At 60.5% G+C, this 57671-nt stretch carries 44 protein-coding genes (1 of these 44 running past the window's edge); 19 read left to right on the top strand and 25 right to left on the bottom strand.

All coding sequences use genetic code 11. From position 1 onward, the window contains the following. Together ABHR63_RS04575 and recJ are read right to left on the bottom strand one after the other, a co-directional pair. On the bottom strand, positions 1–1171 hold the beginning of the coding sequence (locus ABHR63_RS04575; protein ID WP_138111993.1) for a RelA/SpoT family protein. It extends 1190 nt beyond the left edge of the window; the window shows 1171 of its 2361 coding nt (coding positions 1–1171); it begins with the start codon at positions 1169–1171; the stop codon falls past the left edge of the window. A 15-nt stretch (positions 1172–1186) separates the two neighbouring features. Continuing rightward, the gene (gene recJ / locus ABHR63_RS04570) at positions 1187–4474 is read right to left on the bottom strand and encodes a single-stranded-DNA-specific exonuclease RecJ (protein WP_346965396.1); all 3288 of its coding nucleotides are present in this window, start codon (positions 4472–4474) and stop codon (positions 1187–1189) included. Between the two features lie 274 nt (positions 4475–4748). On the opposite strand from recJ, the gene ABHR63_RS04565 reads away from it, so the two are divergent. Continuing rightward, complete coding sequence (locus ABHR63_RS04565; protein WP_138111987.1) at positions 4749–5747, top strand: bile acid:sodium symporter family protein; 999 nt, start codon at positions 4749–4751, stop codon at positions 5745–5747. A 30-nt stretch (positions 5748–5777) separates the two neighbouring features. Here the strand turns inward: ABHR63_RS04565 and ABHR63_RS04560 are convergent, their stop codons facing one another. The 7 genes from ABHR63_RS04560 to ABHR63_RS04530 all read right to left on the bottom strand — a co-directional run bounded on the left by ABHR63_RS04560 (position 5778) and on the right by ABHR63_RS04530 (position 12293). Further along, entirely contained in the window at positions 5778–6575 is a 798-nt protein-coding gene (locus ABHR63_RS04560) for a DUF4931 domain-containing protein (RefSeq protein ID WP_346965395.1), read from the bottom strand. A gap of 3 nt (positions 6576–6578) precedes the next feature. Next, positions 6579–7256: a copper homeostasis protein CutC gene (locus tag ABHR63_RS04555; RefSeq protein ID WP_346965394.1), complete on the bottom strand. Its 678-nt coding sequence runs from the start codon at positions 7254–7256 to the stop codon at positions 6579–6581. A 175-nt stretch (positions 7257–7431) separates the two neighbouring features. Next, complete coding sequence (locus ABHR63_RS04550; protein WP_205217226.1) at positions 7432–8145, bottom strand: ABC transporter ATP-binding protein; 714 nt, start codon at positions 8143–8145, stop codon at positions 7432–7434. Further along, positions 8146–9006 (bottom strand): ABC transporter ATP-binding protein, encoded by an 861-nt coding sequence (locus ABHR63_RS04545; RefSeq protein ID WP_346965330.1) that lies wholly within the window; start codon positions 9004–9006, stop codon positions 8146–8148. Beyond that, a complete protein-coding gene (locus ABHR63_RS04540; protein WP_196022378.1) occupies positions 8996–10075 on the bottom strand; it encodes a branched-chain amino acid ABC transporter permease in 1080 nt (359 codons plus the stop codon). Before ABHR63_RS04540 ends, ABHR63_RS04545 begins: the two co-directional genes overlap by 11 nt. A gap of 9 nt (positions 10076–10084) precedes the next feature. Further along, positions 10085–10966, bottom strand: a complete 882-nt coding sequence (locus ABHR63_RS04535; RefSeq protein ID WP_099432746.1) for a branched-chain amino acid ABC transporter permease — start codon at positions 10964–10966, stop codon at positions 10085–10087. A 139-nt stretch (positions 10967–11105) separates the two neighbouring features. Further along, on the bottom strand, positions 11106–12293 hold the full coding sequence (locus ABHR63_RS04530; protein ID WP_006234442.1) for an ABC transporter substrate-binding protein: 1188 nt from the start codon (positions 12291–12293) through the stop codon (positions 11106–11108). 581 nt (positions 12294–12874) lie between these two features. On the opposite strand from ABHR63_RS04530, the gene ABHR63_RS04525 reads away from it, so the two are divergent. Beyond that, a complete protein-coding gene (locus tag ABHR63_RS04525) occupies positions 12875–14218 on the top strand; it encodes a homoserine dehydrogenase (protein WP_346965331.1) in 1344 nt (447 codons plus the stop codon). 214 nt (positions 14219–14432) lie between these two features. After that, positions 14433–15182: an SDR family NAD(P)-dependent oxidoreductase gene (locus ABHR63_RS04520; RefSeq protein WP_171021559.1), complete on the top strand. Its 750-nt coding sequence runs from the start codon at positions 14433–14435 to the stop codon at positions 15180–15182. 284 nt (positions 15183–15466) lie between these two features. Here the strand turns inward: ABHR63_RS04520 and ABHR63_RS04515 are convergent, their stop codons facing one another. Continuing rightward, entirely contained in the window at positions 15467–17029 is a 1563-nt protein-coding gene (locus ABHR63_RS04515) for a cation:proton antiporter domain-containing protein (protein WP_346965332.1), read from the bottom strand. Between the two features lie 184 nt (positions 17030–17213). Between ABHR63_RS04515 and ABHR63_RS04510 the strand changes: the two genes are divergently transcribed. Then, the gene (locus tag ABHR63_RS04510) at positions 17214–20960 is read left to right on the top strand and encodes a phosphoribosylformylglycinamidine synthase (RefSeq protein ID WP_195625012.1); all 3747 of its coding nucleotides are present in this window, start codon (positions 17214–17216) and stop codon (positions 20958–20960) included. A gap of 99 nt (positions 20961–21059) precedes the next feature. After that, positions 21060–21995, top strand: a complete 936-nt coding sequence (locus ABHR63_RS04505) for a DMT family transporter (RefSeq protein WP_138111966.1) — start codon at positions 21060–21062, stop codon at positions 21993–21995. A 190-nt stretch (positions 21996–22185) separates the two neighbouring features. Here the strand turns inward: ABHR63_RS04505 and ABHR63_RS04500 are convergent, their stop codons facing one another. After that, the gene (locus ABHR63_RS04500) at positions 22186–23328 is read right to left on the bottom strand and encodes a GGDEF domain-containing protein (RefSeq protein ID WP_238057599.1); all 1143 of its coding nucleotides are present in this window, start codon (positions 23326–23328) and stop codon (positions 22186–22188) included. A 188-nt stretch (positions 23329–23516) separates the two neighbouring features. Next, positions 23517–24539, bottom strand: coding sequence for a 2-keto-3-deoxygluconate permease (locus ABHR63_RS04495; protein ID WP_346965333.1), 1023 nt, complete (start codon positions 24537–24539; stop codon positions 23517–23519). A 266-nt stretch (positions 24540–24805) separates the two neighbouring features. Between ABHR63_RS04495 and ABHR63_RS04490 the strand changes: the two genes are divergently transcribed. Then, entirely contained in the window at positions 24806–25618 is an 813-nt protein-coding gene (locus ABHR63_RS04490; protein WP_138111958.1) for an HD domain-containing protein, read from the top strand. On the opposite strand, the gene ABHR63_RS04485 is transcribed toward ABHR63_RS04490, so the two are convergent. From ABHR63_RS04485 to ABHR63_RS04475, 3 genes are read right to left on the bottom strand one after another with little or no spacing between them, the layout of a single operon-like run. Next, entirely contained in the window at positions 25615–26820 is a 1206-nt protein-coding gene (locus tag ABHR63_RS04485; RefSeq protein WP_138111955.1) for an electron transfer flavoprotein subunit alpha, read from the bottom strand. The genes ABHR63_RS04490 and ABHR63_RS04485 overlap by 4 nt on opposite strands. Continuing rightward, positions 26821–27636 carry an electron transfer flavoprotein subunit beta/FixA family protein gene (locus tag ABHR63_RS04480; protein ID WP_195625015.1) on the bottom strand — a complete coding sequence of 272 codons (816 nt, stop codon included), beginning with the start codon at positions 27634–27636 and terminating at the stop codon, positions 26821–26823. It abuts the gene before it with no gap. Between the two features lie 2 nt (positions 27637–27638). Then, positions 27639–29240: an FAD-binding oxidoreductase gene (locus ABHR63_RS04475; protein WP_346965334.1), complete on the bottom strand. Its 1602-nt coding sequence runs from the start codon at positions 29238–29240 to the stop codon at positions 27639–27641. 343 nt (positions 29241–29583) lie between these two features. Between ABHR63_RS04475 and ABHR63_RS04470 the strand changes: the two genes are divergently transcribed. The 9 genes from ABHR63_RS04470 to ABHR63_RS04430 all read left to right on the top strand — a co-directional run bounded on the left by ABHR63_RS04470 (position 29584) and on the right by ABHR63_RS04430 (position 39331). Then, entirely contained in the window at positions 29584–29880 is a 297-nt protein-coding gene (locus tag ABHR63_RS04470; protein WP_138111946.1) for a hypothetical protein, read from the top strand. Further along, positions 29877–30386 carry a hypothetical protein gene (locus ABHR63_RS04465; RefSeq protein ID WP_117746254.1) on the top strand — a complete coding sequence of 170 codons (510 nt, stop codon included), beginning with the start codon at positions 29877–29879 and terminating at the stop codon, positions 30384–30386. The genes ABHR63_RS04470 and ABHR63_RS04465 overlap by 4 nt, the downstream gene beginning before the upstream one ends. A 90-nt stretch (positions 30387–30476) precedes the next feature. Beyond that, a complete protein-coding gene (locus tag ABHR63_RS04460) occupies positions 30477–31076 on the top strand; it encodes a hypothetical protein (protein ID WP_161160416.1) in 600 nt (199 codons plus the stop codon). A gap of 49 nt (positions 31077–31125) precedes the next feature. Next, positions 31126–31341, top strand: a complete 216-nt coding sequence (locus tag ABHR63_RS04455) for a hypothetical protein (protein WP_138111941.1) — start codon at positions 31126–31128, stop codon at positions 31339–31341. Between the two features lie 18 nt (positions 31342–31359). Next, a complete protein-coding gene (locus tag ABHR63_RS04450; RefSeq protein ID WP_346965335.1) occupies positions 31360–32790 on the top strand; it encodes a hypothetical protein in 1431 nt (476 codons plus the stop codon). A gap of 118 nt (positions 32791–32908) precedes the next feature. Further along, positions 32909–33625 (top strand): DUF554 domain-containing protein, encoded by a 717-nt coding sequence (locus ABHR63_RS04445; RefSeq protein WP_346965878.1) that lies wholly within the window; start codon positions 32909–32911, stop codon positions 33623–33625. An 87-nt stretch (positions 33626–33712) separates the two neighbouring features. Continuing rightward, complete coding sequence (locus tag ABHR63_RS04440) at positions 33713–35473, top strand: TerB N-terminal domain-containing protein (RefSeq protein WP_346965339.1); 1761 nt, start codon at positions 33713–33715, stop codon at positions 35471–35473. Beyond that, positions 35466–36770 carry an ATP-binding protein gene (locus ABHR63_RS04435; protein WP_006234469.1) on the top strand — a complete coding sequence of 435 codons (1305 nt, stop codon included), beginning with the start codon at positions 35466–35468 and terminating at the stop codon, positions 36768–36770. Before ABHR63_RS04440 ends, ABHR63_RS04435 begins: the two co-directional genes overlap by 8 nt. A 116-nt stretch (positions 36771–36886) precedes the next feature. Next, positions 36887–39331, top strand: a complete 2445-nt coding sequence (locus ABHR63_RS04430) for a DEAD/DEAH box helicase (protein WP_346965340.1) — start codon at positions 36887–36889, stop codon at positions 39329–39331. 26 nt (positions 39332–39357) lie between these two features. On the opposite strand, the gene ABHR63_RS04425 is transcribed toward ABHR63_RS04430, so the two are convergent. The 4 genes from ABHR63_RS04425 to ABHR63_RS04410 form a co-directional block, all read right to left on the bottom strand. Next, entirely contained in the window at positions 39358–40236 is an 879-nt protein-coding gene (locus ABHR63_RS04425) for a spermidine synthase (protein ID WP_270226233.1), read from the bottom strand. Further along, a complete protein-coding gene (locus ABHR63_RS04420; protein WP_346965341.1) occupies positions 40237–42144 on the bottom strand; it encodes an elongator complex protein 3 in 1908 nt (635 codons plus the stop codon). Between the two features lie 98 nt (positions 42145–42242). Beyond that, a complete protein-coding gene (locus tag ABHR63_RS04415) occupies positions 42243–43142 on the bottom strand; it encodes a DUF4097 family beta strand repeat-containing protein (RefSeq protein WP_346965342.1) in 900 nt (299 codons plus the stop codon). After that, a complete protein-coding gene (locus ABHR63_RS04410; protein ID WP_138375079.1) occupies positions 43139–43861 on the bottom strand; it encodes a helix-turn-helix domain-containing protein in 723 nt (240 codons plus the stop codon). The genes ABHR63_RS04415 and ABHR63_RS04410 overlap by 4 nt, the downstream gene beginning before the upstream one ends. Positions 43862–44128: 267 nt before the next feature. Here ABHR63_RS04410 and ABHR63_RS04405 point away from each other — a divergent pair, with 267 nt between their 5' ends. From ABHR63_RS04405 to ABHR63_RS04395, 3 genes are all read left to right on the top strand, one after another. Then, positions 44129–45001 (top strand): class I SAM-dependent methyltransferase, encoded by an 873-nt coding sequence (locus tag ABHR63_RS04405; protein WP_055250686.1) that lies wholly within the window; start codon positions 44129–44131, stop codon positions 44999–45001. Between the two features lie 118 nt (positions 45002–45119). After that, entirely contained in the window at positions 45120–45959 is an 840-nt protein-coding gene (gene trmB / locus ABHR63_RS04400) for a tRNA (guanine(46)-N(7))-methyltransferase TrmB (RefSeq protein WP_346965343.1), read from the top strand. Positions 45960–46268: 309 nt separating this feature from the next. Next, positions 46269–48950: a DEAD/DEAH box helicase gene (locus tag ABHR63_RS04395; protein WP_346965344.1), complete on the top strand. Its 2682-nt coding sequence runs from the start codon at positions 46269–46271 to the stop codon at positions 48948–48950. Between the two features lie 79 nt (positions 48951–49029). On the opposite strand, the gene ABHR63_RS04390 is transcribed toward ABHR63_RS04395, so the two are convergent. From ABHR63_RS04390 to ABHR63_RS04370, 5 genes are all read right to left on the bottom strand, one after another. Continuing rightward, entirely contained in the window at positions 49030–50787 is a 1758-nt protein-coding gene (locus tag ABHR63_RS04390) for a DUF2130 domain-containing protein (protein ID WP_346965345.1), read from the bottom strand. A 140-nt stretch (positions 50788–50927) separates the two neighbouring features. Continuing rightward, positions 50928–51473: a metallophosphoesterase gene (locus ABHR63_RS04385; RefSeq protein WP_229090643.1), complete on the bottom strand. Its 546-nt coding sequence runs from the start codon at positions 51471–51473 to the stop codon at positions 50928–50930. Positions 51474–51737: 264 nt separating this feature from the next. After that, positions 51738–52064 carry an HIRAN domain-containing protein gene (locus ABHR63_RS04380; protein ID WP_035137041.1) on the bottom strand — a complete coding sequence of 109 codons (327 nt, stop codon included), beginning with the start codon at positions 52062–52064 and terminating at the stop codon, positions 51738–51740. Between the two features lie 425 nt (positions 52065–52489). Continuing rightward, complete coding sequence (locus ABHR63_RS04375; protein WP_346965346.1) at positions 52490–53869, bottom strand: aldehyde dehydrogenase; 1380 nt, start codon at positions 53867–53869, stop codon at positions 52490–52492. A 9-nt stretch (positions 53870–53878) separates the two neighbouring features. Continuing rightward, complete coding sequence (locus ABHR63_RS04370; protein WP_195569136.1) at positions 53879–55099, bottom strand: iron-containing alcohol dehydrogenase; 1221 nt, start codon at positions 55097–55099, stop codon at positions 53879–53881. 256 nt (positions 55100–55355) lie between these two features. Here ABHR63_RS04370 and ABHR63_RS04365 point away from each other — a divergent pair, with 256 nt between their 5' ends. Beyond that, complete coding sequence (locus tag ABHR63_RS04365) at positions 55356–55916, top strand: ferritin family protein (RefSeq protein ID WP_022094328.1); 561 nt, start codon at positions 55356–55358, stop codon at positions 55914–55916. Positions 55917–56157: 241 nt separating this feature from the next. On the opposite strand, the gene ABHR63_RS04360 is transcribed toward ABHR63_RS04365, so the two are convergent. After that, entirely contained in the window at positions 56158–57039 is an 882-nt protein-coding gene (locus ABHR63_RS04360; RefSeq protein WP_138111895.1) for a hypothetical protein, read from the bottom strand. Between the last annotated feature and the right edge of the window lie 632 nt (positions 57040–57671).

The following is a 57671-nucleotide window of genomic DNA, read 5'->3' as shown; positions in this document are numbered from 1 at the left end:
GCTGGGCATCATTGGTCTTAGACGCAGACGATCCGCCCGACTTCTTATAGAGCCAGTGGGCGGCAATGCCGTACTCGGCCTGCTCATGCATCTCGTAGGTTCGAATCTGAATCTCGAGCGGGCGGGCCGTGGGGCCGATAACCGTCGTATGGAGCGACTGGTAGTTGTTGACCTTGGGCATGGCGATATAGTCTTTGAAGCGACCGGGCATGGGGTGCCACAGCGTATGCACCGCGCCGAGCGTGGAGTAGCAATCGCGCACCGAATGCGTGATGACACGCAGTGCCACCAGGTCGTAGATCTCGGAGAATTCCTTGCCCTTGCGCTTCATCTTTTGGTAGATGGACCAATAGTGCTTGGAACGGCCATTGATCTGGAAGCCCTCCAGGCCAATGCGGTTGAGCTCGTCGGTGAGCGTCTTGATAGTCTCAGCCAGATAGCGCTCGCGAACCTCGCGCGACTCAGCCACCATGCGCGCAATGCGCTGGTAGGCATCGGGCTCCAGGTAGAAGAAGGACAGGTCCTCGAGCTCCCACTTAATAGAGCTCATGCCCAGACGGTCGGCCAGGGGCGCATACACGTCCATGGTCTCGCGAGCCTTAAACAGGCGACGGTCCTCGCGAAGGGCCGCCAGCGTACGCATGTTATGCAGGCGGTCGGCAAGCTTAACGATAATGACGCGGATGTCCTTGGACATGGCGAGGAACATCTTGCGCAGCGTGAGGGCCTGCTTCTCGTCCATGCTGTCGACTTCGATGTTGGTGAGCTTGGTCACGCCATCGACGAGCTCGGCTACCGTATCGCCAAACAGGCCGGACACATCGGCAAGCGAGGTCTCGGTATCCTCGACGGTATCGTGCAGCAGCGCGGCGCACACCACATCGCAGTCCATCTTGAGATCGGCCAAAATGATGGCCACCTCGACGGGATGGTTAATGTACATCTCGCCCGAGCGGCGCTTTTGGTTGCAGTGCTTCTCGGCGGCAAAGCAATAGGCCTGCTCCACCTTAGAGAAGTCCTCCTCATTCATATATTTGAGGCACAGGCGCTCCAGCTTGTCGTAGCTGTCCGCCATAATCTCGGGCGGCAGCTCATCGGCATGCTTATAGTGCTCCATCTCCGAAAACGGCTGGAGGGTGGAATCATGGGCGGTACGGGCTGCGGCATCCATCGAGGTCCCCTTCCCCTAGGCCCGCGGTACGATCGGGCGGTTAACTTTGGCTAGCATATCAGAAGCGCACGAATCGAGTGCCCAGCTCCGGAAAGCCGAGAACTCCATGCGCGAGCGCAAGCCCTCCAAATAGCGAATTGACCTGCTCAATTGCACACGGCCGGGGTTTTCGGCCATCGCGATGCGACGGGTGTCGTCAAACCCCGAAACGCGACAGAAACCAAGCTCTTCGAAGATTCCCAGGCCGCTTTCCACCGAGCGCTCGTCGACCGGCGTGCGGGCATCGATGGCAAGGCACATCTGCGCGATGTCGATATCGCTCGCGCTAAACGAGTCGTCTCCGGTCTTGCCGCGGTTGGAGCGCCACATAGTCTGCAGCGCTCGATAGAGCGTGACGAGTTCATCGCGCTCGGGCGCGTAGCAGTCGAGCAGGCGCTCGTTAATGCGAGCGTCACGCGACGAATAGAGCAAGTGAATCACGGCAGGTTGGCCGTCGCGACCGGCGCGTCCGCTCATCTGGTTAAATTCAATGCTGCCAAACGGCATGTGGTAGAGCACGACATGGCGAATATCGGGCAGGTTGACGCCCTCACCAAAGGCAGAGGTCGAAACGATGCAGCTGAGGCTTCCGTCACGAAACGCTTCCTCAACACGGCGACGATCGGAGCGCGCAAGCCCCGCGTTATAGAACGCGATGCGGGTCGCGCAATCGGGCACCCGCTTGCGCAGTGTCTTGGCAAGCGCCACGGACTGATCACGCGAGTTGACGTAGATGACGGTCTTCTCCCCCGTAGCCACGATTGACACCAGGCGGTTCTCGCGGCTCGCAAGATCTCGGTCATCCTCGAGCTGCAAGTTCTCGCGCACCGTCTCGTCGACCACCGTGCGAGTGATCGGCAACATGCGGGCAAGCTCGGCCACGACCGGAGCCGTCGCGGTGGCCGTCGCAGCCATAACGACCGGGTCGCCCAGGGCTTTGAGGATATCGGGCATGTCAAGATAGGCGCTGCGGTCGCCGCCCTTGGCAAGGCCGGCGTGGTGCGCCTCATCGATAACGACAAAGCCGATGCGGCCCGAACGCGCGAAGCGGTCACGGTGGATAGACAGGAACTCGGGCGTCGTGAGCACGATACCGGTGCGGCCCGAAGCTAGGCCGGCGAACACGTCATCGCGTGCGGCCTCCACGGTTTCGCCGGTCAGCACGCCAACGCCAATGCCGAGCGCGGCCATCGTCGACGAGAGGTGATAGGCCTGGTCGGCAACAAGCGCACGCAGCGGATAGACAAAGATGCTCGCACGTCCGCGAAGCACCGCCTCACGCGCGGCATGCACATGGAAGATGAGCGACTTGCCGCGGCCCGTTCCCATAACCGCCAAAACGCTCTGGTGATCGGCCAAGGCGTCGAGCGCCTCAACCTGCGCGCGGTGCGGCTGGTTCGATCCGATAAAGCTATGGATAAGCGAGCGCGTGAGCTCGGTATAGGAAAGCTGGGCGAGCGTCTCGCGCTTGCGCGACTCCAGGCGCAGATCGGAGTCTGCCGGCTGCACGCCACGACGAAGCTCGCATGCCGGATCGTCGACGCTGGGCAGCGTGGTATCGCGGACCAGAACATCCTTGACCATGAGCTTGGACTTCACACGACCCTGCCAATGCTCGGCAACGGCCTCGAACACCAAGTCGACAGCGCTATCGCAGTTGATGAGCTTATCGATTTGCGGCACGCGGAACATAATAGCCGGCACACTCGCGGCGCCATCGGTCGCCACAAAGCGCATGTGCTCGCCGGTCTTACCCACCACGGCGCGATCACACATCGTCACGCCCTCGGCAGCCAGCAGCGGCACCTTATTACCCTGGCCAAACGGCTCAAGGCGGGAAATCTGCTCGATGGTCTCGATATTCAATTCGGAAAGGTCGACCGTGGCGGCAACCTCGTCGATGTCTTCAAAGTCCTCGGCGGGAATCTCCGATAGCACGGCGGAAAGGCGACGACGGAATTCATCGAGCTTGGATGCCTCGATGGTCACACCCACCGCACCGGCATGTCCGCCGCGACGAATCAGCAGGTCGGAACAGCGCTCGACGGCGTCAAACAGGTTAACTTTGCCCACCGAGCGACCAGAGCCGCGCGCGATACCGTCCTCGATCGAGAACAGCAGCGCCGGCACGTGATAGCGGTTGGTCAGACGGCTTGCCACGATGCCCTTGACACCCTCGTGCCAGCCTTCGCCGCCCACGACGATCGCGCGTCCGCCGTCATAGGTCTCCTCGACCTTTGCCATGGCATCGCGCGTGAGCTCCGCCTCGATCTCACGGCGCTGGCGGTTGATTTCTTCGAGCTCAGCCGCCAGCGCGCTTGCTTCGATGGGATTGCGGGCAAGCAGCAGGTCGAGCGCCAGCTTGGGATCGGCCATGCGACCGGCAGCGTTTAAGCGGGGAATGAGCGAGAATGACAGGCCGTCGGCCGTAATGGTAGAAAGATCGGCCTTGGCAAGTGCGGCAAGCGCGATATAGCCGGGACGGGCCGTCACGCGCATCTGCTGGATGCCCTCGGCGACCAGTGCGCGATTCTCGGGCGTGAGCGGCATCATGTCGGATACGGTGCCCAGCGCCGCGACCTCTATCAGCGAACGCCAATACGACGGCTTGCCCAAACGCTCGCCCAGGACCTGCACCAGTTTGAGTGCCACGCCGGCACCGGCAAGCTCGCGCGAGGGACCCTCGTCCTCGAGCTTGGGGTCGGTCAGGGGCACGCCCTGCGGCACCTGGTCGGAAGGCTCGTGATGGTCCGTGACCACCAAATCGATCCCCAGGCTCTCCAGATAGGAGACCTCTTCCTTGGCAGCAATACCGTTATCGACGGTCACAATCAGGTTGGGTTGGGCGAGCTCGTTGACGCGGTCGAGCGCCGCACGCGACAGGCCGTACCCCTCGTCAAAGCGGTGCGGGATAAACGGTGTGACATTGGCGCCAAACATCCGCAGCGCCTCGGTCAACAGACAAGTCGACGTTATGCCGTCGACGTCAAAATCGCCAAAGACGGCGATGCGCTCGTGACTGCGAACAGCGCGCTCAACGCGGTCGGCGACGACCGCCATGCCCGGAATAACGAGCGGGTCCGCCCAGTCGCGATCGAGCGAAGGCGTCAAAAACAGTTGGCCTTCCTCGATGGATGTAATGCCGTGCGCAACCATAATGCGCGCCACCAGCCCGGGTATGCCCAGGCCAGCCGAAAGCTCCTTTTCGAGCTCGGGGTTTTGCCGAGCGACCGCCCAGCGATGCGTCGTCTTAAGCGATGACATAGGCGCCCACCCCCGATAGGGGCAGGTCGCCGCGATACCTCTCACGGTTCATAGCGATGAGTCCTCTGTGTATGCCCGCTTCGGCAGGCAGATCTGTTGAACGGATTTATTATACCGTGCGGCACGGACGCAAAACGCCGCGGTGCGCCGCGGTTTCGGCAAACGATGGCGGTAATGGCCTCGAAATAATCGAGCGTTTCAGCCGCACGGACGCATACGAGCGTCTAGCATATCCATACAAACGAGTTCGCGGATAAAGGGAGTCACGGGACATATGAAGCAATGGGCTGGACTGGGAAAGTTCCTCGCGGGGCATATGCAGATCATCGTTCCGATTTGCGTGGCGCTCGGAGTGCTCTTTCCCCAGCAGATCGGCGTGCTCAAGCCCATTGTTCCCGCCCTCTTCGCCTTTATGACGTTTCAGGGCGCGCTCAGCAACACTTTTCACCAGGTAGCCGAGGTGTTCCACCGTCCGCTGCACCTGATTCTGGCGCTGCTGGTCTCGGCAGTGCTTATTCCCATCGCGGCGTATGCCATAGGGTCACTCTTCTTTGGCTCCAACCCCAACCTTGTCTGCGGCATCGTGCTCGAGTACAGCGTGCCCGTGGCCGTCACCGCTTTTATGTGGATCAGCATGTTCGGCGGCAACGGCCCGCTCGCGCTCACCATCATCCTGACGTCCTCGGTTATCTCCCCTGTGACGATTCCGCTTACGCTTAAGCTCTTGCTGGGTGCCACCGTCTCGATCGATGTGCCGAGCATGATGCAAGACATGGCCTTTATGATCGCCATCCCCGCCGTGCTCGGCATCGTGATCAACGAGCTCACGCGTGGATGGGGACACGAGAAGCTCTCCCCCGCGCTCTCGCCCGCTTGCAAATTCATGATGATGGGCGTTATCGCCTCCAACTCCACCGCCATGAGCGAGTACGTGCTGCACATGAACGCGGTGCGCCTGGAAGTCGCCCTCTTTATTTTGACCTTCGCCATCAGCGGCTTTGTCATCGGTTTTCTGGTCGCCCGTGCGCTGCATCTGCCATATAGCGAGACGGCTACCATGTGCTTTACCTGCGGCATGCGTAACATCTCTTCGGGCGCCGTCATCGCCACGCAATACTTTCCGGGCGAAGTCGTATTCCCCGTCATGTGCGGCACGCTGTTTCAGCAGGTACTCGCCTCGCTTATCGGGCATCTCTTTGAGCGTCTAACCGGCGAGGAGCGCGCCGCCCAGCGCAAGCGGGTCGAGGCCGGCCGCGACGCCATGGCACGCTAGACTGTCCGCATTACGCGGGTGTTAGTCTTGCTATACGAGCGTTTCCAGATGCGCACGCAGGCGCTCAGCATCGATATCGAGCGTTGTCTCAGCATTGACCTGGGCCAAACGATAGCCGACAAAGTAGGGCGAAACCACCCAACGCGGCAGCGCCTTGGCAATGGTCCGACCGCCCAGGTGATAGAAGAACAGGTTATACGACTCTGCGCGACCACCGTGGTGCTCGTTCAGGATATAGCGCAGAGCTACCTGGATTGCATCGGCGAAGAGATCCGCCTCGGCTTGATCTCTCGTGTCATCGCTGGCGGCGATTCCCTGCGGGGCTGAAACGTTGATCTCAAAGAACCCCATGATGGGTTCGGTTGAGATGTTGGCCGAGATCCTCCCCTGTTGCCAGACATTGATACCTTCGAAATTGGCGGAAGCCAGCGAAGCATAGCCGTCTTCCTGCTCCAAACCCACAATCTGTATGTGCGGATGAACGAGGCTACCGCCCGAGAGCGGACCCTTGTTCTTGTACATGAGCACGCTTCGATACTGCTGTGAATCGATCATCTGCTGCCAGCAACCCAGGGCAAACCGCATCACATGGTGGAGTTCATCCGGCTCATAGGTCACCAGGTCGGCATCGTGATCGGCCGACTCGATCAGCACGGTTTGACAGGTGGCGCGCAGGGTCTTGAACTTATTCTCGAGCCAAATGCAATCGCCATCACGGCGAATGATGTCGGTGAGCCCTTCTGTATCGCAAAAGGGGCACGCGGTGCCGGGACGACGGTTGTCGTCGGGCTTACCGTTCGCCTGCTGAACGTTAAATACCAGCGTCACGGGTTATACCTCCAGCGGCACAATCTTGGTGCCATGGAGCTCGGAGACGCCCAGTGCCGCCGCCACGGTATCGCGGTTGACCGTGGAAATGCCGCCGCCGGGAAGGATGGTCAAGCGGTCGCCCGCATACTCGATCAAGCGGGCCAGGTTTTCGAAGTTGTCCTCGATCGGCGTACCGGCAGCGCCACCATGCGTCAGGATGCGTGTGATGCCGCAGTCGGCGAGTATGTCAATCGCGTCGAGCTGAGCCTCGGGCGAGAGCTGATCAAACGCCATGTGGAAGGTGATGTCGATGGGCTCACGCTTGCATTCCTCGGTCGCGCAGCCCGCGGCCATCACGAGAGCGCCCAACGTAAGCTCGTCGAGTGCCCATCCGCCAGCGCAGGGCTTGCAGCAGCCAAAGACCAAGCCGTCAACGCCGGCGCTCACGGCAAGGCCCAGGTCCATCTCCATCATACGCAACTCGTCCTGGTTGTAGTGAAAGTCGCCGCCACGCGAGCGAATCATGCACATCACCCGCGCATCGTGCTCGTGTGCATAGTTGGTCGTAGCGCTGATAACGCCGGCCGAAGGCGTGGTGCCACCAACGGCAAGGTTGTCGCACAGCTCGATACGCCTTGCACCGGCATCGATAGCCGCCGGCACCCGCTCAAAGTTCTCGGCACAAAACTCGTACAGCATAGATAGACCCCCAAAGACAGCAGATGTTTTCCGACGGGCATTGTCACACATCCCCATGAAGTTGCGGTGGAATAGGGACTCATTTGGCCTCTGGAGCCCGTATTCAGTCCCTATTTCACCGCAACTTAAAAGGGGGCGCTGACCGGGTTGGTCAGCGCCCCCTTTGTTGAATGGATTAACCGCCCAGATAGGCCTTGCGGACGTTGTCGTCGTGCAGGAGCTCTTGGCCGGTACCGGTCATGGTGATCTTGCCGGTCTCGAGCACGTAGCCGCGCGTGGCGATGGAAAGCGCCATCTGCGCGTTTTGCTCAACCAGAAGCACCGTGGTGCCGGCCTTGTGCAGGTCCTCGACAATCTGGAAGATCTGTTCGATCAGAATCGGTGCCAGACCCATGGAAGGTTCGTCGAGCATAAGCAGTTTGGGGTTACTCATAAGGGCGCGCCCCATAACGAGCATCTGCTGCTCGCCGCCTGAAAGGGTGCCGGCGACCTGGCGACGACGTTCCTTCAGGCGCGGGAACTGCTCGTAGACGCGCTCCAGGCCCGGAGCAATTGTGGACTTGGGCTGTGTATAGGCGCCCATCTCCAGGTTCTCCTCGACCGTCATCTGCAAAAAGGCGCGACGACCCTCGGGAACCTGAGCCAGGCCCTTACCAACCAGCTTATCAGCGGGCGTATGGGTAATGTCCTCGCCCATAAACTTGATGGAGCCGGTCTTGGAGCGCAGCAGGCCCGAGACGGTCTTGAGCGTTGTGGACTTGCCGGCACCGTTGGCACCAATCAAGGCCACGATCTCGCCCTCGTTAACGTTAAAGGAGATGTCCTTGATGGCGTGGATGGCGCCGTACCAGACGTTGATGTTGTAGACGGAAAGCATCGGCTCTGCCATTTAGTTCTCCCCCTTATCCTGCTTACCCAGATACGCCTCGATAACGGCGTCGTTGTTCTGGATTTCCTCCGCCGTACCCTTGGCGATAACCTTGCCAAAGTTAAGCACGCAGATGCCCTCGCAAATGTTCATGACGAGCGACATATCATGCTCGATAAGCATGATGGCGATGCCGAAGGTGTCGCGAATCTTGACGATGTTCGCCATGAGCTCTGCGGTCTCGGACGGGTTCATGCCGGCGGCAGGCTCGTCGAGCAGCAGCAGTTTGGGGTTGGTGGCAAGCGCGCGGACGATCTCCAGACGACGCTGAGCGCCGTAAGGCAGCGATCCGGCCTGCTCGTTTGCCAGATGCTCCATATCAAAGATGGACAGCAGCTCCATGGCGCGCTCGTGAGCAGCCTTCTCGTGCTTCCAATACGTCGGCAGGCGCAGCACGCCCTCAAAGCCGGAGTAACGCTCCTGGTTATGCAGGCCGACCTTAACGTTATCCTCCACCGTCATGGTGTTGAACAGGCGAATGTTCTGGAAGGTACGGGCAATACCCATGCGGTTGACCTGGTAGACCGACTTGCCCGAGGTGTCCTCGCCGTCGAGCAGGATGGTGCCGTGCGTGGGCTGGTACACCTTGGTGAGCAGGTTGAAGACCGTGGTCTTACCGGCCCCGTTGGGGCCGATGAGACCGGCGATCTCGGTCTTGCCGATGGTCAGGCTAAAGTCGTCGACTGCCTTAAGGCCGCCGAATTCAATGCCCAGGTGGATGCACTCGAGTGCCGGGCGCTCGCCCAGATCGCGGTCGGGAACGATGGCGCCAGAAGGATACGGGACCATCTTGCCCTTCTTGAACTCAAATTTACTGGGCATCGGCTGCCACCTCCTTCTTGGAAGCAAAGCGGTCCTTGACGCGACCGAAGAACGCCTTGAGCTGCGGGTTGTTGGTAAAAATCATGACCAGGATCAGCACGATGGCGTAGATGAGCATGCGGTAGTCCGAGAACTGACGGAGCAGCTCGGGAAGCACCGTGAGCAGCGCCGCCGCGATGACGGAGCCGCGCATATTGCCCAGACCGCCCAGGACCACGAACACCAGGATGAGAATGGACGTGTTGAAGTCGAACTTGGTGGCGGAGAGCTGCGAGAAGTTACCGCCGAAGAGAGCTCCGGCAGCACCGGCGAGGGCAGCGGAAACCACGAAGGCGATCATGCGGTACTCGGTGACGGAGATGCCTACGGACTCGGCTGCAATCTTGTTATCGCGCACGGCCATAATGGCACGGCCGGTACGGCTGCGAACCAGGTTGAGCACAATCACGAGTGCGACCATGACCAGGATGGCACCGGCGAGGAAGGTCGAGTACGTCGACACGCCCGAGGCGCCCTGGGCGCCCTTGATGATGGCGGTGCCGTCCTCGAGCAGGTGCAGGTCGTCGATCGTAGAGTTGCCCGTGATGTTAAAGATCACGTGCAGGCCGCGCGAGTCGACACCCACGATAAGGCAAGTGACGATCTCTTTGATGATCTCGCCAAAAGCCAGGGTCACGATGGCCAGATAGTCGCCGCTCAGGCGCAGGACCGGGATACCGATCAAGAAGCCCAAGACGGCAGCGGCGATAGCACCGACCACGATGCTGATGACAAGGCGCACCGGATCGGAGGGAACGGCGCTCTCCAGCGCGACGGCGGTAACGATTCCCGTATAGGCGCCGACGCTCATAAAGCCCGCATGGCCCAGCGACAGGTCGCCCGCGATGCCGACGACGAGGTTGAGGGAAATGGCCATGACAATATAGGCCGTAATGGGAACCAACTGACCGGCGATCATGCGCGGGATCATATGGTTGGACTGCATAAAGAACACGATGGCGAAGGCCACGATGCACATTGCGTACGTGACAAAATCGTGACGCGTCTGCTTGTCTTTAAGAAACTTCATACCGCTCACCTACACCTTCTCGGGGACGTACTTGCCCAAGAGGCCGGCAGGCTTGACGAGCAGGACGATGATCAGAACACCAAAGACGATGGAGTTGGCAAGACTCGTGGAAATGTAGGCCTGCGCCATCGCCTCGATGATGCCGATGAGAATGCCACCGACAAAGGCGCCGGGGATGGAGCCGATGCCACCGAAGACGGCGGCGTCGAAGGCCTTGATGCCAGGCATGGCACCCGTCGTAGGCTGCAGCACCGGCGAGTAGGAGCACAGGAGCACGCCGGCGATGGCGGCAAGGGCAGAGCCGATGGCAAACGTCATCGAGATGGTGCGGTTGACGTTGATGCCCATGAGCTGAGCGGCAGCCTTGTCCTCGGACACGGCGCGCATAGCTTTGCCCATCTTGGTCTTGCCTGTAAAGAACATCAGGCCGGCCATGATAACCAGGCAGGCGACGATGGTGACGAGCGAGACGGCGCTTACGTTGAACTTGGCCAAGAACTCCGGCACCTGGAAGGTGACGAGCGAAGTGAAGTTCTTGGGCGTGGCGCCCCACAGAAGCTGCGCGGCGTTCTGCAGGAAGTAAGACACGCCGATAGCCGTGATCAGAACGGCCAGCGGGCCTGCCTGGCGCAGTGGCTTGTATGCCAGACCCTCGATGAGAACACCGAGAACGGTACAGACCACACAAGAGAGAACTACAGATGCCCAGCCCGGGAGGCCGAGATACGACGTGGCGCAGAACGAGACATAGGCACCGACCATGATAACGTCGCCGTGAGCGAAGTTCAGCATCTTGGCGATACCGTAGACCATGGTGTAGCCCAACGCGATGATGGCGTAGACGCTGCCCATGGACAGGCCGTTGACCAGGTATTGGATAAAGACCGTCATGTTCCACATCCCCCTTTCGAATAGGTTTCCAGTTAATGTATGAAACAGGGACGTTACATCGTCCCTAGATACCAAGCAAGCAGGGAAGGCCAAAACCTCCCCTGCTTGGGATCAAAACCGCTCTATGTAAGGCGGCCTATTAGGCCTGTACGTACTTGCCGTCGGTGATGACGTACGCCGTGGGCTCCTTCTGGACCTGGCCCTTATCGTTCCAGGTGAGCTTGCCGGTCAGACCGTCAACGGTAATCTTGAGCATAGCCTTGGACAGCTTCTCGGCGACCTCGGTCGGGTCGGCGTCGACACCAAGACCGGCCTCCTTGACGGCCTCGGCCACCGCGTGCACGCCGTCGTAGGCGTCGGCGGCAAACTGGTCGGGGGTATCGCCGTACTTATCCTTATAGGCATTGACGAAGTCGGCGTTCTTCTCGTCATCGGCGGAGAACGGGGTCATGAGCAGCAGACCCTCGGCCAGAGAGGTGTCGAAGCCCTCAACGCCCAGGATGCCGTCCATGCCGTCGCAGCCCATCATCTTGACGTCGTAGCCCATGTCCTTGGCGTTCTTGAGCAAAACGGACGCCGGCGTGTAGTAGATCGGCGCAAAGATCATGGTGGCGCCGGCCTGCTTGGCCTTGGTCAGCTGGTTGGTAAAGCTCGTGGCGGAGTCGTCCTTAAAGGTCTCCTCGTCGACAATCTCGAGCTTGGACTCAGCGGCCTGGGCCTTAAAGGAATCTGCGATGCCCGAAGAATAGGCGTCGCCGGAGTTATAGAACAGCACGAACTTCTCGTCCGCATACTTCTGCGCCAGGAACTTGGCAGCGTTGACACCCTGGTTGGGGTCGGTGAAGCAAACCTGGAAGACGCAATCCTTGCCGTCGGTGACGTCCTCGGAGGACGCGGACGGGGTGATCATGAACGTCTTAGGGTCGTTACCACACTCTGCGGCAACGGCAACCGACGCACCCGTGGTGGTCGGACCGACGAGGGCCTGCATGCCCCAGTCGAGCAGGGTGTTGAAGGCGTTGACGGCCTTCTCGCCATCGGCCTGGTCATCCTCGGCCTTGCTGGCAAGCGGCAGCTCCTTGGTCGAGAAATCCTTGCAGCCGAGCTCGACACCCTGGGTAACGGACTTGCCGTAGGACGCGTTGGCGCCGGTCAGCGGGCCGATGGTGCCGATCTTAAACGAAGCGTCGCTCGAAGCGGAACCGCTGTCGCCGCCGTTGGAGGAGCAGCCAGCTAGAATGGACATCGCCCCCAGACCTGCTGCGCTCGCGATAACGCTCCTGCGATTCATAACAGGGTTCAATGACTTACCGGTGAGGCTCGACATGCGGCTCTCCTCTCAAATCTCGTCGGGTTTCGGTTGCCCGACAGGCCATCCTTCGCCGTGTTCGGCGTTCGCAAAATAGTAGACGCTTTAGTTGAGAAAAGTGGCGATTATTTCAACTTTTCTTTTGCTTTGTCCATTTATCCATATTTATGCGTATTTCTATCGGTTTATGCAGTTTAGCCACTTTATTATGTGAAAGTAATGTTTCTGTTCTGTTACAAGCGTCCTTGCCCTGCATAAAACGGCCCCACCGGTCTCGTTATATGCACTTAGGCGGCGATGTACTTGCCGTCCAGGATCACATAAGCCGTAGCGGGCTTTTCGACCTGGCCCTCGTCATTCCACGCCGACGAGCGCCTGCATGCCCCAGTCGCACAGGGCAAACCTTATGGCGCAAACGTTGACAGTTTGTTACGGAAGCTCGTTTGTAGCGAGCGTGTTTCCAATGTTTCCGCAGCGTTTCGGGGGTGCCGTTTTGTGCGACTCCTGTTGCCTGGCGAGCACGCGCCCTCGGTTCACGCTAGAATGCACTCAACCTTTAAGCGGTTAATCCATCCATGAGATGCACGAAGGAGCTATCTATGAGCGAATCCCTGCGCACCGTGAACGTCGGTCTGATCGGCCTGGGAACCGTCGGCGGCGGCGTGGCCCGCCTGATCAAGAGCCACCACGATGAGTACCTGGCCGCCTACGGCATCGACCTTAAGCTGACCCGCGCCTGTGCGCTTGCCTGGGAGCAGGCCGAGGCAGCCGGTATTGAGCGCGAGGCCTTTACGAGCGACTGGCACGATGTCGTCACCGACCCCGCCGTCGACATCGTCGTCGAGCTGATCGGCGGCGAACACCCCGCAACCGAGATCTTCACCACCGCCTTCGAGAACGGCAAGCATGTCGTCTCCGCCAACAAGGCCCTGCTGGGCCGCCATGTCGAGACGCTCGCCGAGAAAGCGCGTGAGTGCGGCGTGCAGATTAAGTGCGAGGCCAGCTGCGGTGGCGGTATCCCCATCGTGAGCACGCTCGAGCACGACCTGGTGGGCAACAAGATTCTGACCATCGCCGGCATTCTCAACGGTACCACCAACTATATCCTGTCGCGCATGGACGCCGAGGGCACCGATTACGCCGACGTACTTGCCGACGCGCAGGCCAAGGGCTATGCCGAGGCCGACCCGTCCGCCGACGTCGACGGCTTCGACGCCGCCAGCAAGACGGCAATCCTCGCCTCCATCGGCTTTGGCACCCGTGTGACCACCGACGACGTATACCAGCAGGGCATCCGTACCATCGGCGCCGAGGACATCGCCCAGGCACGCGAACTCGGCTACACCATTAAGCTGCTCGGCATCGCCCGCAACACCGACGCCGGCGTCGACGTCCGCGTGCATCCCACGCTGATCCCCGCCGACCACATGCTCGCCAAGGTCAACGGCGCCATGAACGCCGTCTACGTGGTGGGTGACGCCGTGGGCGAAACCATGTTCTACGGTGCCGGCGCAGGCTCCTTCCCCACCGCAAGCGCCGTCGTGGGCGATATCCTGTCGCTCTCCGAGCAGATCAGCCGCGGCGTGGCTCCGCTTCCCGAGATTGAGCCCTATGGTCACAACCTCGCCTTTAAGCCCATGGACGAACTCCAGACCAAGTACTATGTGCGTCTGAAGGTCGCCGACCGCGTGGGCGCCCTGTCCGAGACGGTCGACATCTTTGCCAAGCACAACATCTCGATCTCGCTCATCAACCAGGTCGAGGACGGCAAGTCGGGCGTCAGCGATGCCTGCTCGGTCATCTTCCTGACGCACCGCGCACTCGAGAAGGACGTCCAGGCTGCCGCCGCCGAGCTTGCCAGTGTCGACTGCGTGGCCGAGGTCGCCAACGTCCTGCGTATCGAGGACGTCGAGGCCTGGACCGAAGGTGTTATGGCCAACTAATCCAACGCTTGCCTAGCAATACACGCTTTGAGGGCTCCCGTCCGATGTGGGACGGGAGCCCTTTTGTCTCCTGCCCCAAGCACAACGGCAGAGTACATTTGCGCGAACCGCTCATCGGTAACGCGGGCTACCGTTCACCGATATGCAGACGCGACCGATTCCGGCTACCGCTACGCTGTGCTGCGAATGTCCGCCCGCGATGAGAGGAAGCACCATGTTGCTCGAGGGCAAGAAAGCAATCATCACCGGAGGCACGCGCGGTATCGGCTATGCCATCGCCTGTCGCTTTATCGAGGAGGGCGCCGCCGTCACGGTCTTTGGCTCGCGTCAGGAGACTGCCGACGCCGCCGTTGAAAAGCTGGCCGCAGCCTATCCCGAGGCCAAGGTCTGGGGCCGCACCTGCGACCTCACCTCGCTCGAGGCCGTAACCGAGGCCTTTACCGAGGCAGCCGCCGACATGGGTGGCCTGGACACGGTCGTTAACAACGCCGGCATCTCCCAGCGCTCGCCGCTTCTGGAGTACACGGCCGAAGAGTTCGCCAAGGTCATGGACCTCAACGTCGTCGCCGTCTTTAACGGCCACCAAGCCGCTGCCAAGATTATGGCCGAGGCAGGCCACGGCGGCACCATCACCACCACGAGCTCGATGGTCGCCAAGTACGGTCAGCCCTCCGGCGTTGGCTATCCCACGTCCAAGTTCGCCGTCAACGGTATGGTCCAGTCGCTCTCGCGCGAGCTCGCCCCCATGGGCATTCGCGTCAACGCTGTCGCTCCCGGCGTGACCAAGACCGATATGGTCGCCAACCTTCCCGAAGAGGTCATCAAGCCCATCATCGCCACCATTCCGCTCGGCCGCATGGGCGAGCCCGAGGACGTCGCCAACGCCTTCGTTTTCCTAGCGAGCGACATGTCCTCCTATGTCACGGGCGCCGTGCTCCCCGTCGACGGAGCCGCCCGCTCCTAAAGGTCGAAAGTTTCGGCTTCGAACCTCAACAGAGCTCAACGCAAAAGGCGCGCTGTCTGCATCAACCGCAGGCAGCGCGCCTTCTTCTATTTGAAGTGGAAGCCGTGTCCCAGAATTCCGGCTCAGACCGAGACGCAGCTTCCCTCAGGACCATGTTTCGGAAAGTGTGCCCCGTTTTGAACGCCGATTCTGGGACGCGCTTTCCGCAACGAGCCTCTCGCGGAAACTGCGCCCCGTTTCGGGTCTTTAAAGTGGGACGCGCCTTCCCCTGGGGAAGCATCTCGTTATTTACCGTCGTCGTCCCGGGCTTCATCGCGCGCATAGAGCTCCAGCATGCGGCGGCGGTATTCGCGCACGGCGAGCTTGGCGCGCTCCAGGCGACGGCGTTCGAGCGGGGTGAGCTTGCCGGGGTCGATCTCGTCGCCGTAAGTCTTATCGGCAAGCAGGTGCGCCGCGTCCACGATGCGGGCATCGATGTGGTCGCTCGCTGCCTCGGCGGAAAAACGCTCGGCAATCGTATCGAGCGTAGGCAGGCCCTCGAATACGCGACCATGGCCATGCGAAGTCAGCAGCTCATGCTCGCGCGCGAGCAAGCTCGCTAGGTCGTGATGGGCGCGCAGGATGTCGAGCGCATCGGATGGATGCTCGGCAACCTCTGCCACGGCGGCGACCGGCGCAGCATCCACCACGCGGTAGAAGAGCTGTGCGAGCAGCGGCATCAAGAACACTGTGATGGCACCGGCGGCAACCATGACCGACGCAATATCTTGCGACAGCGCGCCCGCGTTGACGGCAACACTCGTCACGGCAACGATGATCGGCAGGGCCGTGGTGCAGTACAGGGCCACGGTAATACGACCATACGCCGACACATCGCGCGTCGCAGGACAAATGCTCATAGAGATGAGAATGGGCACGGCGCGAATGATCAGCAACGCCACGATAAAGCCTGCGAGCAGCCCGGGGCGCGACGCCACGGCCGTCAGGTCGATCTTTGCGCCCGATACGGTAAAGAATACCGGAATCAAAAAGCCGTAGGCCAGGCCATCGAGCTTGGTCTCGAGCGTATGGTTGCCCTCGGGGATGATATAGCGCAGGACAAAGCCGGCGGCAAAAGAACCCAACACGATGTCGAGATCAAAGACAGCCGAGAACGCCACGAGTGTGACCAGGATGAGCACCGTCAGGCGCACGAAGGTCTGCGACGTGGTATCGGCGCGTTCCTCGACAAACGCAAAGAAGCGGCTGCCGACGCGCTTGGAGCGGCTTGGGACCACGGCCAGCAACACGCAAACCACCGCAAACAAGCCAAGGATTACGAGCGTTTGGATGCCAGTGCGGGCAGACAGCAGCACCGACATGGCGAGCACAGGGCCGAGCTCGCCCCAGGTGCCATACGCGAGAATCGAGTCGCCCACACGCGTGCCAGTGAGCGAGCGCTCACGCATGATGGGCACGAGCGTGCCGAGCGCCGTCGAAGTGAGGGCAAGCGTCACGGCGATACCGTCGAAATGACTGACTGAGAACCACGGGGTAAAGCGCACGGCAAGCCAGGCGATACCAAACGTGACGACCCACGTCGCCAAGCCGTAGCGCCCCTCGACGCCCGTGATGCTCTTGGGGTCGATCTCAAAGCCGGCAAGCAGGAACAAAAAGGCCAGGCCGAGCTCGGACACGAGCGAGACCTCGGCATCTACATGGATAATGTCGAGCATATGGGGTCCCAGCACCGCGCCAAACACGAGCAAAAAGACCGTCTCGGGAACGGGTTTCCCGGGAATCGCCGAGGCGATAAAAGGACTCGCAAAGGCCACGAGTGCGATGATGGCGAGCGAAACGAATGCCATGTGATGCCTTTCTCTTGTTTGCGCTTCACTGTAGCACCCTCGCCGTCCTCAACGCGCCGCGAGCTGTCGTATCATAGTGAGGTTTACAAACATGTGGCTCAAGGCGACCGCGAGGCTTGCCCCGTAAACCGACCGCTGCCGCATACCGTACCGTACGCCCAACCGATCAGGAAGGCAGGAACCAATGGTCTCTCGTATCTACGTGGAGAAGAAACCCGGGTTCGACGTCGAGGCTCAGCAGCTCAAGGGCGAGCTGACCGAAATTCTCGGCATCAAGGGCATCGAGGCCCTGAGGATCATCAACCGCTACGACGTCGAGGGCATCGACGAGGAGCTTTTCCGCTCCTGCGTGCCGACCGTCTTTAGCGAGCCCCAGGTCGATGTGACCTACGACGAGCTCCCCGCAAGCGATGGCGCCGTCTTTGCCGTCGAATTCCTGCCTGGCCAGTTTGACCAGCGCGCCGACTCCGCCAGCGAGTGCGTGCAGCTCATCAGCCAGGGCGAGCGCCCCGCCGTGCGCTCCGCCAAGGTCTATATGATCTCGGGCACTCTGGACGAAGCCGCCATCGATGCCATCAAGCACTACGTGGTGAACCCCGTCGAGGCGCGCATCGCCTCGCTCGACCTGCCCGAGACGCTGTACATGGAGACCCCCGAGCCCCAGCCCGTCGAGGTGCTCGACGGTTTCCGCGAGCTCGATGAGGCCGGCCTTGCGGCTTTTATCGCCGAGCGCGGTCTTGCCATGGACGAGGCGGACATCGCCTTCTGCCAGCAGTACTTCCGCGATGAGGATCGCGACCCCACCATCACCGAGATCCGCGTGATCGACACCTATTGGTCCGACCACTGCCGCCACACCACCTTCGGCACCGTCCTGGACGACGTGACAATCGACGACGCCGTGGTGCAGCAAGCCTTCGACCGCTACATGGAGATGCGCCACGAGCTCGGTCGCGACGCCAAGCCCGTCTGCCTCATGGACATGGGCACCATCGGCGCCAAGTACCTTAAGAAGACCGGCGTCATGACCGATGTCGATGAGTCCGAGGAGATCAACGCCTGCACCGTCAAGGTGAAGGTCGATGTCGACGGCGAGGACCAGGACTGGCTGTTCCTCTTTAAGAACGAGACCCACAACCACCCGACCGAGATCGAGCCCTTCGGCGGTGCCGCCACCTGCGTGGGCGGCGCTATCCGCGACCCGCTCTCGGGCCGCAGCTATGTGTACCAGGCCATGCGCGTCACCGGCGCCGGCGACCCCACCGTCCCGGTTTCCGAGACGCTCGAGGGCAAGCTGCCACAGCGCAAGCTCGTGACCACCGCTGCCGCCGGCTACTCCAGCTACGGCAACCAGATCGGCCTTGCCACCGGTCAGGTTAATGAACTCTATCACCCCGGTTACGTGGCCAAGCGCATGGAAGTTGGCGCCGTCGTGGGCGCCACCCCGGCAAACCACGTTCGTCGCGAGTGCCCCGCCCCCACCGACAAGATCATCCTGCTGGGTGGTCGCACCGGCCGTGACGGCATCGGTGGCGCCACCGGCTCCTCAAAGACCCAGAACACCGAGTCCATCGAGACCTCGGGTGCCGAGGTCCAGAAGGGCAACGCCCCGGTCGAGCGCAAGCTGCAGCGTCTGTTCCGCCGCGGCGACGCCTGCCGTCTGATCAAGCGCTGCAACGACTTTGGCGCCGGCGGCGTCTCGGTCGCCGTGGGTGAGCTTGCCGACGGCCTGTATGTCGACCTTGACACCGTGACCAAGAAGTACGACGGCCTGGATGGCACCGAGCTCGCCATTTCCGAGTCCCAGGAGCGCATGGCTTGCGCCGTCGCCGACGGTGACGTCGAGGAGTTCATGGGCTACGCCGCCGAGGAGAACCTGGAGGCAACCGTTATCGCCGAGGTTACCGCCGAGCCGCGCATGCGCATGGCATGGAACGGCGTCGCCATCGTCGATCTATCCCGCGAGTTCCTCAACTCCAACGGTGCACCCAAGCACCAGGTCGCCCACGTCTGCGCCCGCAGCGTGTGGCAGCCCAGCTGGGCCGGCACCACACTTGCCGAGCGCATGACCTCGCTCGTCACCGATCTTAACGTCGCCTCCAACAAGGGCCTTTCCGAGCGCTTCGACTCCACCATCGGTGCCGCAACCGTGCTTATGCCTTTTGGCGGCAAGACGCAGCTCACCCCGAGCTCGGCCATGGTCGCCAAGTTCCCCGTGGACGGCGAGACCACCACGGCAAGCGCTATGGCATGGGGCTTCAACCCCTACCTGATGGAAGCCGACCAGTTTGCGGGCGCCTACCTGTCCGTGGTCGAGTCCATCGCCAAGCTCGTGGCTGCCGGCTTTGAGCACAAGCGCGCCTACCTCTCCTTCCAGGAGTACTTCGAGCGCCTGCGCACCGAGGCAGAGCGCTGGGGCAAGCCCATGGCAGCCGTCCTGGGCGCTCTCATGGCCCAAGTCGACCTGGGTGCCGGCGCCATCGGCGGCAAGGATTCCATGAGCGGCTCGTTTGAGGACGAGGCCGGCGAGCTCAACGTTCCGCCCACCCTGATCAGCTTCGCTGTTGCCGTGGGCCGTGCCGCCCGTGCCGTCTCACCCGAGTTCAAGGGCCTGACGCATCGCGTCGTGCGTATCGCCCCCGCCACCTATGGCGAGGACTACCGCCCCGACGCCCAGCAGCTGCTCGCCGCGTTTGATGCCGTCGAGGCGCTCACCGCCACCGGTGACGCCCTGGCCGTCTCCACGCCCGGCTACGGCTGCGGCGCCGAAAGCCTCTTTAAGATGTGCGTCGGCAACCAGATCGGTATCGAGCTTGCCGAGGATGTGGACGTGGAGAGCCTCTTCACCCCGCTCTATGGCAGCTTTATCGTCGAGCTCGCCGAGGATGCCGAGCTGCCCGAGGTCGCCGACGGCGTTGTCGTCGAGCCCCTGGGCACCACCGTCGAGGGCTATGTCATCGACACCGGCTCCGAGGTCATCGAGCTCTCCGAGCTCCAGGAGGCCTGGGAGAGCGGCATCGAGGGCGTCTTTGCCTACCGCAGCGCCGACGAGACCCCCGAGGTCGAGACCATCGACTTCCGTGCCAAGGACATCCACGTGTACAGCGGCGCCAAGATCGCCCGTCCGCGCGTGATCATCCCCGTGTTCCCCGGCAACAACTGTGAGTACGACAGCGCACGTGCCTTCCGCGCAGCCGGTGCCGAAGCCGACACCTTCGTGATCAACAACCTCACGCCCGAGGCCGTCGCCGAGAGCACCCACGAGCTTGCCCGCCGCATCCGTGCAAGCCAGATCGTCATGATCCCCGGCGGCTTCTCGGGCGGCGACGAGCCCGACGGCTCTGCCAAGTTCATCACGGCGTTCTTCCGCGCTCCCGAGGTCACCGAGGCAGTCCGCGACCTGCTCAAGGCCCGCGATGGCCTGATGCTGGGCATCTGCAACGGCTTCCAGGCCCTGATCAAGCTCGGCCTGGTGCCCTACGGCGACATCGTCGACGCCACGCCCGATGCGCCCACGTTGACGTTCAACACCATCGGCCGCCACCAGAGCCGTCTGGTGCGCACCCGCATCTCGTCCAACCTGTCCCCGTGGCTGTCGCAGTGCAGCCTGGACGACCCCTACACCGTCGCCATCAGCCACGGCGAGGGCCGCTTTGTCGCCAATGACGAAGTGCTCGCCCAGCTGATCGCCAACGGCCAGGTCGCCACGCAGTACGTGGGCGAGGACGGCAAGCCCAGCATGGATCTCTCCGTCAACCCCAACGGCTCCGCGCTCGCCATCGAGGGCATCACGAGCCCCGACGGCCGCGTCCTGGGCAAGATGGGCCATGCCGAGCGTCGCGGCGACAACCTGTACCGCAACGTGCCCGAGCATGTCCCCGGCGATAAGTTCATGCCGATCTTTGAGAGCGGCGTAGCCTACTTCGCTTAAAGCTTTCCCATCGGGTACAATCCCCTCGGGTAACAACGCCCGCCACCGGCACCCCCGGTGGCGGGTTCTTTTTTGCTTCGCGCATACAGGAAGGACATCATGGAAAGCCGCAAGCCGTATCTCGCCACCCTGCCCGGACTCATCCTGGGCTGTCTCGTTTGCTGCGCGCTCTGGGGCTCCGCCTTCCCCTGCATCAAGATCGGCTACGGCCTCTTTGGCATTCCCGCGCACGACAGCGCCTCGCAGCTGCTCTTCGCGGGTCTGCGCTTCACCCTTGCCGGCATGCTAGTCATTGTTGGCATGAGCGTGGCCCAGCGCCGACCGCTCGTTCCGCAAGCGCGCGATATCAAGCCCATCTGCATCTTGTCGCTCTTCCAGACCATCGGCCAGTACTTCTTTTTCTACCTTGGTCTCTCCCGTGCAAGCGCTATGTCGAGCTCCATCATCGAGGCTAGCGCCAACTTCTTGGCTATTCTCTTTGCCGCCCTGGCGTTTCGCACCGAAAAGCTCGATGCGGCCAAGGTGCTCGGCTGCGTACTGGGCTTTGCCGGTGTCGCGCTCGTCAACCTTTCGGGCGCGGACGGCACCTTTGGCTTTACGCTCGACGGCGAGGGCTTTATCCTGGCCTCCACCGTCGCGGGTGCCCTTTCGACCTGCCTGATCGGCATCTTCTCGCGCGAGCACGACGGCGTCTTGCTTGCCGGGTGGCAGTTCTTGGTCGGCGGCCTGGTCCTCACCGCCATCGGCTTTATGATGGGTGGCGCGCTCTCCCCCACGGCGATTGCCCCCGCCATCGCGCTCATCATCTACATGGCGCTTATCTCCGCGGTCGCCTACTCGCTGTGGTCGCGCCTGCTTGCCGTCAACCCCGTCAGCCGAGTCTCGGTTTTTGGGTTTATGAACCCCGTCTTTGGTGTGCTGCTGAGCGCGCTGCTGCTCGGCGAGGGCGCTGGCACGAGCCCCGTTACCGTCATCGTTGCCCTGCTGTTGGTCTGCGGCGGCATCATCATCGTCAACAAACCCAAAAAAGCCTAGCGAGCTCACCTTTTTAGGGAGGGTGTTCACACACTTTAGCTTAATGGGGTGCGCTGGTTCTCGTTGATTTCGTACCGAGCGCGGTGGCAGACGCCCGTCTTGCCGCAACGCGCCTAGGCATTATGGCCGGTGGCCCCTACAAACGCAAAAGGGGCGCATGACCATCGCAACGGTCGTGCGCCCCTTTTTTCTAGCGAACCTGGATGCCGGATTTCTTTTTGGCGTCCTTGATGCGATAGAGCTCCGCATCGGCAGCGCGCAGAAGCTCTTGCCACGTGTTGATCCCATCGCCGTAGCGCGCGTAGCCAATAGACATTCGAAGCGAATAGGGTGTCTCGGCGCGCGAGAGCTCGCTATTGATCGCCGAACACAGGCGGATAATGTCGTGCTCCGTCGCCCCCTTTTGCAGTACGACGAACTCATCACCGCCATAGCGCGCAATAAAGCCGCCGGACGGCGAACAGGCGTCCTTGAGCACTGCGGAAACAACCTGAAGAGCATGGTCGCCCTCCACATGTCCATACTGATCGTTAATCTGCTTAAAGCCGTCGGCGTCCATCATAAGCAGATACACATCATCGGCCTGGTCCACATTTGAAAAGAGCGACAGCATATAGGTCTCAAAACGGTTGCGATTGTTAAGGCCAGTCAACGGGTCGGTCGAGATCAGTTGCTCCTGACAAACAATGTAGAGCTGCAACATACTTAACATGATGCCGACACTAAGGCAGGGACCCGAATAAAAGACCTGAAAGACACCGGCCACCAAGGCCGGAATGGCGAAAAATGCCAAGGTTTGATAGATGGCCTTCTTTTGTAGGCTCTCGACCTTGCAAGATTGTATAAACGCATGCAGGGACGTATATATAACGTAGCAGTAGCTGACGATGGGCTGGATCATATAGACAAAACCGCGACGATACGCGCCCTGCGCATCGATATAGAACAGGGCATGCGTCCAGTAGCTAGTAAACGCCAGTACGACTACCAGCACCGCAGGCAGCGTTACAAACGCCATCCTATAGCGCGCGGTCAAAAGGCGAGAACCCTGCACCGTCTCGGAATAGATAAACCAAATGAGGCACGCGGCGGCAAAGAGCGAAAACGAAACCGCGTTGGAAATCCAGTTGGCAGCAATGCCCAGCGTGCCGCCCACACCGTCCGAAAGCGTCCAGATTATATCGAATAACATGTACGCGGCAGAGGTGTAGCCGAGCGTACTAAACAATAACTGTTGGGTACTCGAGAACAAGGAGTGGCGACTTCGCGCGGCAAGCCCGATAAGAACAATCATGCATAGCAGGAATATCTCGATCTTGAGTGCCTTAACCACTAGACGCCATCCCCTCAATATCCAAGTGGTCAGAATCGCCCGATTCGTGTCTGGGCAATAAACGCCCCTTACTCCGCAGGGGTAAGGGGAATAATAGCAGAGCGCCCGAACGTTGCTGCAAGACAGCTCTCGTTCGGGCGCTCTGACGGCGCGAGTTGCACGCCGGAATCAATTATCGGTAACGGACGTTACTCACCGTCGATATCGGTTGCGACAGCCTCCTCGATAGCTTCGACGCCAGCAGGCGACAGGTCTTCCTTGCCCTGACAGAACTTCTTGTCGACCCAACCGGTCAGAATCGGAGCCATGATTGCCGTGATGATAACGGCGGTGGCGATCTGGGCGTACGCAGTGGGTGCAAGCTCGGCGTAGCGCGGCGCGACCTCGGCAAGAGCAACCGGCGTGGTCATAGCCGTGCCGGCGATGGTGGAACAAGCCACGGCAGCTTTGCCGTTACCACCGCACAGGCGCTCGAACGCAAAGGTGATGGGACCGACGATAAACAGCGTGACAAGGCCCAGCAAGATGCCGGGAATACCGCCGGTGATAAAGCTCGACAGGCTCATGGACGCACCGAGCTGAAATCCGATGACGGCGATCGCGGGATTGGCGCCGGGAACCAGCAGGTTCTTGATGAACGGGAAGAGGTTGCCCAGAACCATGCCGATAACGAGCGGCAAAATGGAGCCGATGATGGTACCGACAGGGATGTTGGCGAGACCCGAAACGCCCAGGATGATCATGGTGACGGCGGGACCGGCCGTAAAGAACAGAATACCCACGGCGCCCTGCTCGGATTCGTCGCCGAACTCGCCCATGATGCCCGTGTAGAGCGCCATGTTGCAAAACGTAATGCCGCCGATGATGGAAACCGAACTCAGGCCCAAAAGGTTGTCGTTAAAGAAATACGCAACGCCCAGACCCAGCGCGGCTGCCACCACAAGCTTAGGAATCAGCACGACGATGCCGGTCTTGATGGCACCCGGCGTGGACTTAAAGCTGATGCCGGCGCCCACAAACAGCAGGATCGCGGCGACGATGGTATTGGAACCGCCGCGGCAGGCAGCCGTAAAGAAGCCGCCGATCTCAAAGACCTGCGGACAGAAAGTGTTGAGCAAAAGGCCAACGATCATGGGATAGATCATGATGTCGCCCGGGATACGCGGGACTTTGAATTTCTTTTGCTCGTTGGCGGTCGCTCCCTGTGCCATGAAACCCCCATTTCCGCTGACGCGGAACAAAAGACCACGTCATACTTTGCTACAGTAAAGTTTGATCATGGTACCAGAAGAAGCAGACCAGCTCAGTGAGAAATTCGATTCGTTAGGCCGGGACGCCAAACGTGCCCCGCTCTTATATGAGGCTCAAAACGATATAGAACACGATGCCCGAGACGCAGCAGAAATATCAACCTGCGGCAATAAAGTTCGCCTACAATTGCCACCGGATCGAAAGACGTATCTGTAAGGAAGTCATTATGACAGCTATCGATCGAGCTCGGGCGTCCGAGGCCTTTAAAACCTATACCGATGCCTACGATGCCGCCAACCCGCGTATCGCCCTCAAGATCGAACATACCTATCATGTGGCCGAGACATGCGACGCCGTGGCACGCGAACAGGGCTGGGTGCCAGAGGATATTGACCTGGCATGGCTTTGCGGCCTGCTACACGATATGGGCCGCTTTGAACAGCTGCGACGCTGGGACACCTTTAAGGACGCCGAGAGCATGAGCCATGCGGCGCTCGGCGTCGAGGTCCTCTTTGGCAAACATCCCGCCGACGCACCCGCCACGACAAACATCCGTGACTTTATCGAAACCGATGCACATGACGAGCTCATCCGCGCAAGCATTGCCTATCACAGCGATTTCCGCCTACCTGCACAGCTCGACACACGCACACGGCGCTTCTGCGATATCGTGCGCGATGGCGACAAGATCGACATTATGCGCACCATCGCCGACAGCACCGTCGACACCATCCTCAAGGTTGATGAGGATACATTTCTCGCCAGCCACTTCTCGGCACCGGCGCTTGTCGCCTTTGCCGAACACCGCTGCGTCGCACGCGACGAACGCGATGAGCCGGCCGACTACTTGGTGGGGCTCATCTGCTTTATGTTTGAGCTCGTCTACCCCGCAAGCCGCGCGCTGGCGCGCGAGCAGGGCGATATCTACCGCCTGCTCGACGCGCCCTTTGGCATTGTGCGCCCCTTTACCGATCCCGCCACGCAGGCGACCTGGGAGCGCCTAAAGAAAGAGATGCGAGCCTGGCTAGCCGGCGCCTAGCGCTCGAGCTGGGCCAGGAGCTCCTCAACGACCTCGACGGCGTCGCCGACGACCTTGTACTGGGCGGCGCCAAAGATGGGGGCATCCGGGTCCTCATTAATGGCGATAATGCACTCCGCCCCACCGATGCCGGCAAGATGCTGGATGGCGCCCGAAACACCGATACTCACGAGAAGCTTGGGCGAAACCGATACGCCGGTCTGGCCAATCTGATGGCGATACTCCAGCCAGCCCGCCTCCACGACGGGTCGTGTGCAGCCGAGCTCGGCACCCAGGGCTTCGGCGAGCTTTCGCATCAAGGGTAGGTTTTTCTTGGAGCCGATACCGCGACCCACAACAACTAGACGCTCGGCATCGGCAATCGAAGCCTGCTGGCCCCATTCCTCAGCGGGAATCGAAATCTCGACACGAGCCTTGGCGTCTTCCGCAAGGAATACCTGGGTAATCGTGCCAGAGCGGCTGTAGTCAAACTCGGGCGCTCCAAAGATACCGGGACGCACCGTTGCCATCTGGGGACGCTGATTGGGGCAAATGATGGTGGCCATCAAGTTGCCGCCAAACGCCGGGCGCGTCTGCTGCAGCAAGCCCGTTTCCGTATCCATCGAAAGCACGGTGCAGTCGGCCGTAAGGCCCGTCTGCAGGCGCACGGCAACGCCAGGCGCCAACTCGCGGCCAAAGGCGGTCGCACCGTACAGAATGGCTTCGGGCTTGCGCTCGGCTACCAAATCGCAGATGAGACGAGCATAGACCTCCGCGTCGTTCTGACGCAGGCGCTCGTCACGACAGACCAGAACTTCGTCCGCACCGGCGCAAACCAGATGCTCCAGGTCCCCGAGCGAGCCCTCGGGGCCCATGCCGACCAGCGCCACCAAGCGACAGCCGCGCGCATCGGCAAGCTCGCGGCCCTTGCCCACGAGCTCGAAGGCCACGGATGCCACGGCATCGTGCTCGTCAGTTTGCACGAAGACCCAAATGTCTCGATATGCGTCAAGGTCTACCGCACCGGTGGTCTCATCGCGCTCGATCGAAATAGCGTTGACGGGGCAGGCGTCGACGCACCCGCCGCACAGGATGCAGCCGTCGGTTACGCGGGCACAGCGATTGGGACGCTCGCCCTCCACCACAATACCGCCCGAGGCGCAGGCGCGAACGCAGCGACCGCAGCCAATGCAGGCTTCGCCATCGATAATCAGTCCGCTCATCTATGCCATCCCCTCGATAATCTTGGCGAGTTTTGCCGCCTGCTCGGACGCCGTGCCCTCAACAGTCTCACACGTTTGGTCGCGGTCGGGCACAAACGAGCGCACGACCTGCGTCGGCGAACCGGCAAGACCGCAACGCGAGGGGTCGGCGTTCACGTCGGCAGCGCCGACCACGCGCACGTCCGCTTCCTCGGCCGCGCGAATGCCAGCGATACTCGGCATGCGCAGCTGGCCAATCTCCTTGGCAGTCGTCATCGCGCACGGCATCTCCAGATACACCGTTTCCTCGCCGGCGTCACAGCCGTGGACAAGCGCCAGCGAGCCGCAGGTCGTAAAGCCCGCGCCCTGCACGCAACTCACGTCGGTCACGCAGGGAATCTCAAAGGCTCCGGCAAGCTCGGGACCAATCTGGGCCGTATCGCCATCAACTGCCATCTTGCCGCAAATGAGCAGGTCAAAGTCCTCGTCGAGCGCCTCGATGCCACATTTGAGGGCATAGGTGGTAGCCAAGGTATCGGCACCCGCAAAGGCGCGATCGGTCAGCAACAGCGCGTCATCGGCGCCGCGGGCGATGCAGTCGCGCAGCAGTGACTCGGTCGCGGGGATGCCCATCGACACCACCGTCACGCGCACATCCATGCCAAAGCCGATAAAGTCATCCTTGAGCGACAGCGCGCATTCCAGAGCGCTTGCATCGAACGGGCTGATGACCGCCTGCTTGCCGTCACGCACAATCGTATTGGTCTTGGGGTCCATCTTGACCTCGGTGCTTCCCGGCACCGCCTTGACGCACACCACCATATGGAATTCGCTCATCTTCACGCGCCCCCTTTCTGAACGAGTTCATCCAGGAGCTTCTCCGAAAACAGGTTGCCGCGGCCGAGCTGTCCAGCAGGGTCGAGTTGGAGCTTGAGTCGAGCCGATTCGACCATGGCCTCGTGGCCGTACATCGTCTCCAAGAAGCCCGCCTTGATCTTGCCGACGCCATGCTCGGCAGAGACGGCACCACCCATGGCCGTGATCTCGGCCGCCCACTGGGCAAAGAGCTCGCCGCCGGCGCGATAATCCTGCGCGTCGCGCGGCAGGATATTCACATGCAGATGGTTGTTGCCGATATGCCCCCAGGCGGCAGACTCAAGCCCGCTTTCGGCCAGCGTGCGACGATAGAGGGCGATAACATCGGCCAAGTGCGCGTTGGGCACCGACATATCCGAACCCAGCTTGGTAATGGTGAGGTCCGTGCGGCGACGCTCGTCGATGAGCATGTTGACGCTCTCGGGAACCGCGTGGCGGAAGAACCGCTGGCACTCGCGATCGACCTCGGTGCGCGCAACCCATGTCGCGTCGTCGCGGCCGCCCGCAAGCTCCAAAACCCATCCCAAGTGGTACAGCTCCTCGGTCGCCTGTGCCTCGTCGTCGCAGTCGAGCTCCACGTAGACGCAGACCTTTGCCTCATCGTCGAGTGCCGGCAGCGAGGCAAAAGCAGTCGACTGCTCGCGCTGGCGGCGAAGGATATCCAGGGCGCCCGCATCGAAATACTCGATAGCAGCCGCGTGGGACAGGACCGGGCGCACGGAATCGGTAAAGGCAACGGCCTTGTCCTCGCTATCGAAAAAGCAGCTCACGCCCCACACAACCGCGGAAGCAGGCTGCAGGGCGATCTCGAGCTCGGTGATAACGCCGAGCGTGCCACATGCGCCGATAAAGAGATCGATGGCGTCCATATCGTCCGCAACATAATAGCCCGAAGCATTTTTGGTCTTGGGCATGGTGTAGTCAGGAAGATCGAGCTCAAGCGAACGTCCTTCCGCCGTCACAAGTGAAAGGCGACGGCCCTGAGCAAAAACCTCACCGCGGTGAAGCTCGAGCAGGTCACCATCCGCCAGGGCAACGTGAAGGCCCGTGACATGCGGACGCATGGGGCCATAGGCATAGCTGCGGGCGCCGGAGGCGTTGCACGCCGCCATACCGCCCAGGCAGGCAGATGCCTCGGTGGGGTCGGTGGGAAAGAACTGCTCGGGGGCAGCTTGGAACTCCTCGTATGTCCGAAGCGACGCCTGGTCCCAGCCGCCTGTCGGCAGCGCCTTTTTGACCAGCTGTTTGCGCAGCTCCGACAGTACGACGCCCGGTTCCACGCGCAGCAGAAACCGGCCCTCGTCATCGCAGCGAAGACCAAGGTAGCGATTCATGCGCGAGGTGTTGAGGATATGCCCGCCATGAGGCACGGCGCCGGCAGCGAGGCCCGTTCGGGCACCCTGGACAGTCACCGAAACACCGTCGGCATGGAGCTGCCGCAAGATAGCGCGCACCTCGTCTTCCGATGTCGGAAACGAAATGCTCGAAGCCTCGCCCGACGAGCGAGACTCGTCGCGACCGTATTCCTCGAACTCATCGGTGAAGGGTTTGATGGTTGCAGACATGCAGACTCCCCTTTAGCTAACTACAGTGTTTGCAGGGAGATGTTACCGCATCGTTTCGTTGACGTGTTCGAGACCGCCTCCATAATTGAGGTTTTTTACGCGCATGCAATTCGGCGAACGGCCGAGTTTCCTCGGCAGGCGATGCTTTTGACACATATCGTTCCGCCGCCAGCGATCGAAAAATGTCGCTCGAAAAAAGTTGAAGTATTTTTTACCGCCCTTTACCTGCGGGGATGTCAATCCGTCAAGCATTTGGTCAGCTTTTGGTCAAGTTGCGGCTGATACGGTCGGCATCGACAGCCAAAGCCGATAGAAGTTTTGGCCCAAGAGCAGGGAGGTTCCCATGGCATATTACTGGCCCCAGTACGGCATCGCCATCGAGGTCGACGACGACCCTTATCTCTTACCCTTCGATGAAGAGGCATTCCCCGATACGGCGGTCTACCACGTCACCACCGATGTGATCTGCGACCCCGAGTCGTTCTCGGCGCTCGCCCACCACATCGCGCATATCCACGACATCGAGCTCCCTCCCGACTTCGACGAGCTTGTCTACTCACGCCGCCTGATGCTTCACATGCTCTTTGGAGCGAACCCGTCCACCTTTGCGCGCATCTATACCGCCAAGGATGCCGCATGAGCGCGAAGAAGCCACCCCACTTTGCAGGCCTGGGTCGTCGCAAGAAGCTCATCGTTGCCTGCTTGGCCATCGTCTGTGCCCTTGTCGCCGTAGGACTATACGCTTGGCAGTCGCAGCCCGTACCCGAGGCGGGCGCTTCGGTTACGACGGCCGAGGGCAAAACGCGTCAGGAAATCCAAGATGAGCTCGACGCCATCGTCCGCGACAACATGATGACGATTTCGGTCGCACCGGTCGCTCAGCTGCAGGAGGACGGCAAGCTGCGCGTCAACGTGCAAAACGTCCAAGACAATAAATTTCCCCAGCGATTCCGCGTCATCCAAAACGACGAGACCATGTACGAATCCGGTGTGGTCGAGACCGGCAAGACAATCGAAACGTGCCCCGCCGGCGACATCAAAGAAGGCGAGGCGTACATCGAGATTCAGGCGCTCGATGCCAAGACCCTCGACAGCCACGGCAATCCGACACGTGTCAAGGTGCGGGTTGAGCAAGCCGAGAACTAGCTTTTCCGGCCGACGCGGCACCGCACGCAATTCACCAGCATTCGTCCAATCATCGCGGGGACGGCCCGCGGCGAATAGAAAGGAACGACCATGGACATCACCAGGAACATGAACGGAGCCAGAGCGCTCGCCGTGGGCGCAGGGCTCGCGCTCGCGCTCGCAATGGGCGCCGCCCCGACGCCAGCTATGGCAGCCGGGCGCGTTGGAACCACGAAGGTAATGGTCAGGACCGAGATCGACAACGTTGAGTTCAAAGTTCCGACGGTTATTCCCTTCGTCGCCAAGGCCGACGGCACGCTTCAGGGCCCCTCAGAAGACGCGACCACCATCGACAATCATTCGGCCTACGGCATCCATGTCACCAACATGAAGATCGACGCCATGAACACCTGGACCATTGCCGCCGACGCCAAGGCCGGAACCGCGCAGAACTCCATCGACTTTAAGGTCGGCCCCGACGGCGCGCTCCAGAACGCCAGCGCCGCAATGCAGGGAACGGGCCTCGATCTTTCCAAGAATGCAGCCTTCGACATGGGCTACCAGGGCATTGCCGGTGGCACGGACAAAATTAAGCTCAAGACAAGCGGAAACGTCGCCCGCGTCACGCGCGACATCTTCCGCGTAACCGGCGAAGGCGATCAGGTTGCAACGATCACCTGGACGGTCGAGCCCGGTGCGCACACGGCATAAGGCCGTCGCCCTGGCCGCCGCCGTCAGCATCCTAGCGTTTGGGCCAGCCATGGCCTTTGCCCAGCAAGAACAGGCGCAGGCCGCCACGCAAGTGACGGTCGACCTCTCGGAGCTCGACCGCAGCGACCGCGAGGAACCGTTGGCGCAGACAGGCGACAAACGATGGCTCTTGGCAGCAGGCGCCGCAGCAGCAGGCGCGGGAACCGCCGGCCTCGGTCTGCACATCAAACACAGCCAGAAACAAAACATGAACAGGCCGCACTAAATTAGCTAAGGAGACCCCATGGCATCGAAGAACCTTTTGCCCGTCGTCGCACTCTGCGGCGCGCTCGCAACCGGAACGCCTGTCGCCGCTTGGGCGACTCCTGTCATGGCAGACTCCTTACCAGCGGCCCTAAGCTCCGCACCAAATCCGTCGAGCGCCATTGCGTGCAAGCGTTTTTCGATCGCACAGGCCGCAATCTCAACCTCGGGATGCCTTCGTCGTAATACGGACGGCTCGATAGTCGTGGATATCAATCGTTCGAACAAGGCAAACGGCTCCCAGGCGGGGTGCGCCGTCTGCACGTGGCGCTCGGTTGTGCTCGATGCAGATGGCGATCCATGCAATTTAGAGCTGCGCATCGACATCGCTTCGGTCGATGACTCGGCGAACGGAGCGAAGGTCGCCTTCGACGGTACGTTTTTTGAGAAAGGAGGCGGTATATGTCTGGGCTGCGCCGCCGCGAATGCAGACGACACGCAGCCCACCCTCTCATTCACGGCATCGTTGCGGCTGACCAAAGCCGGTACCGATGCCATCGCGGCGGGAGAAGCGTCCCTGCTGTTCTACGCCGTCAGTACCAAAGACACAGACGCTCATTTCGAGAAGCCAGCCGGATCACTCAGCCTTACACGAGGGATAGAGGCAGGCCCTATTGAAATCGATGCCCGCGCGCAAAGCAGGCAACGCATTCTTGCCGACCCGGCGCTTCTCGAAATGGAGTGGAACGGATCCGGAGCCATCGGAATTCTCCCCTCCGCGTTTGACGCCAAGACGCTCCCCCCAAACGACGAACCCATCAACGCAACCATACAAGAAGAGAGCGCGGACAAAGAAGCAGGTGCGGGCGACACGCCGTCGCCGACAAACAGCGTCCCAGCTTCTTTCGAAGCGCCGAATGAGCCCGCTGCCGATCCAAACGATCCCGAGTTCGCGGACAGTCTGGGGCTTGCTGATCCTCAAGAGATCGATGAAGGTAACTGCTGCGTGCTTGCCGCGCTCGACCACACGGAGGTCATCGACGCTGCGAGCATCGAAGTTGCCGCCGCCAATCAGCCCGTCCGCAAGTCGGCTATCATCGCATTTCCTGAATCCATCGAAGTCGTCTTTTTGCCATCGGGCGAGGTCGTGGCCCCAACACTGCTCACCTTGTTGGGCGCCAAGAATACTCGAAACGAAATTAAAAAGGTCACAGTTGTCGACCCTGCAACCACCGCCAAGCTGCGTCTATACGCCGTTGCTCCAGACGGAGGCAAGACCTTGGAATTCGATGGCGACACACTCCTGGCCTGGCGACGTCTGGACATTATGCAAGACGTCTCGTATCAGATCGAACTCGAAGGGTTTGATCGTGCCCGCGATGCCAATATCATCGCCGCGGCTATTGAATCCCCACAGCGGCTTATGACACTGCGCTTTGAATACTATCCCTATGTCCCGACAACCACCTGAGGCTTAAATGCCGCGCATCATTCCTAATACCACTTACATAACGTATTAGATGAGTCGCGATGTACCTCGCATTTCGTTCTGCTACGATTGCCACGTTGGCATCAATACAGGAGGGCTCATGCCGGGCTTGGGAACAATCATCAACGTTGTGCTTTTAGTTGCGGGCGGTCTTTTGGGATTAGCGGGCGGCCGCTTCATTACACCGCGCATCCAAGACACGCTCATGAAAGCATCGGGGCTGTGCGTCCTGTTTATCGGCCTTGGCGGCACCATGCAAAAGATGCTCCTTATCGATGGGAAGGCGCTAGCGACCACCGGCACCACCATGCTCATCGTCTCGTTCGCCCTCGGCTCGCTCATCGGCGAGGCCATCAACTTGGAGGCCGCCATCGAGAACCTTGGCGAATGGCTCAAGCGCAAAACCGGCAGCGAGGGCGATAACGAGTTCACCAACGCTTTTGTCTCGACTTCACTCACCGTGTGTATCGGCGCCATGGCCATTGTGGGATCGATCCAGGACGGTCTGCTCGGTGACTGGTCAACGCTTGCCCTGAAAGGCGCATTGGACTGCATCATCGTCTGCACCATGACGGCGTCGCTTGGCCGCGGCTGCATTTTCTCCGCCCTGCCCGTCGCCGTGTTCCAGGGGACGATCACGCTGTTTGCCGGCGCACTCTCCCCCATCATGACTACGGCAGCCCTCGACAGCCTTTCGCTCGTAGGCTCCATGCTCATCTTCTGCGTCGGCGTCAACCTCATCCGTCCTCAGACCTTCCGCACGGCCAATATGCTCCCCTCCGTCGTCATCGCCGTCATCTACGCCCTCCTGCTCTAAATCTATCAACGCAGCGGTATCTCGAACACCTGTTTGATGCTGTGCTATGATATGAGGTCACCGTAGCTGCGTTCGAGAGGAGGAGCGGTGGCCGACCAGGACATCAAGATGCTCATCGAGCGCATTATGGCCGAGGCCCGGACCCATCAGTCTGCCCGCTTCTCACATGAAGTCTACGCAGACGAGCCGATTCTCAAAACCGGCCGACAGATGCAGAATTTCCTCCCCGACCAGTACCGTAAAATGCGCGAGATATCGCGCTGGCAGGATGACCCCAAGGGCGGTGCGGGCCGCTGGCTTTCGGAAGCCGAGCTTTTTTACCGCCAGGGCCTGCTGATGGCCGACTTTGAGGACGACTGTCCCTACAACGGCACCTTTAAGTCGTACTTTCCCACCTACAACGCCATGAGCGACCGGCAGCTGCGCGGCTACTTTACCTGGCGTGCCCAAGTGCGCCGCGGAACCGTCGAGGAAACGTCTACGTCCTTTGCCTTTCTGTATCTCTATGAGCTGATTTGCGGCATTGGCGTAGATGACCCGCTCGACGGTTTTAACAAGATCAAGGCCTTTTGGGATGTCTATCGCGCCTTCGAGCCCGGCATTGATCGGTTTGCACGCGTGTGGTTGCAGGATTACGCCGTATTCCATGGGCTCGACCCCAAGCTGCTCCGCGACTCTAAAACCGTCATGTTCGATAACGCCCTTATCGAGCTGCGGCGCGCGGCACGAGACCTTGTACCGGCACCGGCACCGTCCGACCAGACCCCCAAACGTCGCAAAACCTCCGAGCCCACGCTCCCCCTTCCGCCCGATGAGGTGCGCGAGGAGCGACTCATGGCCGCCATCAACGCCCTCTCCACGTACAACCTAAGTAACTCGCGGCTCGACCGCAGCCACCACCGCGATCTGCGCCACGTGGCATGCGCCGTGTATGTCCGCATGGCGCGCTACTATGACACGCACCGAAAGACCGGCATCGTAGCGAGCTTGTTTGGGGAGGAGACGGCCATGCCCTACACCATGTTTGCCTCGGCCGTATTCTTTGCGCCCGAGCGCCACGAGGACTGCGAATACCGCCTGGATCCCATCCACATCTACCGTTGCCAAAACGGCTTTTGGGAATGCATGCGTATCCATGGTAGTAGGCAAAAGAGCAAAAAGCTCGGTGAAATGATGCGCGCCTGCGACCAACGCTTGCGCCTGGCGCTGGACCCCGCCCATCCCCTTAAGGAAGAAAAGGTCCCCAAATATCTGGCCAAGATTATCGATGACGAGATTGTGGCATGGCTTTCGTGGGACGCCGCACACCAGCCCGTCAAGATCGATATCGACCTGACTCAGCTGGGGCACATTCGGAGCGCCGCTGCGCAAACGCGCGAAGCACTTTTAATCGACGAAGAGCGCGAGGACGGCGCACCTGTGGAAGCCGAGGCAGCGGACTCAGGGCAACCGGAAGCCGAGCCCGTAGCCGACGCGATTGTCGAGGCGGTCGCGGCACCCATTCGGCAGGACGAGACCGACGAGCCAACCATATCCACCGAACAGTTTGGTGTCGTGGCACCGCTTCTCGCGCCGACGCCCGCGTTCGCAGCTGTTGCGCCCGCTGACGCCACGAACGAACTCACGCCTGCCGCAGACGCCTATCTCCGCGCGCTGCTCGAGCACAACGCAGTACAGGCGGAATCGGCGGTAGTGCAATCGGGGCAGAGCGAGGACATGCTCGTCGACAGCATCAACGAGGCGCTCTTTGACCTGGTGGGCGACACCGTAATTGAATTTAGCGCGGCAGGGCCGCAGATTATCGAGGACTACGAAGCAGACGTGAGAGGATACCTAGACCATGAGTGATACCGCATCCGCAGCGCCCCGTGTACCCAAACGCGTCGCCGCCGTTATCCTTAACTCGCTCAAGGGCGGCGTGGTCCCGCGCATCGGCCTTCCCTATATCACCGTGGGTCGCGAGGTCGAGATTCGCGCCCTGCTCACCGATTTGAGTCTCATCGCCGATGGCGGCGCGAGCTTCCGCTTCTTAGTCGGTCGCTACGGCGCCGGCAAGAGCTTCTTGCTTCAGACCATCCGAACGCATGCCATGGGCGAGGGATTCGTCGTCGCTGATGCCGACCTTTCCCCTGAGCGCCGCCTGCAGGGCGGTCAGGGACAGGGCCTTGCCACCTACCGCGAGCTCATCCGCAACATATCGACCAAGACGCGCCCTGAGGGCGGTGCGCTCAACCTTATTCTGGATCGCTGGGTCGCCTCGTGCGCCGACGTCGACGAGTCGGTCGTCAATGCCCAACTGGCCCCGCTCGAGGAGATGGTCCACGGCTTCGACTTCACCCGCATGCTCCGCCGCTATCGCACGGCCGTATCCGAGGGCGACGAAGAAGCCATGAGCCGCGTGACCAAATGGATCCGCGGCGAATACCGCACCAAGAGCGAGGCCCGCGCCGAACTGGGGTCCTCAACCATCATCAGCGATGACGACTGGTACGACTACGTCAAACTCATCGCGCGTTTTTTGGTTTGCAGCGGCTACAAGGGCATGCTGGTGCTCATCGACGAACTCGTGAATCTGTATAAGATTCCCAACGCCATCACGCGCCAGTACAACTACGAGAAGATCCTGACCATGTACAACGACACACTTCAGGGCAAGGCGCAGTACCTGGGCATGATTATGGGCGGCACGCCAACCTCCATCGAAGACCGCCGCCGCGGCGTGTTCTCCTACGAGGCTCTGCGCAGCCGACTCGCTCAGGGTCGCTTTGCGCGCGAGGACCTTAAGGACATGCTCGCGCCCATCATCCGTCTGCAGCCACTCACCTACGAGGAGCTGCTGGTGCTGATCGAAAAACTCATGCAAATTCACGCCGGCTACTTTGGCTGGACGCCCACGCTTACCGAGAACGACTTGGTGGACTTCCTCAAGATCGAGTTCGGTCGCGTGGGAGCCGACACGCATCTGACGCCGCGTGAAGTCATTCGTGACTTTATCGAGCTGCTCGACATCCTATGCCAAAACCCCGACGCCAACGTGGCCGAGCTGCTGCAAAGCGTCGGCGGCGACGCGCTGGCGACGGCAGCCGCAACAGGTGACACCGATACCGCAGGCGGCGACCGTAACTTCGCCGAATTCACCATCTAATCTGCCAAAAAGGGACAGGTTTATTTTGGCAGGTTTTATCTGGGAAAACGTTGAGGCAGTAATGCAGCAAGCCACTGCCCACCGCGTTGAGAGATTCGCTTTTGAAAGGAGGCCCCGTGAACGCCTTTGACCGCTACGCCCCATTTATCCAAGACTTCATCTACTCCCACGATTGGGAGAGCTTGCGCTCTATCCAGGTTGCGGCGGCAGATGCCATCTTTAACACGCAGGACAATGTGCTCCTGACGGCATCCACGGCTTCCGGCAAAACCGAGGCGGCCTTCTTTCCCATCCTGACCGAGTTTTGGGAGAACCCGCCCGCAAGCGTTGGGGCCCTCTATATTGGCCCCCTCAAAGCACTCATCAATGATCAGTTCGTCCGTCTCAATGACCTGTGCGAAGAAGCCGCCATCCCCGTCTGGCACTGGCATGGCGACGTTTCGCAGTCGCACAAGGCAAAGCTCATCAAAAAGCCGAGCGGTATCTTGCAGATTACGCCCGAGTCGCTCGAGGCGCTCCTGATCCATAAGCACATGGCAATCCCTCGTATGTTCTGCGACCTGCGCTATGTGGTTATTGACGAAGTCCACTCGCTCATGCGCGGCGACCGTGGCGGGCAGACGCTCTGCCTTATCGAGCGACTCTCGCGCATGGCCGGCGTGCAGCCTCGACGCATTGGCCTTTCCGCTACCATCGGCGACCCCGAGCGCACGGGCGCTTTTCTCTCACAGGGAACGGGGCGCGACTGCGTTATCCCCCGCTTTGAAGAACCGCGTCGCGTGTGGCGCATCTCCATGGAGCACTTCTACAACTCGGGCCCCCAGGCACAGCAGCGGGTATTCGAGAGCATGGGTCCTCAAGAGGCCGAAGTGCTTGCATGCGAGCGCATTGAGGCAGCGGCACCCGTGGCACTGCCCGCCGGCGCCCAATACATGCGTCACAGCGGACAGCTCATACAAGAGGAGCGCCGTCAACGTCGCGAACGGGCACGGGGCAAAGCCGCTCCCAAAGACCGTCGCACTTCCTCGGCCCCCGAGGGCGAAGTCGACATCCCACGAGCGACCGAGCAGGCGCTTCTCAACCCCACCGACACGGCGCCCGACAACGCCGACCCCGGTATGGGCTATATCTTTGAGTATACGCGCGGCCGCAAGTGCCTGGTCTTTGCCAACTCGCGCGAGGAGGCAGAGGCCGTGTGCTCCATGCTGCGTAGCTACTGCGAGAACCGGCACGAGCCCGACCGTTTCCTCATTCATCACGGCAATCTTTCGGCATCGTTGCGCGAGACGGCCGAGGAACTCATGCGCGATGAGGAGCAGGCACAGACAACCGTCACCACCTCTACGCTGGAGCTCGGTATCGATATCGGCCGTCTGGAGCGTGCGTTCCAGATCGATGCGCCGTTTACCGTCAGCTCCTTTTTGCAGCGAATGGGCCGCACGGGACGCCGCGATCTTCCGCCCGAGATGTGGTTTGTTATGCGCGAGGAAGAGCCCGAGCCGCGCACGATGATGCCCGAGACCATCCCGTGGAAGCTCCTGCAGGGCATCGCGCTCGTACAACTCTATCGCGAGGAAAAGTGGGTCGAGCCGCCCGAGCTCGATCGACTCCCCTACAGCCTGCTCTACCACCAGACCATGTCGACGCTCGCCAGCACCGGCGAGCTCACGCCGGCCGAGCTTGCTCAGCGTGTACTCACGCTCAGCTATTTCCACCGCGTCTCGGCCGATGACTATCGCGTACTGCTGCGCCACCTCATCAAGATCGACCACATCCAGGTCACCGAGGGCGGTGGGCTCATCGTGGGTCTCGCGGGAGAGCGCATCATCAACAACTTTAAGTTCTACGCCGTGTTCCAGGAAAACGAGGAGTTCACCGTTCGCAGCGAGTCGGCCGAATTGGGCACGATCGTCAACCCGCCACCGCCCGGTGAGCGCATCGCCATCGCCGGACACTGCTGGATTGTCGAGGAAGTGGACTGGAAGCGCCACACCGTCTTTGCCACGCAGGTCAAGGGCCGTGTGCCGGCCTACTTTGGCGACTGCCCCGGTGACATCAATACACACGTACTCGAACGCATGCGCAAGGCGCTCAACGAGCATGCGACATATCCGTACCTCATGGCTAACGCACGGGCTCGCTTGGCGCAGGCTCGTCATACCGCCGAGATTTCGGGCGCGGGAACTAAGCCGCTCATCAACCTGGGTGGCGACACCTGGGTGCTCTTCCCCTGGTTGGGCAGCTACGCCTTCCTAGCACTCGAGCGCATGCTTAAAATCAAATGTGCCGCTGAGTTGGGCCTTCGCGGGCTCGATCCGTCGCGTCCATACTTTATGCAGTTCAAGATGAAGGCCGACGAGGAGACATTCTTTGAGGTGCTCGCCGCCGAGGCCGAGAAGGACTTCGATCCCATCGAGCTCGTCTATCCCGGCGAGGTGCCTTATTTTGATCGCTACGACGAGTACGTTCCCGAGGAGCTCGTGCGCAAAGGCTTTGCCGAAGGCGTGCTCGAAATCGAGGGTATGAAGCAGCGCGTTCTCGGCTGGCGCGACCACGCCTAAGACCAATCTTTTTGGGACGGGGAGACTTACTTGTCGTGAAGGACGGTGCCGAGAAAGTCGGTGTCGAAGGGCACGGCTTCGGCAAAGGCGTAGTTGCCGTCGCTGGCGATGAGCAGGTAGTTTTCCTCTCCGCCGAACTTCGCATCGCCACATGGGACCACCCAGGCGTGGGCGAACACCTCGAGTGCCGTGGCAGCGCAATCGCGCAGGAACGTCACATCGCTCCCCTCGCTTGCGCTCACGATATTGGCAACGTAGACGCCACCGAAATTTAGGCTGCCCCGCACCAAACGCAACGCTTCAACCGTCGCCAGCTCGCGTACGGGCTCGGCACCGCCAAAGCAATCGCTCACGACCACGTCGTAGCGACGATGGCCCACACTTGTCACACCCAGATACGAGCGAGCCTCAGCAGTAATCACCCGCAAGCGGTCGCCCACCGTGCGCTCCAGCTCGTCCAGATAGAACCAACGGCGCGCCAGGCGCGTAATCTCTCCGTCATACTCGATGACGTCCATGCGCAAGCCCTCGTGCGACATCAGGGCGAATTTAGGATAGGCAAACCCGCCGCCGCCCAGCATAAGCATACGGTCGATGCCGTGACCATAAGCGTCGCGCATCGCATCCTCGGACTCAAACACGTCGTCAAACGCACGATAGTACGCAAAGACGGGCTCGGCCCAACGCTCACCGACATAGCTCGCGCTTTGGTAGACGCCGCCTTGCACCAACACGCGAATCTCATCGCCGCCCTCATCGTGCACGCGTTTCACACGCGCCAACCCATTGCGGGTTCGCGCAACCTGCAGACAGGCAGCGCGAACAGCGACGGCGGCCGCACCAAGCGCCGCGGCTCCCAGAGCAACGCCGGCAACGACGCCGGCAGAAACACTTGGCTTGTTCATCTAGAGCTCCTTTTGCAGATAGAGTCCATGGTCGTAAAAACCCAAATGGCGATAGTACTCGCGTGTGCCAATCGCGCTGATCACGTTGATGCGCGCATAGCCCGCGTCCCGAGCAATATGGCACGCACGCTCCACGAGCAAACGCCCCAACCCGTGATGCTGCGCCGCCTGGCCCTGGTCACCCACGCGTGCCGCCATGCCATACACGTGCACCTCGCGAATCATCGCCTCGTCCGGCGTCGTCGGCAACTCGTCCGCATGCGCGGCAACAAATGAATGGTCGGGCAGCGACAGGCGCAAAAAGCCCGCGATCTTGCCCTGCGGCGTCACCCACTGCAAAAAGCGCTCGTAAGTCACCGGCGTCTCGTACGCCACTTCCTCATCAAGAGATAGCTCATCCAAGTCGGCACCCGCCGTACTGATCTCGCGATAGCGAATCTCGCGCACCGTCGCACCGTCACCCCGAGCAGCCAGGCGGTTCTCAACGAGCTGACGCAGGTTGGGCTTCTTGTTGCCCACCATGATGTCATCGGAACTAAAATCGCGGATCATGCGACTGATACGGCAGAACGCCGGCGTCACCACGATGTCGTCGGCCAGCACGTCGAGCAGTTCTTCCTCGGTATAGGGGCGCCACTCGCCGCGCTCGTAGCAGCCCACCAGACGCGAGCCCTCGATGAGCGCACACGGGTAGACCTTGACCTCGTCGGGCATAAAGGCCCCCTCAGTCATAAAGTGCTCGTAGTCGCGCTTGTCCCCCTCGGGTGTGGCGCCCAGCAAGTTGAGCATAAAATGCGCGTGGATCTTAAAGCCAAACAGACGCGCAAGCGAAAACGCCCGCTCGATCTGCGCCACCGAAATGCGACGCTCGTTGATATCGAGCAGGTGCTGGTCAAGGCTTTGGATGCCCATCTGAATCTTGGTGCAGCCCAGGCGACGAATGAGCGTGAGCGCCTGTGGCGTCACGGCATCGGGGCGCGTCTCGATAACGAGCCCCACCACGCGATGCTTCGCCGTCTCGTTGATGCGCTGCTGACGTTCAAGCTCCTCCATCGTGGTCGTCTGCCACTCGGCGACCTCGCCCCACGGCGTACCGGGACCGTACAGACGACGCACCGCGCGGTTATAGCCACCCACGGCAGCATCCACACGCCCCTGCTCGTCGGCAACACCGCTCGCAAGCTCGGCCTCGTCGGTCGCAATACCGGCAGCCCGATAGCGCTCACGGCGTTCTGTTACCACCGGCGGCAAGGCATCGGCAGGAGCGTCATCGAGTAGACGCCCTGCCTCGGCACGGCTGATGCCCGGACGCGCCAACATGGGGTTGGCAGCCACGCCGGCGACGGCATCGTCATTGAGCGCACGGAAAAGCTCTGACATAAACCATGTCTGATAGCCTTCCGGATAGTCGCTCCAGGTGCCACCGAGCACAATGAGCTCTATCTTGTCGGTCGCATGCCCCATCTGCGAAAGCGCCGTCAAACGGGCACTCACCTGCAGATACGGGTCAAAGCAATTTTGCTCCGCACGGGCGCATGCCGGCTCGGCGTGCAGATAGCTCTTGGGCATGCGCAGGTCGTTGGGGCAAAACAGGCAATCGCCCGAGCACGGCCTGGGCTTGGTGATGACGGTAATGGTCGCCACGCCCGAAGCCGTGCGGCGCGGCTTCATACGCAGCACCTGCAGCAGTTGACGTTCCAGATCGGAATCGACATTCCACGCAGCCCACCGAGCCGGCTCCTCACGTTTAACCCGCTGGTAAAACGGCAGCAGGCGGCGCTTGGCCAAATCGCGTTTGTCGGCACCCTCGCGGCGCGCCTCGGCATGTATCAATTTGACGAGTGCTTTGTCGTCCACGGTCTCGCCGCGACGCAGAGCCTCAAGTATGTTCAAGATAATCTGTTCCATGCCCCCATTGTAAAGGCAAAGGCGCCGAAGCCCGTCACGGCTCCGGCGCCTCCATCAAACAGCGCGTCTATGGTTTATAAGTCTTCAATAACCACCCGTCACTCTGAATCAAACGACATGTCGCCCAAACCGACCTTAAAACGATACGTGGCAGACTTATCGCCGTTATCGAATTCAAGATTCAAAATGGTCTCGCCATCGTAGCCAAGCGGAAGGAAATCGCTCTCGAAGTCGCCGCTGCCCACGGTAAGGCTCGCCTTAAAGCCCGTAGAATTCGGAACCGTCATCTCCACATCGCCCGAGTCCACGCTCACGTCCATCGACTTCGCGGGGGCCTGGTAGAGCTCGAACGTCGCATCGCCCAAACCGACCTCGGCATTCAGAGTATCGGTCACGGTGCCCGCAAACGCGACGTCTCCCGAGTCCAACGTCAAATCAAAGTCGTGGCACGCAATGTCCGCGACCGTCAGGTCTCCCAACCCCACGTTTGCCGTAATGCCCATCATGTTATCGGCAAGCTCACGCGGCAGTTCAATGGTGACCTTACGGTCATGGGCGCGCTCGTCATCGCAGTCGAACTGGCTAATCTTGAGTGTAGAGCCCTCGATCTTAACCAGATTCTGAGTGGCGGCATCGGAAGCAGACGCCCCCTTTGCAACGCGCCCGCTTTCGATGACACGTACCGGTCCGCCAGAGACACGTTTAACCTCGACCGTCCCCGACGTCACATCCAAGTCGAGCGATTGGAACGCGTCTTCGTCAAAAGTCGTGCTCGAAAGCTGCTGAGGCCGAGCGGAATAGTTACCGCCATCCAAAAGATCGTCCTCGTCAACCGCATCGTCCATACCAGAGAAGCCGGATACAACATCGTCGAGATCCCACGGGCCATCAAAATGAATCAAAGTCCGCGAAATGCCAAAGACAAGCCCGATGATGAGCACAAACGCTCCGATGCCAACGCCCAAGCGTACCTTGGATTCATGCGAAAGCTTCATCATTCATCACTCTCTTTGGCAATCGGCTCAGCGGTAGTCGCGGTAGCCACGTCAGCATCAGATTCCGCAGAAGTATCCTTCCCCTGGGCCTTGACCGCCACCGACGCCGAACCAACCTGAATATCCCCGCGCGCCCAATCGCCATCGAGCGCACGCGCCACCCAGTGATAGATGGGAATCGTAAAGAAGATCAGTGCGGCAAAGGGGCCGGCACCAAACAGGAACATCAGCAAAAAGAACAGCAGCCAGCACACGGCCCAATACGGGAACGACTGGAACGGGCCCTTCACCGGAGTCGAGCCAACTGCGCTGCCACTCGTCGCCTGCGCCGTAGCGGCATTGGCGGCCTGCGCACTCCAGCTTGCCGCTTGCGCCGCCTTGGCGGCGGCGTCACTCGCCTGTGTTGCCGCCTCGGTTGCACGTGCCGCCGCCTCATGGGTACGGGCGCGATCTGCCGCCTCGGCCTCGCGCTGACGGGCACGGTCCTCGTTCTCAAACTCGATATCGTCCTCAATCTCATCGCTCGGATTGAGCAGCTCGTCCAAGCTCACACCATAGAGCTTGGCGAGCGAGATCAGGTTCTCGGTATCGGGCGAGCTCTCCGCGCGCTCCCATTTACTGACTGCTTGGCGCGACAGTCCCAGCTTTCGTGCCAGCCCTTCTTGGCTAAAGCCTTTGCTTCGGCGAAGGTCGGCGAGCCGCTGCGCAGTTTCTACATTCATGGTTCCTCCTATGTGATGCCAGCCGTGCCGCCGGACCGTTTTTGTTCTTAAGGCGCCTTGCACAGTTAAAAATCTATCCGCCACCGCCAAAAGCATGCCACCTATTCTAGTGAGATTTTTGACAACCGTCGGTTGCGGATGCATATGAGCTGCGGAAATGTGTCCAAACAAAGCAATGACCCGTAGCTTGGTTGTCCCCGTTGCGGCGTTAACGGTAGTATGGTCGTACTGTTAATTCCGCACCGCCAACGGAGGGAGTTCCGCGCCGTGAACCGCGATTTCGCCTCATCGCTCATCCAGCTCAACAACACGTTCTATCGCGAGCACTCCGCCTCCTTCTCCGATACGCGCCAGGCCCCGTGGCCCGGCTGGGTGCGCACCATGGACATCGCGCTCGGGCAGCTCGACGTCGCCACGATCGAGCATCCCGTCCGCGTCTTCGATCTTGCCTGCGGCAATATGCGATTCGAGAATTTTGCCGCCGGCGGCGCACTTGCCGCCAAGGGCGTCGATGGCGCAAACCCCTCGGCAGATGCCAGCTGCCCGTTTGAGTTCTATGGTGTCGACTCGTGCCAAGACCTGGCCATCGATGCACATGGCCACGCGCTGCGCATTCCCAACCTGCACTTCCAGGAACTCGACGTGCTCGACGCCCTTATGAAGCTCAACCCCGCCGAGACGCCCGACGTGCTTTTCGACGCCCCGCTCGCCGACATCTCGGTCTGCTTTGGCTTTATGCACCATGTGCCGTCGTGCGAGTACCGTGTACGCGTGCTCGACGCTCTGGTGCGCCAGACGCGCCCAGGCGGCATCATCGCCATCAGCTTTTGGGAGTTTATGAACGACGAGCGCATGGCGCGCAAGGCCGTTCGAGCCGAAGCCCGCGCCGAGCTCACCCCGCCGTTTGAGGGTTACGATTCCGCGCAGTTTGAAGCCGGCGACCACCTCATTGGCTGGCAAAACGACCGCCACGCCTACCGCTATTGCCATCACTTTGACGATCAGCAGATTACCGACCTTGTGCGCGGCGTCCGTACGTTCTACAAGAGCGGCGAGGTCCCCGTGCGTGAGCTTGAGCGCTTCCATGCCGACGGTCGTAGCGGCGAGCTCAACCGCTATGTGATTCTCAAGCGTCTGTAGGCACCGACGACTCGCCGCCGAGCCGCACCGCATCTTTCGGGCAAACTATGCCCACCTTTTTTCAACCCATTGACGGAACGCACAGTTATGCGTTCCATACTTATGACCAAGGAGCCTCATGGGAGCCGTCCACGTTCGCACGCCTAAGAACTTTGTGCTCGAGGAGCGCTTGGAGCGCTACGCCGATGCGATTGAGACGAACCCCGAGGCATATGCCGGGGATTGGCGCGAGGCCTGCGCGCCAGTTGGCAGCAAGCCCTTCGAACACCTTCACCTGGATCTTGGCTGTGGCAAGGGAACGTACCTGGTAGAGCGCGCCACCCGCGAGCCGAACACGCTCTTTGTCGGTATGGACCAGGAGCCCATCTGCATCGCCTATGCCGCACAGAAAATCTGCGAGCAGGAACTGACCAACGCACTCGTCCTGCCCCGAGGCGCCGCATCGCTGCCGCAGTTGTTTGCCGCAGGCGAGCTCGATGCCATCACCATCAACTTTCCCACGCCGCAGCCCAAGGCCAAGTACGCCAAAAAACGACTCGTCCATGTCGACCACCTAATGCTGTACCGTCCGCTCTTTGCAGCCGGCGCTACCGTCACGCTGCGCACTGACAGCAAGCCGTTGCGCGACTACGCCCTGGGGCAGTTTGCCGCGGCGGGCTACGACACACTTTGGGTAAGCGATGACGTGCGCCGCGACCATCCCGAGCATCCCGAGACCGAGTACGAGTGCCGCACGCGCGAGATGGGCGCCGCCGTCTATGGCATTTGCGCTACGCCCGGCGCGGAACCCATCGAAGAGCAGCTCGCGGCGGGCCGCGCGCAGGAGCAAAGCCTTGCCTGCTACCTGCCCGAAAACCTCGATGAGCTCACCTACGTGCCTCTCGGCATGGAAGAGGCCGTCGAGAACTTCAGAAACCGTGCCCGCAAGGGCAAGAAGCGCCTGCCGCAAGAGTCCTAGGGGCTTCTGATGGTCGCGGCGTCAGCAAATAAGCGCGAATAGGCGCCAGCAAACAACCCTCAAACCTAAGTGAGTAGACTTTTTTGCAATAGCCAAGCACAACCCGCATAACGAAAACTAAAACCGCAGATAGAACCCTTGTGCAAAATCCATGTGCTCGCGACATCGCAAAAAGTCTACTCACTTAGCTGGCAACTGCACCAAACGGCCGGGCAGAACGCCCATTTCCTGCATTTTCTTGCCTGCAAACGCATCGATGCGCCGCTACGCCATAATAGTTGGCGGACAATCGCGAGAGAAAGCAACCACATGGCACAGACCACGACAGATACCGCCGCCAGCACCGTCTCCGGCGCCGGCGCCGCCAGCTCATTCTCGGGCGGCACGGGAACCGAAGCCGAGTTTGGCTCGCTCGGCGCGCTCTCCCCCACCTGGTGGGAGCCCGAGGACGGCAGCGAGCCCGAACCGTGGCTCACGCCCGATCAAGCCTTCGAACGCTTCTTTGAATGGACGAGCGATCGCGGCATTGAACTGTGGGATCACCAAGAAGAGGCCCTCATGGACCTGGCTGCCGGCGATCACGTCATTTTAGGCACACCGACCGGATCGGGTAAATCGCTCGTCGCGCTGGGCATGCTCTTTATGGGCATGGCGCAGGGCAAGCGCTGCTACTACACGGCTCCCATCAAGGCTCTGGTCAGCGAGAAGTTTTTCGACCTTGTGCAGGTGCTCGGCCGCGATAACGTAGGCATGATTACCGGCGACACGCATATCAACACCAAGGCACCCATCATCTGCTGCACGGCAGAGATCCTTGCCAACGACGCACTGCGCGAGAGCGAAGATGCCGACGTGGGCTGCGTGGCCATGGACGAGTTCCACTACTTTGCCGACCCCGACCGCGGTTGGGCTTGGCAGGTGCCGCTGCTCACCCTGCCCCACACGCAATTCATGCTCATGAGCGCCACGCTCGGCGATGTCACTGCCATCGCCGCCTCACTCGAGGAACACACCGGTGCTACCTGCGACTTGGTCGTCGATGCCCCGCGCCCCGTGCCGCTGAGCTACGACTACGTGACGACCTCCCTCGAGGGCACGGTCGAGCTCGCCATGCGCCGCGGCGAGGCCCCGCTCTATATCGTGCACTTTAGCCAGGATGCCGCCCTTGCAACGGCACAGTCGCTCGCCAATTTTGGCATCGCCAGCAAGGAGCAGCGCGAGGCCATCAAAGAAGCGGCAAAGGGGACGAGCTTCTCCACGGCCTTTGGTAAGATTCTCAAACGCCTGCTTGGATGCGGCGTCGGCGTGCACCATGCCGGCATGTTGCCGCGCTATCGCCTGCTGGTGGAGCGCCTGGCGCAGCAGGGCCTGCTGCCCGTCATCTGCGGCACCGATACGCTCGGCGTCGGCATCAACGTACCCATCCACACCGTGGTACTCACCGCGCTCACCAAGTTCGACGGCTACAAGATGCGTCGCCTGCGCGCCCGCGAGTTCCATCAGATTGCCGGTCGCGCCGGCCGCTCGGGCTTCGATACCGAGGGCATGGTCATCGCCGAGGCCCCGGAGCACGAGATCGAGAACGCCAAACTCATGGCCAAGGCGGGCGACGACCCCAAGAAGCTCCGCAAGATTAAAAAGAAGAAGGCCCCCGAGGGCTTTGTCACCTGGAACAAGCAGACCTTTGAGCGCCTGATCGAGACGCAGCCCGAGACGCTCAAGCCGCGCCTTCGCATCACGCACTCCATGGTGATTAGCGTGGTCGAGCAGGGCGGCGATGCCCGAGCCCGCGTACACGACCTCATCGAAACAAGCCTGCAGACCCCTGAGGAAAAGGCAAAGCTCGAGGTTCGTGCCGACGAGATCTTCGCCACGCTCATCGATTCCGGCGTCGTCGTTCGCACCGAGGTGCCGCCCGCGCCCGACGCCCCGACTGACGCCGCGCCAGACATCGACTATGCACTGACGGTCGATCTGCCCGAGGACTTTGCGCTCGACCAGCCGCTCTCGCCGTTTTTGCTTGCCGCGCTGGAGCTGCTCGACCCCGAGAGTGAGACCTATACCATGGATCTGATCTCAATGGTCGAGGCTACGCTCGAGGATCCCAAGCAGGTGCTGCGCGCGCAGGAGCGCGCCGCGCGCGACCGCGCTATGGCCGAGATGAAAGCCGACGGCGTCGAATATGAGGAACGCTTGGAGCGCATCCAGGATGTCACCTACGAAAAGCCGCTCGAGGATTTGCTCGATGCCGCCTTCGACAAGTACTGCCAGGAAGTACCTTGGGCCAACGACTACCAGCTCTCGCCCAAGAGCGTCCTGCGCGACATGTTGGAGAGCGCGAGCGACTTTAAGGGCTATATCCAAAAGCTCGGCATCGCCCGCTCCGAGGGCATTCTGCTGCGCTACCTAGCCGAGGCCTACCGCTCCCTCGATCGCACCGTGCCCATTGAGAAGCGCGATGAGCGCTTGCGCGACATCATTTCGTGGCTCGGCTTTGTGGTGCGCTCGGTCGACTCGAGCCTGGTGGACGAGTGGGAGAACGCCGGCAACCCGGCGGCCCTCGACGCCGCGCCGCCGCAGGGCATCGACGAGGTCGTTGCGGACCGTCGCGGCTGCACGCTGCTGGTGCGCAACGCACTCTTCCGCCGCGTGACCCTTGCCGCCCGCGAGCACGTTCGCGACCTGGGCGAACTCGACGAGGACTGGGGCATGAGCGAGGTCCGCTGGCAAAAGGCGCTCGATGCCTACCATGAGCAGCACGAGGAAATCCTCACCGACGGAGATGCCCGCAGCGCCGCGATGTTTACCATCGACGGGAGCGACGAGAAGACCGATCACGTGTGGCACGTGCACCAGATTTTTGCCGACGAGGATGGCGACCACGATTTTGGCATCATGGGCGATGTCGATCTGGACGCCACGCAAGACGGCGGCGAGGTCATCTTCAAAAACTACCGCGTCGGCTTTATCGAGGACCTGCTCGAGGACTAGCCGAACATACTGGAACGAAACGAAGCGGGGCCGCTGGCAATATAGCCAGCGGCCCCGCTTTTGCGCTATACGCTATGCCTTACTCGGCACCCTCGACCTCATACGAATCCGCCTCGGCTGGCTCATCGTTTGTCTCTGTCGCAGCCCCGCGCGCCTCGTCAAACGCGGCCTTCATGGTCTTGTTGCCCCACGTGAGCTTGCGAATGGTAAGATCGTCCGCCTTCTTGTTGGCTAGGCGCAGATTGTTCTCGGAGGACAGCAACGCCTCCTTGGTTTTCTGCAGGTGGCTAATCGTCTTATCGATCTCATCGATCGCCGTTTGGAACTTGCGGCTCGCGATCTCGTAGTTGCGGCCGAAATCATTCTTGAACTTTTCCATCTTGGCTTCGAAGTTCGTGACGTCGATATTCTGCTGCTTGTACTCCGCCAGCTCCTGCTTATAGCGCAGCGAACCCATGGCGGCGTTGCGCAGCAGCGTGATCATGGGAATGAAGAACTGCGGGCGGATCACGTACATCTTCTCATAGCGGTAACTCACGTCGACTATCCCTGCGTTATAGAGCTCGCTTTCGGGCTCGAGCAGTGTGCAGAGCACCGCGTACTCACAGCCTTTCTGGCGACGATCGTGATCGAGTTTCTTAAAGAAGTCCTCGTTTTTGTGCTTGGTCGCGGTCTCGTCGTTCTCGTTTTTCATCTCGAACATAATCGAAATGACCTCGTTACCGCTTGCGTCGCACTCGCGGAAGATAAAGTCGCCCTTGGTGCCCTCGGACGCATCGTTATCCTTCTCGAAGTACGCGTTAGGAAACGCCGTCATGCGCAGACGGTTGAACTCGGTCTCGCAGTGCTGCTCGAGCGACTCGCCCACCATCTTGGTGGACAGGCGGACCTTCATGTCCTTAAGGCGCTCAATCTCTTCGTCCTTGTAGCGAATCAGGTCATCGCTCGCGCGCTTGGCCTGCGCAAGCTCGAGCTCGTGTGCCGCCTTGACCTGTTCCTCGCGAGAATCGCGCACCGCCAGCTCGCTCGTCAGTTTGGCACGCGCCTCATCGCGCTCTCGCTCCGCCGCGGCGACCGCCTCTGACAGGTTCATTTTTGCCATCAGTTCCTGCTCGCGCAGCTGGGCACGCAGGCCCTCGGCCTCTTGCTCGGACTGAGCCTTTGCGGCGGAAAACTTCTCTTGCACCTTCGCGCGATAGTCAGCAAGCGCGCGCTCGGCCTCGCTGCGAGCGGCATCGAGCTCACGCTGCGACTCTGCCGCGGCAGCGGCAAGCGCCATCTCCTGGGCCTTGTCCGCCGCGGCAAGCCTGGCCTGCAGCTCGGCAATCTGAGCGTCGCGTGCAGCTAAATCGTTTTGAGCAGCGTTGCGCGCCGCCGACTCGGCAAGCTTTGCTTCGTCATCTTTGCGCCCAAGCTGCGCACGCAGGCTATCAATCTCACGCTGGAGTTCGGCATTCTCTTTTTGAGCATTGGCTCGTGCCTCAACCGCCGCGCGCTGGCTTGCACTCTCGCGCTCTGCGGCAGCGCCCTCGAGCTTAGCGCGCAGCTCGGCAAGCTCAGCATCGCGCTTGGCAACCTCTTGCGCCAGTTTCTGATCCGCAGTGTTCTTCTGCTCGACAAGCTGGGCATTGCGCTGAGACTTTGCCTGTTGCAAGGCAGCCGTCGAACGCGAGCGCTCAAGCTCCAGCGCCTGCTCACCCTCACGCTGGACTGCCTTCACACGCTCATCCAGGTCGCGCGAGAACTCGGCATCGCGCACCTGCTTGACGATATCCGCATAGCCGGATGCATCGACCTTAAAAACTACGCCGCAATGCGGGCACTTGATCTCGTTCATAGCAGCTCCTCGATGGACGCAAATATCAACCGGCTACACTCTACCGCGCCGCGCGGACAAAAAAGGCGCCGCCGCCATAATGGCAACGGCGCCAGAACCACCACAAAGGTGCCTGTCCCCTTTGTGGTGGCTCTGGCGCCCTATAACCCAAAGAAGCTAAGAATCTGATCGCGGCTTACGGGCTTGTACTCGTTGGCATCGAGACCGACATCGTAGCGAAAGATAGGGCGCTCGCGATCGCGGTTGCGTGCGTTGGCGCGGTCACCTCTGCTGTGGATATGCCCATGCAGCATAATGGCGCCACGTGCCTTGCCGTTCCAGCTGAGCATGGGGTAGTGGCTCATAACCAGACGATGGCCCTTGGCATAGCCGGGAGCAATCTCCAGGTAATCGCGCACGTCTTCCCAAATCCGCGGTACGTCGGAATCTTCCCAGTCGCCGTCATGGTTACCGCGGATGAGCGTCACGTTCTGGCATTCGATACGCTCGCGCAGGCGCACCGCCTCCGCCAGGGGCAAACGATAGGTAAAGTCACCCAGAATATAGAGGCGGTCGTCCGCAGCCACGCACTCATTGATGGCATCGATGACCTTGCGGTTCATCTCCTCGACCGAGCCAAACGGCCGGTCCATGTCGTGCAAGATATTCGTATCGCCCAGGTGCAAGTCGGCGGTAAACCACATCATCGTCTGTGTCCTCATTTCGCAACGTGTTCAACTCGTGCTAAGTATACAGACGCAGCGATGCGGCGGTTATCCAAAGAGCCCGCCGAACAGTCCGCGGCGGCGCTTGTCTTGCTTTTTCGAAGCGTCACCCTAAGTTTTCTTGTCCCGCCGTTTCTTACGGTCCTGTTCCAGATCATCGTCGTCGAGCAGCAGATCCCACTCAAACGGATCATCCGTCAAATCGAACAGGTCATCGTCGTCAAACATGGCCGCCTCCATTGCCGACTAGCGGGCATCCACCACATAGAGGCCAACGCGCACCTGGTGCCACGGGCTGCGCTCGGGGGCAACCTGTTGCACGCGGGCCTCAAATACGTCCTCGTGGCCGTAATACATCATCAAGGACAGCGGGCCGACCTCGTTTCCCGGAACGTAGCCAAGTTTGGTCTTGCCATAGTAGATCGCAACTGCCTCGGGGTCATGGGGATTATCGCGCTCGGCACACAGCGTCAGCTTATCGCCCGCTTTAAGATCGCCCAGGACCAAGGCGCCATCGGCATACTGAAATCCTGCAATGTGAAATGACAGAAGAACACGTGAAGGCTCGTACATAGCAGCTCCTCTAACGGCCGGATAAACCGGTGTGTAACCTTATTGAGAAGTCTACGGTCCCGCGCGGACACAAATACATCCTGTCTGCGTCCTTCAATCGTTTGCCTCAACGCTTGCGCGACAGAACGCTTGCAGATAAGATAGGAACACGGATGGCACCCGTTGCCGCGGGTCTTGCCAACTCCGATACACGTTTTCATCGTGAGAAGTGGCCGTCTTCGCTTACGCGGGGGCGGCTATTTCATTCGGCCGATAAACAGACCGAGTTCGATAGCCGCAATCAACAACGCCAATAACGAAATAACATCGCTTACGTTCATACCAAATCCCTTCTAAAGGGAGTTGGCCCATCCGTGCTCCATAACAGTAGTCTAACGCAAAATGCAGGTAATAGGAACACTTGTTCGTATTACCTGCGCCCTTTTCTAATGCACAAACATGCGCACGAACTTGTGCTTCCAGCTTGCGTAGGGCGCATACCGAAACGGCACGTCCAGCCAAGTTGCCTTGTTCACGATGCTCTTCTTGTGGCTAAACGTATCGAAGCTCTCGCGTCCATGGTACTGCCCCATACCGCTCGCGCCCATGCCGCCAAAGCCCATATGGCTCGTAGCCAAGTGCATGATCGTGTCGTTGACACAGCCGCCGCCAAAGGGCACGTAGCGCACAAAGCGTTGCTGAACCGAACGGTCCTGGCTAAAGATATACAGGGCCGGCGGCGTCGGACGATCCGTAATAAACGTCTCGGCCTCGTCTAGGCTCTCAAACGTCAGCACCGGCAAGATGGGACCGAAGATCTCCTCCTGCATCACGGCGTCATCGGGGGTCACGCCGTCTAGGATCGTCGGCTCAATCTTGAGCGACGACTCGCGCGCCGTGCCTCCCAGCACGACCTTATCGGGATCGATCAGCCCGCGCACACGCGCAAAATGCTTGGCGTTGACGATATGCCCGTAGTCCTCGTTATCGAGCGGATGCTCGCCAAACATACGGCGGGCCTCTTCCCTGATGAGGTCCAGCAGCTCGTCGTGCACGCGCGCATCGACCAGCAGGTAGTCGGGCGCCACGCAGGTCTGCCCCACGTTGAGCCATTTACCAAAGGCGATACGCCGCGCCGCAACCTTCAAGTTTGCCGTCGCATCCACGATGCAGGGGCTCTTGCCGCCCAGCTCAAGCGTCACGGGCGTGAGGTTTTTACTCGCGCGCTCCATGACGAGCTTGCCGACCGGAACGCTACCGGTAAAGAAGATCTTGTCCCAGCACTCATCGAGCAACGCTTCGTTCTCGGCGCGCCCGCCCTCGACAACCGTCACCAGGCGCGGATCAAATGCCTCTTCACAGATTTGCTTGAGCACCGCGCTCGATGCCGGAGCATAGGCACTCGGCTTGATGACCACGGTATTGCCCGCGGCAAGGGCGCCGGCGAGCGGCTCGAGTGTTAGCAAAAACGGGTAGTTCCACGGAGCCATGATGAGCGTGACGCCATAGGGCACGGCTTGCGTTTTGCACGCGCTCACGGCGTTGGCAAGGTCACACGGACGCAGGCGCGGACGACTCCATCGAGCCACGTGAGCGATCTGATGACGAATCTCGGAAAGCGACGTGCCGATCTCGCACATATATGCCTCGTCATGCGACTTTCCCAAATCGGTCTTGAGTGCATGGGCAATATCGGCCTCGTGCGCCCGTACCGCATCGCGTAAACTCACGAGCGCGCGACGTCGGGCATCAACATCAAACGTAGCGTGCGTTTTAAAGTAAGTGCGCTGATCGCCGACGATGCGCGCAATTTCCTCGGTGTTCATGGCACCCTCCTAGTTCTCGTCCTCAAACATACCACCCGCGACGACCTCGTACATACGCTCGAGCTCCAAGCGGTCCATCAAAAGCGGAACGGGGTACAGCGGATTGGCCTCGGCATCGGCATGCGCCGCCATCTCGGGAATGTCGGAGCGGCGAATGCCCGAGACATATTTGGGGATTCCCAGGATCTCGTTCATGCGGTCGACCCAATCGAAAAAGGCCTCGGCCGCAAGACTATCCTGCGCGGTAGCCGGCGCAATGCCCGCCATGCGAGCAAGATCGGCAAGCTTGGGGGCGGCGGCGTCACCATAAGCGCGAAGCATGTGCGGCAGGATGATCGCGTTGGCCAAACCGTGCGGAATTCCGTATCGGCCGCCCAGACTGTGCGCGATGGCATGCACATATCCGACATAGGAGCGGGTAAACGCAACGCCCGCCTTATACGCCGCCGAAAGCATATTGCGACGAGCGCGCATGTCGTCACCATGCTCATAGGCCTCGAGCAAATTGTCGTGGATAAGCTGCACCGCCTGTCGCGCCATCTTGCGCGTATAGGGCGTGGTGCTTCGCCCGATAAAGGCCTCAACGGCATGCGTCAGGGCGTCCATGCCCGTCTGCCCCGTAATGGAAGCGGGCAAGCCGCACGTAAACTCGGGGTCGTGGACTGCAAAACGCGGGATGAGCACAAAGTCGTTAATGGGGTATTTGTAGTGCGTCTCGTCATCGGTGATAACCGCCGCGAGCGTGACTTCGCTTCCCGTACCGGCGGTAGTGGGAACCGCAATAAGCAGCGGCAGGAGACGATGAATCCGCAGTAGGCCGCGCATCTTGTTGATGGGCTTGTTTGGCTGCGCAATGCGTGCGCCCACGCCCTTGGCACAGTCCATGGCCGAGCCACCGCCAAAGCCGATAATGGCCTGGCAGGCGCTCTCTCGATACAGGGACGCCGCTTCTTCCACGTTTGAAACCGTGGGGTTTGCACGCGTTTCGGCATAGACCGTAACGCCAATCCCCCTGCATGCGAGCGCCGTCTCGAGCGGTGCCGTGAGCCCCAGACGGGCAATGCCGGGATCCGTCACGATAAGGACCTTCTGGATCGAGCGCTTTTGAAGCACCGCGGGCACATCCTCGGCATGCTCTAAAATGCGCGGCTCGGTATAGGGCAGGATCGGCAATGCAATGCGAAAAACCGTCTGATATGTTCGGCACCAGGCACGACGGGCTAGATGCATAAAGGAAACTCCTTCATTTGTTGATAGGTCAACATTTGCTCGCCCGATTGTACTCAGCGGCGGTCAAAGACGGCCTGCCAATCGTTAATCAATCAACATCTTCATATCTCAAAATTGTTTTATTAAAAATCATTCCTAATAGGCTTCACATTTGGTTGCATTTATGGATAATAGAACTCGTCAAGACGCACGTCCGGAGAGGGCCCTTACGGGACCGGACGAGCGCACAATCGCCATAGATCGAAAGGATCGAATCATGAAGTTTGTTTGCCCCGTTTGCGGTTATGTGGAAGAGTTCGACGGCGACCAGCTGCCCGAGGACTTCAAGTGCCCCCAGTGCGGCGTTCCCGGTTCTCGCTTCCTGAAGCAGGAGGAGGGTCAGCTCGAGTGGGCTGCCGAGCACGTCGTGGGCGTCGCCAAGATGGAGGGCGTCTCCGAGGACATCGTTGCCGACCTGCGCGCCAACTTTGAGGGCGAGTGCTCCGAGGTCGGTATGTACCTGGCCATGGCGCGCGTCGCTCATCGCGAGGGCTATCCCGAGATCGGCCTGTACTGGGAGAAGGCTGCCCACGAGGAGGCCGAGCACGCTGCCAAGTTCGCTGAGCTCCTGGGCGAGGTCGTGACCGACTCCACCAAGAAGAACCTCGAGATGCGCGTCGAGGCCGAGAACGGCGCCACCGCCGGCAAGACCGATCTTGCTAAGCGCGCCAAGGCCGCTGGCCTCGATGCCATCCACGACACCGTGCACGAGATGGCTCGCGACGAGGCTCGCCACGGCAAGGCTTTCGCCGGCCTGCTCAAGCGCTACTTCGGCTAAGCCAGCAACCTGAGACATAACCTCTAGCTCGATGAGGCCCGGACCGCATGGTTCGGGCCTTTTTCGTGCCTCACAAACTTGTTAACTACCTGAAATAGGACCGCCTTCGGCATCGGCTTCTCGTCAAAAACTAAGTGAGTAGACTTTTTGGAACTTGCCGAGCAGACCATCCATATCACTTTATAAAGCCGCAGGTAAATGCCTTGTTGCAAAACGACCTAGTCGCCAAAGTGCCAAAAGTCTACTCACTTAGATTCGCAGCCGTCCACGATCGAGCCATTTTGTGTCTAGCGGGCATCTTTCCGTCGATTACTCCCAATTTTGTCCAGTCAACGAATAGTTCAGACCTGAGTAATGTCTCAGCCCTTTGCTCATCTGAGCTTTTATCACGATATTCAGCATCGAGCATCCTGCATATGGCCTTAACGATCGCGCGGAATCTATCCTCATCCGATATCTGTCTGTGTGTAAGGAGAAGCACATCGTAGCCCATGGCCTGAAGGGCCGTCATGCGGTCAGCGTCACGCAAGCCATCCCCTGCGCGTCCGTGCGAGGCCTTTCCCTGACATTCAATGGCCACCTGTCGCCTACCGTCCGGCGAAGAAAGAAGTAGGTCGATATATACACGGGACTTTCCCACAATCGCTCGAGCACTTGTGCTTAACGTCACTTCGACATTGAGCTCTATGCCGCAAAACCCTTCGCCTCCCAGGGCTCGCGGCAGTCCAAGCAACAAAAACGCCTCGACCTCAAAAGGCGACGCGGCACCCAATGGAACGAGTTGCGATACCGCCATAAATCTATTGCCGTAACGCATCCCGCAAACATCTGAACAAAAACGGTCAAGGTCTCCGCCCAAAACCAAAGCGTCTCGACGCCATAAATTTGAGGCGATGCCGTCCTCGGACGGGCAGCGCACCCAACCGAACGTTGTCGAAATCGCGCCCGAATCAATTGCACGCGAAAGATCCGCCTCAAGTGCCGCCGGCAGGGCACACACCGCAAACAAGCCACACATCTCCGCCAATACCAAAAGAAGCTGAAGATCCGTCAGATGCCGCGACATGATGAATGTCGTCAGTAGAGGAGATGTAACCAAAAACCCATGCTCCGTTTCCAGCACGGATTCCCTGGGGAGCTCACCAAGAAACAGCCGCTGCCTGATACTGGCAGGACAAGTCCGCTTGTTTCTCGTCCGGACCAATGTATACAACGGAAAGCCGAGCACAACCGCAGCCGTCGGGTTACGGGCAAGGTCATATCGCTGCCGGTCTTCTTCCGGCCGTGGAAGCGGCGGACACAAAGCGCGGACTTGAGGAGGCAAACGCCAGTACCTAAAAGCCGATATGTCACAAAGTAGATCCTTCATAGGCACAGGAAAACACGAATTTCAACCCAGTCAGTCACGTATTGGCGCGAACGCACCAAAAATGGCGCCGAACGGACTGCCAAGTTTTCAACAGCACTCCCCAACTGGCCAAAAGCTTGCCGAGAGCTGGACGAAGCCCTGTTGAAAACCCCATTTTTTCTCATGCAGGAGCTTTGCGCGGCAAGTGAGTAGACTTTTTTGAACATCCCGAGCAGGCCGGTCATCCTGCTTTTCAAAACCGCAGGTAGATAGCTTGTTACAAAACTGCCTGGTCGCCAAAGTGCTAAAAGTCTACTCACTTAGGTTGCAGAGTGCCCATTACAGTCTGAAGTGGGCCACCGATAAATTTCGATGGCGAGCATTCGGCGCATTGCCTACGATACGGG

It is taken from the genome of Collinsella aerofaciens, assembly GCF_039752775.1.
GTDB lineage: Bacteria > Actinomycetota > Coriobacteriia > Coriobacteriales > Coriobacteriaceae > Collinsella > Collinsella aerofaciens_R.
The sequence above is the reverse complement of the archived record's forward strand: the minus strand, read 5'-3'. Positions and strand labels throughout refer to the sequence as shown.

Coding starts and splice junctions, on each gene's coding strand:
- recJ (WP_346965396.1), bottom strand. CDS start 4,474: ATGTCATCGCTTAAGACGACGCATCGCTGGGCGGTCGCTCGGCAAAAC.
- ABHR63_RS04565 (WP_138111987.1), top strand. CDS start 4,749: ATGAAGCAATGGGCTGGACTGGGAAAGTTCCTCGCGGGGCATATGCAG.
- ABHR63_RS04555 (WP_346965394.1), bottom strand. CDS start 7,256: ATGCTGTACGAGTTTTGTGCCGAGAACTTTGAGCGGGTGCCGGCGGCT.
- ABHR63_RS04550 (WP_205217226.1), bottom strand. CDS start 8,145: ATGGCAGAGCCGATGCTTTCCGTCTACAACATCAACGTCTGGTACGGC.
- ABHR63_RS04545 (WP_346965330.1), bottom strand. CDS start 9,006: ATGCCCAGTAAATTTGAGTTCAAGAAGGGCAAGATGGTCCCGTATCCT.
- ABHR63_RS04540 (WP_196022378.1), bottom strand. CDS start 10,075: ATGAAGTTTCTTAAAGACAAGCAGACGCGTCACGATTTTGTCACGTAC.
- ABHR63_RS04535 (WP_099432746.1), bottom strand. CDS start 10,966: ATGACGGTCTTTATCCAATACCTGGTCAACGGCCTGTCCATGGGCAGC.
- ABHR63_RS04530 (WP_006234442.1), bottom strand. CDS start 12,293: ATGTCGAGCCTCACCGGTAAGTCATTGAACCCTGTTATGAATCGCAGG.
- ABHR63_RS04525 (WP_346965331.1), top strand. CDS start 12,875: ATGAGCGAATCCCTGCGCACCGTGAACGTCGGTCTGATCGGCCTGGGA.
- ABHR63_RS04520 (WP_171021559.1), top strand. CDS start 14,433: ATGTTGCTCGAGGGCAAGAAAGCAATCATCACCGGAGGCACGCGCGGT.
- ABHR63_RS04515 (WP_346965332.1), bottom strand. CDS start 17,029: ATGGCATTCGTTTCGCTCGCCATCATCGCACTCGTGGCCTTTGCGAGT.
- ABHR63_RS04510 (WP_195625012.1), top strand. CDS start 17,214: ATGGTCTCTCGTATCTACGTGGAGAAGAAACCCGGGTTCGACGTCGAG.
- ABHR63_RS04505 (WP_138111966.1), top strand. CDS start 21,060: ATGGAAAGCCGCAAGCCGTATCTCGCCACCCTGCCCGGACTCATCCTG.
- ABHR63_RS04495 (WP_346965333.1), bottom strand. CDS start 24,539: ATGGCACAGGGAGCGACCGCCAACGAGCAAAAGAAATTCAAAGTCCCG.
- ABHR63_RS04490 (WP_138111958.1), top strand. CDS start 24,806: ATGACAGCTATCGATCGAGCTCGGGCGTCCGAGGCCTTTAAAACCTAT.
- ABHR63_RS04485 (WP_138111955.1), bottom strand. CDS start 26,820: ATGAGCGGACTGATTATCGATGGCGAAGCCTGCATTGGCTGCGGTCGC.
- ABHR63_RS04480 (WP_195625015.1), bottom strand. CDS start 27,636: ATGAGCGAATTCCATATGGTGGTGTGCGTCAAGGCGGTGCCGGGAAGC.
- ABHR63_RS04475 (WP_346965334.1), bottom strand. CDS start 29,240: ATGTCTGCAACCATCAAACCCTTCACCGATGAGTTCGAGGAATACGGT.
- ABHR63_RS04470 (WP_138111946.1), top strand. CDS start 29,584: ATGGCATATTACTGGCCCCAGTACGGCATCGCCATCGAGGTCGACGAC.
- ABHR63_RS04465 (WP_117746254.1), top strand. CDS start 29,877: ATGAGCGCGAAGAAGCCACCCCACTTTGCAGGCCTGGGTCGTCGCAAG.
- ABHR63_RS04460 (WP_161160416.1), top strand. CDS start 30,477: ATGGACATCACCAGGAACATGAACGGAGCCAGAGCGCTCGCCGTGGGC.
- ABHR63_RS04455 (WP_138111941.1), top strand. CDS start 31,126: ATGGCCTTTGCCCAGCAAGAACAGGCGCAGGCCGCCACGCAAGTGACG.
- ABHR63_RS04450 (WP_346965335.1), top strand. CDS start 31,360: ATGGCATCGAAGAACCTTTTGCCCGTCGTCGCACTCTGCGGCGCGCTC.
- ABHR63_RS04445 (WP_346965878.1), top strand. CDS start 32,909: ATGCCGGGCTTGGGAACAATCATCAACGTTGTGCTTTTAGTTGCGGGC.
- ABHR63_RS04435 (WP_006234469.1), top strand. CDS start 35,466: ATGAGTGATACCGCATCCGCAGCGCCCCGTGTACCCAAACGCGTCGCC.
- ABHR63_RS04425 (WP_270226233.1), bottom strand. CDS start 40,236: ATGAACAAGCCAAGTGTTTCTGCCGGCGTCGTTGCCGGCGTTGCTCTG.
- ABHR63_RS04420 (WP_346965341.1), bottom strand. CDS start 42,144: ATGGAACAGATTATCTTGAACATACTTGAGGCTCTGCGTCGCGGCGAG.
- ABHR63_RS04415 (WP_346965342.1), bottom strand. CDS start 43,142: ATGATGAAGCTTTCGCATGAATCCAAGGTACGCTTGGGCGTTGGCATC.
- ABHR63_RS04410 (WP_138375079.1), bottom strand. CDS start 43,861: ATGAATGTAGAAACTGCGCAGCGGCTCGCCGACCTTCGCCGAAGCAAA.
- trmB (WP_346965343.1), top strand. CDS start 45,120: ATGGGAGCCGTCCACGTTCGCACGCCTAAGAACTTTGTGCTCGAGGAG.
- ABHR63_RS04395 (WP_346965344.1), top strand. CDS start 46,269: ATGGCACAGACCACGACAGATACCGCCGCCAGCACCGTCTCCGGCGCC.
- ABHR63_RS04390 (WP_346965345.1), bottom strand. CDS start 50,787: ATGAACGAGATCAAGTGCCCGCATTGCGGCGTAGTTTTTAAGGTCGAT.
- ABHR63_RS04385 (WP_229090643.1), bottom strand. CDS start 51,473: ATGATGTGGTTTACCGCCGACTTGCACCTGGGCGATACGAATATCTTG.
- ABHR63_RS04380 (WP_035137041.1), bottom strand. CDS start 52,064: ATGTACGAGCCTTCACGTGTTCTTCTGTCATTTCACATTGCAGGATTT.
- ABHR63_RS04375 (WP_346965346.1), bottom strand. CDS start 53,869: ATGAACACCGAGGAAATTGCGCGCATCGTCGGCGATCAGCGCACTTAC.
- ABHR63_RS04370 (WP_195569136.1), bottom strand. CDS start 55,099: ATGCATCTAGCCCGTCGTGCCTGGTGCCGAACATATCAGACGGTTTTT.
- ABHR63_RS04365 (WP_022094328.1), top strand. CDS start 55,356: ATGAAGTTTGTTTGCCCCGTTTGCGGTTATGTGGAAGAGTTCGACGGC.